This window comes from Ralstonia sp. 24A2, assembly GCF_051783885.1.
Lineage (GTDB): Bacteria > Pseudomonadota > Gammaproteobacteria > Burkholderiales > Burkholderiaceae > Ralstonia.
In genome coordinates this window covers 907229-964899 of record NZ_JBPVZD010000001.1, presented here as the reverse complement: position 1 = coordinate 964899, position 57671 = coordinate 907229, and the positions used below count along the sequence as shown (strand labels likewise).

50 protein-coding genes and 1 tRNA gene (1 of these 51 cut by a window edge) are annotated in these 57671 nt (G+C 63.3%); 23 read left to right on the top strand and 28 right to left on the bottom strand.

Annotation, left to right across the window (positions count from 1 at the left end):
* On the top strand, window positions 1-224 hold the 3' portion of the coding sequence (locus ACS13N_RS04490) for a response regulator (RefSeq protein WP_438930534.1). The gene continues 448 nt to the left of window position 1, outside the view; only the last 224 of its 672 coding nucleotides appear in the window; the start codon falls outside the window, past its left edge; it ends in the stop codon at window positions 222-224.
* Between the two features lie 154 nt (window positions 225-378).
* Complete coding sequence (locus tag ACS13N_RS04485) at window positions 379-597, top strand: hypothetical protein (protein ID WP_438930533.1); 219 nt, start codon at window positions 379-381, stop codon at window positions 595-597.
* A gap of 18 nt (window positions 598-615) precedes the next feature.
* Here the strand turns inward: ACS13N_RS04485 and ACS13N_RS04480 are convergent, their stop codons facing one another.
* Window positions 616-1299, bottom strand: a complete 684-nt coding sequence (locus ACS13N_RS04480) for a LuxR C-terminal-related transcriptional regulator (protein ID WP_438930532.1) — start codon at window positions 1297-1299, stop codon at window positions 616-618.
* 104 nt (window positions 1300-1403) lie between these two features.
* A complete protein-coding gene (locus ACS13N_RS04475) occupies window positions 1404-4379 on the bottom strand; it encodes an ATP-binding protein (protein WP_438930531.1) in 2976 nt (991 codons plus the stop codon).
* Between the two features lie 262 nt (window positions 4380-4641).
* On the opposite strand from ACS13N_RS04475, the gene ACS13N_RS04470 reads away from it, so the two are divergent.
* Window positions 4642-5031, top strand: a complete 390-nt coding sequence (locus tag ACS13N_RS04470) for an NUDIX hydrolase (protein ID WP_438930530.1) — start codon at window positions 4642-4644, stop codon at window positions 5029-5031.
* A gap of 6 nt (window positions 5032-5037) precedes the next feature.
* Here the strand turns inward: ACS13N_RS04470 and ACS13N_RS04465 are convergent, their stop codons facing one another.
* From ACS13N_RS04465 to ACS13N_RS04455, 3 genes are all read right to left on the bottom strand, one after another.
* Window positions 5038-8409, bottom strand: coding sequence for an autotransporter outer membrane beta-barrel domain-containing protein (locus tag ACS13N_RS04465; protein ID WP_438930618.1), 3372 nt, complete (start codon window positions 8407-8409; stop codon window positions 5038-5040).
* Window positions 8410-8804: 395 nt separating this feature from the next.
* Window positions 8805-9509: an outer membrane protein gene (locus ACS13N_RS04460; RefSeq protein ID WP_438930529.1), complete on the bottom strand. Its 705-nt coding sequence runs from the start codon at window positions 9507-9509 to the stop codon at window positions 8805-8807.
* 133 nt (window positions 9510-9642) lie between these two features.
* Window positions 9643-10782 (bottom strand): M23 family metallopeptidase, encoded by a 1140-nt coding sequence (locus ACS13N_RS04455; RefSeq protein ID WP_438930528.1) that lies wholly within the window; start codon window positions 10780-10782, stop codon window positions 9643-9645.
* A gap of 286 nt (window positions 10783-11068) precedes the next feature.
* On the opposite strand from ACS13N_RS04455, the gene ACS13N_RS04450 reads away from it, so the two are divergent.
* A tRNA-Ser gene (locus ACS13N_RS04450) sits at window positions 11069-11159 on the top strand.
* A gap of 112 nt (window positions 11160-11271) precedes the next feature.
* Here ACS13N_RS04450 and ACS13N_RS04445 read toward each other — a convergent pair.
* Window positions 11272-13251: an alkyl/aryl-sulfatase gene (locus ACS13N_RS04445; protein WP_438930527.1), complete on the bottom strand. Its 1980-nt coding sequence runs from the start codon at window positions 13249-13251 to the stop codon at window positions 11272-11274.
* A 105-nt stretch (window positions 13252-13356) separates the two neighbouring features.
* On the opposite strand from ACS13N_RS04445, the gene ACS13N_RS04440 reads away from it, so the two are divergent.
* Complete coding sequence (locus ACS13N_RS04440; RefSeq protein WP_438930526.1) at window positions 13357-14247, top strand: LysR family transcriptional regulator; 891 nt, start codon at window positions 13357-13359, stop codon at window positions 14245-14247.
* A 147-nt stretch (window positions 14248-14394) separates the two neighbouring features.
* Here ACS13N_RS04440 and ACS13N_RS04435 read toward each other — a convergent pair whose 3' ends face one another.
* Window positions 14395-14676 (bottom strand): DUF7696 family protein, encoded by a 282-nt coding sequence (locus ACS13N_RS04435; RefSeq protein WP_438930525.1) that lies wholly within the window; start codon window positions 14674-14676, stop codon window positions 14395-14397.
* A gap of 514 nt (window positions 14677-15190) precedes the next feature.
* Here ACS13N_RS04435 and ACS13N_RS04430 point away from each other — a divergent pair.
* Both ACS13N_RS04430 and ACS13N_RS04425 read left to right on the top strand, forming a co-directional pair.
* The gene (locus tag ACS13N_RS04430) at window positions 15191-17194 is read left to right on the top strand and encodes a CocE/NonD family hydrolase (protein WP_438930524.1); all 2004 of its coding nucleotides are present in this window, start codon (window positions 15191-15193) and stop codon (window positions 17192-17194) included.
* Window positions 17195-17736: 542 nt separating this feature from the next.
* Complete coding sequence (locus ACS13N_RS04425; RefSeq protein ID WP_438930617.1) at window positions 17737-19308, top strand: methyl-accepting chemotaxis protein; 1572 nt, start codon at window positions 17737-17739, stop codon at window positions 19306-19308.
* 66 nt (window positions 19309-19374) lie between these two features.
* Here ACS13N_RS04425 and ACS13N_RS04420 read toward each other — a convergent pair whose 3' ends face one another.
* Window positions 19375-21441 (bottom strand): sodium:solute symporter family protein, encoded by a 2067-nt coding sequence (locus ACS13N_RS04420; protein WP_438930616.1) that lies wholly within the window; start codon window positions 21439-21441, stop codon window positions 19375-19377.
* 19 nt (window positions 21442-21460) lie between these two features.
* Entirely contained in the window at window positions 21461-23443 is a 1983-nt protein-coding gene (gene acs, locus ACS13N_RS04415) for an acetate--CoA ligase (protein ID WP_438930523.1), read from the bottom strand.
* 203 nt (window positions 23444-23646) lie between these two features.
* Between acs and ACS13N_RS04410 the strand changes: the two genes are divergently transcribed.
* The 5 genes from ACS13N_RS04410 (at window position 23647) to murI (ending at window position 28378) form a co-directional block, all read left to right on the top strand.
* A complete protein-coding gene (locus ACS13N_RS04410; RefSeq protein WP_438930522.1) occupies window positions 23647-24606 on the top strand; it encodes a DMT family transporter in 960 nt (319 codons plus the stop codon).
* A 36-nt stretch (window positions 24607-24642) separates the two neighbouring features.
* Window positions 24643-25200: a hypothetical protein gene (locus tag ACS13N_RS04405; RefSeq protein ID WP_438930521.1), complete on the top strand. Its 558-nt coding sequence runs from the start codon at window positions 24643-24645 to the stop codon at window positions 25198-25200.
* A gap of 112 nt (window positions 25201-25312) precedes the next feature.
* Window positions 25313-25852 carry a TIGR00645 family protein gene (locus ACS13N_RS04400; RefSeq protein WP_438930520.1) on the top strand — a complete coding sequence of 180 codons (540 nt, stop codon included), beginning with the start codon at window positions 25313-25315 and terminating at the stop codon, window positions 25850-25852.
* 173 nt (window positions 25853-26025) lie between these two features.
* Window positions 26026-27549 carry a fumarate hydratase gene (locus tag ACS13N_RS04395; protein ID WP_438930519.1) on the top strand — a complete coding sequence of 508 codons (1524 nt, stop codon included), beginning with the start codon at window positions 26026-26028 and terminating at the stop codon, window positions 27547-27549.
* 7 nt (window positions 27550-27556) lie between these two features.
* Window positions 27557-28378: a glutamate racemase gene (gene murI / locus ACS13N_RS04390; RefSeq protein ID WP_438930518.1), complete on the top strand. Its 822-nt coding sequence runs from the start codon at window positions 27557-27559 to the stop codon at window positions 28376-28378.
* Window positions 28379-28387: 9 nt separating this feature from the next.
* Here murI and ACS13N_RS04385 read toward each other — a convergent pair whose 3' ends face one another.
* A complete protein-coding gene (locus tag ACS13N_RS04385) occupies window positions 28388-28768 on the bottom strand; it encodes a winged helix-turn-helix transcriptional regulator (RefSeq protein ID WP_438930517.1) in 381 nt (126 codons plus the stop codon).
* Window positions 28769-28849: 81 nt separating this feature from the next.
* Here ACS13N_RS04385 and ACS13N_RS04380 point away from each other — a divergent pair, with 81 nt between their 5' ends.
* Window positions 28850-29509: an NADPH-dependent F420 reductase gene (locus tag ACS13N_RS04380; protein WP_438930516.1), complete on the top strand. Its 660-nt coding sequence runs from the start codon at window positions 28850-28852 to the stop codon at window positions 29507-29509.
* Between the two features lie 105 nt (window positions 29510-29614).
* On the opposite strand, the gene ACS13N_RS04375 is transcribed toward ACS13N_RS04380, so the two are convergent.
* Window positions 29615-30898: a dicarboxylate/amino acid:cation symporter gene (locus tag ACS13N_RS04375; RefSeq protein ID WP_438930515.1), complete on the bottom strand. Its 1284-nt coding sequence runs from the start codon at window positions 30896-30898 to the stop codon at window positions 29615-29617.
* Between the two features lie 368 nt (window positions 30899-31266).
* On the opposite strand from ACS13N_RS04375, the gene ACS13N_RS04370 reads away from it, so the two are divergent.
* The gene (locus ACS13N_RS04370) at window positions 31267-31608 is read left to right on the top strand and encodes a DHCW motif cupin fold protein (RefSeq protein ID WP_438930514.1); all 342 of its coding nucleotides are present in this window, start codon (window positions 31267-31269) and stop codon (window positions 31606-31608) included.
* On the opposite strand, the gene ACS13N_RS04365 is transcribed toward ACS13N_RS04370, so the two are convergent.
* Window positions 31609-33924, bottom strand: a complete 2316-nt coding sequence (locus ACS13N_RS04365) for an AAA family ATPase (RefSeq protein WP_438930513.1) — start codon at window positions 33922-33924, stop codon at window positions 31609-31611.
* A gap of 544 nt (window positions 33925-34468) precedes the next feature.
* Between ACS13N_RS04365 and ACS13N_RS04360 the strand changes: the two genes are divergently transcribed.
* The 5 genes from ACS13N_RS04360 (at window position 34469) to hemP (ending at window position 38919) form a co-directional block, all read left to right on the top strand.
* Window positions 34469-35125, top strand: coding sequence for a TonB family protein (locus ACS13N_RS04360; protein WP_438930512.1), 657 nt, complete (start codon window positions 34469-34471; stop codon window positions 35123-35125).
* 45 nt (window positions 35126-35170) lie between these two features.
* On the top strand, window positions 35171-35899 hold the full coding sequence (locus ACS13N_RS04355; RefSeq protein WP_021194889.1) for a MotA/TolQ/ExbB proton channel family protein: 729 nt from the start codon (window positions 35171-35173) through the stop codon (window positions 35897-35899).
* An 11-nt stretch (window positions 35900-35910) separates the two neighbouring features.
* Window positions 35911-36324 (top strand): ExbD/TolR family protein, encoded by a 414-nt coding sequence (locus tag ACS13N_RS04350; protein ID WP_021194890.1) that lies wholly within the window; start codon window positions 35911-35913, stop codon window positions 36322-36324.
* 139 nt (window positions 36325-36463) lie between these two features.
* The gene (locus tag ACS13N_RS04345) at window positions 36464-38479 is read left to right on the top strand and encodes a BCCT family transporter (protein WP_438930511.1); all 2016 of its coding nucleotides are present in this window, start codon (window positions 36464-36466) and stop codon (window positions 38477-38479) included.
* A 164-nt stretch (window positions 38480-38643) separates the two neighbouring features.
* On the top strand, window positions 38644-38919 hold the full coding sequence (gene hemP, locus ACS13N_RS04340; protein WP_438930510.1) for a hemin uptake protein HemP: 276 nt from the start codon (window positions 38644-38646) through the stop codon (window positions 38917-38919).
* A 224-nt stretch (window positions 38920-39143) separates the two neighbouring features.
* Here hemP and ACS13N_RS04335 read toward each other — a convergent pair whose 3' ends face one another.
* The 5 genes from ACS13N_RS04335 to ACS13N_RS04315 form a co-directional block, all read right to left on the bottom strand.
* Window positions 39144-39557 carry a GlcG/HbpS family heme-binding protein gene (locus tag ACS13N_RS04335; RefSeq protein ID WP_199030250.1) on the bottom strand — a complete coding sequence of 138 codons (414 nt, stop codon included), beginning with the start codon at window positions 39555-39557 and terminating at the stop codon, window positions 39144-39146.
* A 284-nt stretch (window positions 39558-39841) separates the two neighbouring features.
* Window positions 39842-40108: a hypothetical protein gene (locus ACS13N_RS04330; RefSeq protein ID WP_438930509.1), complete on the bottom strand. Its 267-nt coding sequence runs from the start codon at window positions 40106-40108 to the stop codon at window positions 39842-39844.
* 275 nt (window positions 40109-40383) lie between these two features.
* Window positions 40384-40713, bottom strand: coding sequence for a hypothetical protein (locus tag ACS13N_RS04325; protein ID WP_438930508.1), 330 nt, complete (start codon window positions 40711-40713; stop codon window positions 40384-40386).
* A gap of 149 nt (window positions 40714-40862) precedes the next feature.
* Entirely contained in the window at window positions 40863-41102 is a 240-nt protein-coding gene (locus tag ACS13N_RS04320) for a hypothetical protein (RefSeq protein ID WP_438930507.1), read from the bottom strand.
* Window positions 41103-41368: 266 nt separating this feature from the next.
* The gene (locus ACS13N_RS04315) at window positions 41369-41866 is read right to left on the bottom strand and encodes a phasin family protein (protein WP_438930506.1); all 498 of its coding nucleotides are present in this window, start codon (window positions 41864-41866) and stop codon (window positions 41369-41371) included.
* Between the two features lie 248 nt (window positions 41867-42114).
* Here ACS13N_RS04315 and ACS13N_RS04310 point away from each other — a divergent pair, with 248 nt between their 5' ends.
* The 4 genes from ACS13N_RS04310 to ACS13N_RS04295 all read left to right on the top strand — a co-directional run bounded on the left by ACS13N_RS04310 (window position 42115) and on the right by ACS13N_RS04295 (window position 44601).
* Window positions 42115-42297: a CsbD family protein gene (locus ACS13N_RS04310; RefSeq protein ID WP_438930505.1), complete on the top strand. Its 183-nt coding sequence runs from the start codon at window positions 42115-42117 to the stop codon at window positions 42295-42297.
* A gap of 148 nt (window positions 42298-42445) precedes the next feature.
* Window positions 42446-42646: a glycine zipper 2TM domain-containing protein gene (locus ACS13N_RS04305; protein ID WP_039599672.1), complete on the top strand. Its 201-nt coding sequence runs from the start codon at window positions 42446-42448 to the stop codon at window positions 42644-42646.
* Window positions 42647-42804: 158 nt separating this feature from the next.
* A complete protein-coding gene (gene nodI / locus ACS13N_RS04300; RefSeq protein WP_438930504.1) occupies window positions 42805-43767 on the top strand; it encodes a nodulation factor ABC transporter ATP-binding protein NodI in 963 nt (320 codons plus the stop codon).
* A gap of 12 nt (window positions 43768-43779) precedes the next feature.
* Window positions 43780-44601 (top strand): ABC transporter permease, encoded by an 822-nt coding sequence (locus ACS13N_RS04295; protein ID WP_438930503.1) that lies wholly within the window; start codon window positions 43780-43782, stop codon window positions 44599-44601.
* A 74-nt stretch (window positions 44602-44675) separates the two neighbouring features.
* On the opposite strand, the gene purF is transcribed toward ACS13N_RS04295, so the two are convergent.
* The 11 genes from purF to tapV form a co-directional block, all read right to left on the bottom strand.
* Entirely contained in the window at window positions 44676-46214 is a 1539-nt protein-coding gene (gene purF / locus ACS13N_RS04290) for an amidophosphoribosyltransferase (protein ID WP_438930502.1), read from the bottom strand.
* A 98-nt stretch (window positions 46215-46312) separates the two neighbouring features.
* Window positions 46313-46810: a CvpA family protein gene (locus ACS13N_RS04285; protein WP_438930501.1), complete on the bottom strand. Its 498-nt coding sequence runs from the start codon at window positions 46808-46810 to the stop codon at window positions 46313-46315.
* A gap of 81 nt (window positions 46811-46891) precedes the next feature.
* On the bottom strand, window positions 46892-47764 hold the full coding sequence (locus tag ACS13N_RS04280) for an SPOR domain-containing protein (protein WP_438930500.1): 873 nt from the start codon (window positions 47762-47764) through the stop codon (window positions 46892-46894).
* A 102-nt stretch (window positions 47765-47866) separates the two neighbouring features.
* Complete coding sequence (folC, locus tag ACS13N_RS04275; RefSeq protein WP_438930499.1) at window positions 47867-49165, bottom strand: bifunctional tetrahydrofolate synthase/dihydrofolate synthase; 1299 nt, start codon at window positions 49163-49165, stop codon at window positions 47867-47869.
* Window positions 49166-49249: 84 nt separating this feature from the next.
* Window positions 49250-50122, bottom strand: a complete 873-nt coding sequence (accD, locus tag ACS13N_RS04270) for an acetyl-CoA carboxylase, carboxyltransferase subunit beta (RefSeq protein ID WP_438930498.1) — start codon at window positions 50120-50122, stop codon at window positions 49250-49252.
* Window positions 50123-50159: 37 nt separating this feature from the next.
* Window positions 50160-50957, bottom strand: a complete 798-nt coding sequence (gene trpA / locus ACS13N_RS04265; protein ID WP_438930497.1) for a tryptophan synthase subunit alpha — start codon at window positions 50955-50957, stop codon at window positions 50160-50162.
* A gap of 15 nt (window positions 50958-50972) precedes the next feature.
* On the bottom strand, window positions 50973-51791 hold the full coding sequence (locus tag ACS13N_RS04260) for a DNA-methyltransferase (protein WP_438930496.1): 819 nt from the start codon (window positions 51789-51791) through the stop codon (window positions 50973-50975).
* Window positions 51792-51807: 16 nt separating this feature from the next.
* Window positions 51808-53001: a tryptophan synthase subunit beta gene (gene trpB / locus ACS13N_RS04255; protein WP_438930495.1), complete on the bottom strand. Its 1194-nt coding sequence runs from the start codon at window positions 52999-53001 to the stop codon at window positions 51808-51810.
* A 95-nt stretch (window positions 53002-53096) separates the two neighbouring features.
* Entirely contained in the window at window positions 53097-53807 is a 711-nt protein-coding gene (locus ACS13N_RS04250; RefSeq protein WP_438930494.1) for a phosphoribosylanthranilate isomerase, read from the bottom strand.
* Entirely contained in the window at window positions 53804-54628 is an 825-nt protein-coding gene (gene truA, locus ACS13N_RS04245) for a tRNA pseudouridine(38-40) synthase TruA (RefSeq protein ID WP_438930493.1), read from the bottom strand. Before truA ends, ACS13N_RS04250 begins: the two co-directional genes overlap by 4 nt.
* An 83-nt stretch (window positions 54629-54711) precedes the next feature.
* A complete protein-coding gene (gene tapV, locus ACS13N_RS04240; protein ID WP_438930492.1) occupies window positions 54712-57642 on the bottom strand; it encodes a FimV/HubP family polar landmark-like protein TapV in 2931 nt (976 codons plus the stop codon).
* Window positions 57643-57671: the final 29 nt, after the last annotated feature.

Sequence of the window (57671 nt, the reverse complement as noted above, 5' to 3'; positions counted from 1 at the left end):
CGGGGAATGCACAGCTGACGGGCCGCGAACTCGAGGTCATCCGCCTGTACGTATCGGGCATGACGATCAACGAAATCGCGGCGCGCCTGAACCGCAGCAAGAAGACCATCAGCACGCAGAAGAGCACTGCCATGCGCAAGCTCAACATCGACCGTGAGGTGGACCTCTTCCACTACGGCATCGAGACGGGTCTGGTCCCCTCCGTCATGCGCCCGGCGCCATAGCGTACCGGCGCTGGTACTCGCCCGGATCGGAATCCACTACCAGACCGGTCTGATAGACGGACTTCCTTTCAACCCATAACGTAACGAAATTCGCACCGTGACCTTGGTGCGGCATGCGCAACGCACTGAGCGTTGCCATTGGGGGACGCAGATCGTGAAGCAAGCTGAACGAGACAAAGTACGGCACATTCTGCTCGGCTTCGCCGAGCTGACCGCGTCGGCGCGCCTGGATTTTCTGGGCGCCATGAATGAATACCTCTTCTCGTCGCCTCAGCGCAGGCGGCAGATTGTCGAGACGTGGAAACAACCGGAGTCCTCCACGCCAGACAAGCCACGGCCGCACCGTGCGCCGCCCGCTGAGCAAGCAGTCTGACGCCACTGCGATCAACGCTCAGCCCGCCTCACGCGGCGGCGTTTGCGATGACGTCAGCCAACCGTTCTCGGCGGCGTACTTGAAGAGATCCGCATCGCGCGAGAGGCCGAGCTTTTCCATGGCCCGACTCTTCTGCGTGCTGATGGTCTTCTTGCTGCGGTTGAGCCGCTCGGCAATCTCGTCGACCCGCAGGCCGGACACATACAGCCGCACCACTTCCGACTCACGCGGGCTCAACTCTGCAGACGCCGGCGCGGCAGCACGCTGAGCCTCGCGCTCCTTCAGTACGGCAGCAACTGTTGGGGAGTGATACTTGCCGCCGGTGTGCGCGGCATGAATCGCAGGCACAAGATGCGATACCGCATCGGACTTACTGACAATCGCGCGCACGCCAATGTCATCGAGCGAACCGAGGATGGCCGGACTGTCGAGCATCGTCAGCACGACGAGCTTCACTTGGGGAAAGCGCCGGCCAATGAAGCCGAACAACGTGATGCCGTCGCCATACGCACCTGTCGGCATGGCGTAGTCGGACACCAGCACGTCGCACGGCGTCGACTCGAGCAGCTTGACGAGGTTGGTCGAGTTGGAGGCATGCCCTTTCAGCACGATGGTGCTCACCGACGACAACTCATGCGACACCCCGGCAATCATCCCCGGATGGTCATCTGCCAACACCACGCCAATACTGAAGCTGCTCATTCCTCCCCCTTAGCCGATTGCGAGTCCGCCGGCTTCCGCGAACAACACAATTTTACGATAGGCGTTGCTCGACCATGCCCTGGCGGAAACGCACAACACGACGGTCAGGCAGCCCGCCTTGCCAGCGTTTCCCGCGCCAATTGCGCCAGCTGCTCGAATGCGGACTGCAACCCCGGCAGATCATCACCGCGCTTGGCCTGCTGCTCCATCTCGGCGCAGGTATCTGCGATAGCTTGCTCATGCACCATCGCAAACGCGCCGCGCATTGCGTGCAGGTGGCGCAGCGCAGCCTCTCGGTCATCCGATGACAGGGCAACCCGCAGGGATTCCAGCAGGTCATGCGTTGACGCCTTGAGCGCAGCAAGTACGCGCTCAGGCAACCGCCCCTCGCCAATGCTCTCGCGGTTTTCGGCTGCTGGCGCTGTTACCGCATCCGTACGCACCATGCGGTGCAGCATCGCATCGAGCGCCTTGAGCAGAATCGGCTTGACCAGCACGGCGTCAATCCCCTCCTGCACACAGCGCTGATGCTCTTCGATAGCCGCATGTGCTGTCAGCGCAATGATCGGTTGCTTCGCGCCTTGCGCGCGCAGGCATCGTGCGAGCGCATAGCCGTCCATGCCCGGCATGCTGAGATCCGTCAGCAGAACGTCGTAGTGCTGTTCGTTGAAACGGCGCAACGCTTCTCCGCCGCTGCCAGCCAGATCCACCTGGTAGCCCAGCGACTCGAGCTGCATCCGGATCAGCTCTCGGTTCGATGGTTGGTCATCGACCGCCAGTACTTTGATGCTGCCCGCTGAAACGCGCTGTGCATTCGCCGTGGGCTGGGCGGTGCTGACATCGTCAGCAGGCAACTCGGCCGGCGCGAACGGCAGTGTGACCGTGAACTGGCTGCCGTCTCCGGGGGCGCTGCGCAGGCTGATCGTGCCGCCCATCAGATCGACCAACCGACGGCACAGCGCCAACCCCAGCCCACTGCCGCCAAACCGGCGTGAGATGGTGGAATCAGCCTGCACGAAGGGCTCGAACAGACGTGCCTGTTGCTCAGGGCTCATCCCGATTCCGCTATCGCTGACACCAACGACGATCACCGGCTTGCCCGTGCTGTCCTGCTCCGCATAGATCTCGATCAGCACGTCGCCCTTCTCCGTGAACTTGATCGCGTTGCTAAGCAGGTTTGAAGCAATCTGCCGCAGCCGGGTGGGATCCCCCGCGTACGCCGGGGCAACGCTGTCGTCGACAATGCAATCGAATTGCAGCCCCTTCTGCCGCGCGATCGGCTCGAAGATGGCTGCCACTTCGCGCACGACGGCAGCAGCGTCGAACGGTATCGACTCGATCGTCACCTGCCCGGCCTCGATCTTGGAGAAATCCAGCACGTCGTTGATGATGCCCAGCAGCGCGTTCGACGACGACGTGACCGCCTCCAGCCGCTCGCCCACCACCGGTGCAAGCGGCATCCGCCCGATGAGTTCGAGGTTGCCGAGAATCGCGTTCAGTGGCGTGCGGATTTCGTGGCTCATTGTCGACAGGAAGGTCGACTTCGCGCGGTTGGCCTCGTCAGCAGCCTGTTTTGCTTCGCGCAGTGCCAGTTCCGTGCGCTTCTTATCAGTGACGTCCGTAAACGCCGTCACCAGCACGTTTGCGTTGTGATAGCGCGCGGGGGCCAGATTGACGGCCAGGTCGATCGCATTGCCATCCACCGTGGCCAGCGCCAGATCGTCATGCATAACGCCTGTGCTGCCGTGCGTTGCATAGCGCTGCGCAATTTCGGCGGACAGTGACGGCGCACCGGCCACCACGCGGCCGGCCATCTCGTTCATGATCGGGCTGCTCAGCATCGGCTCGCCGGTGCGTGCGTCGATTACGCCCAGGCCGATGGGGGCGGTTTCAATCAGGATCCGGTTCAGGCGTTCGATCTCGACCAGGCGCTCGGAGCGCTCCAGCATCGGTACAAATACACGCCGGTTGAACCACCACAGCATGATCCACAGCACGGCGATCAATCCGGCAGTCAGCAGCGTCGTCAGGCGAATCTCGGGCCAGACACCGGCCAGGACGTCACGCCACGTGAATGCGTAGACCACGCGCCCACCTGCCATGCCCGGTGGGGTGCTCACCATGAAGACACCGTTGCTTGCACGCTGCAGGGACACCCCCGTCGAAAGCCCCGACAGCTCTCGCAGGGCGACCAGCACGTCAGGGCGCTTGTCTGCATCGGCATCAATCGCGATCGGCGCGCCGCCTGCGCCGAGAACAACGAACGTTCCGTCGAACCGATCGGTCGACAGCGGCGCAAGCACCGCCTGCAGCGGAATCTCACAGACGAATACCGCAAACGGCTTGCCACCGGCATCCAACCCATAGATCGACATCCGCAGCGCAGACTCGCCAGTCAGCGGATTGCGATAGGGCTCAAGCCAGCGCACCGCGTGCAATCCGTTGCGCGGGTCATGAATGGTCTTGGGCGCAACCGAGTCACCGGCGGCATCCTGCGTGAGCGCGGCAAAGAATGCAGGCCGGTTCGCAAGCGCCGCGTCGAGCCTCGCCTGGTCCGGCCAGGGAAACGGCGACATCGCAACGAAGTCACGCGACGGCGTATAGACGTACGTCGTGAACCGATAGCCTTGGATGCTCGCGGTGGCCGCAAGCGTGCGCGAAACGCTATCCGTCAGCGCGATGAAGCGTGCCAGTTCGGGCACCGGCGCATCCGGCGTCGCACTCGCAAACAGAACGGAATGCAGCCCGCTGTCATGCTGGCGCACCAGCCGGCCACCGTCCGCCTGGAACCGGGCGGCATCGCCCGGGGTTGCCGTCTCGCGCTGATTCCATACCAGCTCGGCCAGGTAGATCGTGCTGCGAAGCACGATTTCCGCTTTCGTCACCTCGCTCGCCATGCGCTGGCCTTCAATCGCAAGCTCGCGACGCTGCCGCTCGTTGTGTGAATGGACCATCGACGCCACGGCAATACCGAACGTAAGCAGCGCTATGAGGGTAAGAACCACGCCGCCGCCAAACAGCGCAGAACGCCGAAACCGGCGCATGGCCGAGAGCACGGTGGATGGCTGGGCATTCGACATGGTGTGGCGACCCTTCAATGGTGCGGGATGGAGTGCGATGTTACGCCGGAATCTCTTGCCGCCAAGCGGTGGGCGCGGCAGGTTCGGCCTTGTCCGACAAGATCGCGGGCCGCTTTCGGACTCGACCGATTCAACGAATGCCACCGTTTCGGGAGAATGGCTGTGCTGGGCGATTACTCCACAGCTCAGCAGCTTGTTCTAGACACTCTCCATTTCGCCGCCTGCCGGGCGGCAAATTTTTTGCCCGTTTGAAAGACCTGCAATGAAGGAACGTGCAACCGTCCTCTGCACACGCGGCGATCAGATTCTCCTTGTCGCCCGCCCCCATGCCCACTGGGTACTGCCCGGCGGCAAACCGCACCGCGGCGAAACGCTGGATGACGCCGCGCGCCGTGAGCTGGCTGAAGAAACCGGCATCGTCTGCGGTGATCTCCGCTACCTGTTCCAGCACACCGGCGGAAACAAGCTGCATCACGTGTTCATCGCCGACATCGCGGCAAGCGCGACGGCCCGCCCCGCTCAGGAGATTGCGCACTGCGGCTGGTTCACCAGCACGGTGATCGCGTCGATCGACTGCAGCCGACCGACGCCGCTCATCGTGGAACGCGCGCTCGACGCGCTGGAAAACACGAGGCTTCCAGCCGCTGCGTAAGCCGCCTTACCATGCCCACCGTACGCCGACGTTGCCCATGATGGTGCGCTGGTGCTCGCCGCCGAGGTTGGTCAGGTAGCTGAGCGTTGCATACGCACTGCTGCGCTTGCTCAGCTGCGCCACCAGCCCCGCGCCGATCTGTCCAGCCGTCTGCCCGATCTGTGTGCCGATGGTCGTGGTGCCGCCGAATGTCGTCTTGTCATCCGCGCCAAACGCGCGCAGCACATTCACGCGCAGGTACGGCTTCCAGTTCACGCCATTCGAATCGAACGACCACTGCAGCCGTGCGCCAACTCGGCCCAGAAACGTGTTGCCATTGTTCCAGGTCACGTTCGAGATGCCATCGTTGAGCGTATTCAACGACTGCCACTGCCACACCAGTTGGGCCTGGGGTTCCAATGTCAGCCCGTTGCCAAGCGCGATCGGCAACCCCGCTTCGACCGAGCCCGTCACCGCGTTGCCGTTGGCGGAGCCCTTCACGTTGTCGACGGAGCTTGTACGCACCGTCAGTGCGCTGCCCATCAGGACGGCATCCGTATACCAACCCGTGGGCGCAACATGCGTCCAATAGCCCCCCAGGTTGTAGCCGTTGACCTGCAGGGAGCCGACGCCCAGCCCCTGCTGCGCCAGCGCAAAACCCTTCACGTCGCCCACTGCACGCGAGAAGCCCAACAACACACCATAGTGATTGCGATGGCCGTTTTGCTGCGTGTCTGCGTACAGATCCTGCCCGAGCTGCATGCCCCACACTGTGCCGTCGAACGACGGGTTCACGTCGCCCTTCTGCTTCATGTTGGTGTTGCCACCCCACACGCGTGCCCATGAGGCCGGCACCGTGCCGTTCTCGGTCAACAAGCCCTGCTCGCCCAGGCGATCATGGAACGTGTCGATCTGCAGTAGTCCGAGCTGACGTGCAACGGCCGGCGCTTCCGCGTACAGCGCCACCTCCGGACGGTAGATGGGCAGCGGAGCCGCACCCGGCGTCGCGTCGGCAATCGCTTCGACAATTGAGGTCGGTGTGCCTTCAGCTGCCGAAATGGGCGGCACAGGGGCGGGAGTCGGCGTCGGTGTCGGTGTCGGTGTCGGTGTCGGTGTCGGTGTCGGTGTCGGTGTCGGTGTCGGTGTCGGTGTCGGTGTCGGAGTGGGCGCAGGCGTTGGCGTCGGAGCGGGGGTCGGCGCAGGCGGAATCGTGTTGCGCAGATACCAGTTGTTGCCCGTTCCGCTCGACACGCCACCTTTGGCAAGGAAATACGTGTAGGCCCCTGCACTGACCGTGCCGCCGGACAACGTGAAGGCATTCGCACCGGTCGTCGCCCCGTTGATCGCCTGCACGACCTCAATGCCGTCGGCGATCGTTTGCGCGCCAGCCCCACCCACGTTCGTTACCTTGAGCGCGCTCGATCCACCTGCGGCGCCACCGCTCACAACGAGCCTGTCGGATGCGGCACCGTCGCCCGCAAGCACCGTGTTCAGCGCGACCGTCGCGTTCTGGCCCGTGTAGTTGCCCGCCACCGTCAGCGTGTTGCCGACCCCGCTGCCGCCAAGCTGCACGAGCCCCGCGTTGGTCAGGTTACCGTTGATCTGGAAGTTGCCGGTTGCGCCGCCCGCCAGGCTGGTCAACGCGTTTGCGGCGGCGATCGTGCCGCTGTTCGTTACGTTGCCAGTCACGCTGCCGTAGCCGCCGAGCGTTGCACCGCCTGCGACCGACACGGCTCCACCGCCAGATAGCGCCGCCGACGCAGGGGTGCCGTCACCCACGACAAGCGTGCCAGCATTCACGTTGGTGCCGCCAGCGTAGCTGTTGACACCGTTCAACGTAAGCACGCCGCTGCCGAGCTTGGTCAGCGAACCGGCACCGGTGATGTTCTGCGCCACCGTGGAGTTGAAGCCTTGCGTATCGATCGTGCCGTTGTTGGCCGTGATCGACACCGCCCGGCTCGCCGCAAGATTGAACGTGCTGCCGAGTTGTAGCGTACCGCCGTTGAGTGTCAGCGCACCCGACGATGCTCCCAGGGCGCTATCTGCGGCCGCCGATAGCGTGCCCTGCGTGATCGTGGTGCCGCCGGAGTATGCGTTACTGCCGGACACCGTCAACGTGCCCGCGCCGGTCTTCTCGACCGCGCCAGACCCGCTGATGGTGCCCGTGTAGGTGCCGGCGCTGTCTTGCTGGAAACGTACCAACCCGTTGTCGGTCACGGACAGCGGCAGATTCGAGGCATTCGCCTGCAGCGTCGCGCCATTGTTGACGGTAGCAACGACGGAGGCCGTGCTCGTGCCAAGCGTGCCCGTCAGGTTAAGCGTACCGCTCTGCACCAGCGCGGTCGAAAACGTAGCTGTGCCAGCCCATGTCCAGTCGGTGCCGGCCATGGTCAGGCTCTGGAAATTGGTGAACGCGTTCGACGCTGTCCCCGTGCCTTGCAGCGTTACCGTGTTGGTGCCGCCACCGCCGTTGGCCGTACCGATGATCTGCGAGCCGGTCTGCAGGATCAGCGTCACATTGCCATTGCCGCCCTGGATGGCGGTGCCGCCTCCGCCCTGGATCAGCCCCGCATTGGTGATCGTCGTGGCGCCATTGGTAGAACGCACACCAATGCCGTTGTTGCTGATGATCCGACCGCCCGCCTGGTTGTTGATGCTTGCGGTAAACGAGCTGCCGAGCGTGTTCGACACCACCGCATCGACACTGCCGCTGCTCGACGCGGTGCCTGTCGTCTGAATCGTGCCGCTGTTGTTCAGGGTGTCGTTGTTGCCCTGCATGTAGACGGCCGGGGCATCCCTGCCGTTGGAAGTCAGCGTACCGCTGTTGTTGATGGTGCCGTTGCCGCCGAGCAACGACACCGCGCGCGCGTTGTTTCCGGAGGTCGTCACCGTACCGGTATTGGTGATCGTGTTGCCCGAAGCGCCGGGGTTGCTTTGGCCCCACGCGGCGGTCATGCCATACGAATTGTTGCCCGTGGTTGTAATGGAGCCATTGTTGACAAGCGTGTTGCTATTGCCGTTGGCGGCCATGCCGTCGTTGTACGTGCCAGTGGTCGTGATCACACCGGTCGCGCCATTGGTGATTGTGTTGTTGTTATTCACCCCGATCAGCATGGCACCGCGGTTTGCAACACCGGTGCCGTTGCCAGACAGCGAGAGATTGCCGTTATTGGTGATCGCGCTTTGCGTATCAACGGAGAATGGCGTCGGCGTCGTCGCCAACGCATAGCTGCCGGTGGCCGTTGAATCGATATTAATGGTGACATTGGTGCTACCGGCAACCGCATTCACCGACGGAATGCCCGGATTCGAGCAATTGACCGTCGTACCACTGGTCGGCGCCGTCGACGAACAGGCGGCGTAGGCACCAACGGGCATCGTGCCAGTAATAATCGCCATGCCACCAACACCCAGACTCCACGCATTCTTATTCATTTTTTTCTCTCGCAATATGACGGGGGCTATTGCTACGAATTGTTGCGCCAGTGTTTATAACATCGGCCCGGATTGCCTCGCAAGGACTGAAAATGAAGTGAAGAGATTGATTTGCAGTCCCGGCCAAACCGACCTAAATTCCTCTGCTGTGCCTGCACATGGCGCCCTGCCCGGAGCCCTACACGAAGCCGGCAATCACGCGTCATTTCGCGTAAACGAAAATCGCTCGGAAACGAAGCCCGAGCGATTTTTTTGTCCATCAGATGCGAAAACGCCCGGCGCGCATCAACGCTCCGGGCGTAAAACCAACACGGTAGGTTCTCCCGCGTAGTGGTTAGGAAAGTGTCACAGACAGGTTTTTAGAACTTGTAACGTGCACCCAGATAGATTTCGTGCGAGACCAGTTTTGCGCGCAGCATTTCATCTTGCATGCCGACAGCGTTGGTGAATGCGTTCCAACCGCTTTCCGTCTTGCCCATATCGACATAGCGGTAGCCCAGATCCAGGGTCAGCTTCTTGATCGGGGAGTACGAAACACCCGCACCCAGCGACCACGCCAGATTGGTCTGGCTTGCTGAGTTGAACGGACCGCCAAAACCATTGGCCGGATTGATCTGCGCGCCTTCCGATTTCAGCATGGCCAGACCCAGACCGCCCATGGCGTACACCGACACGTTCTTGGCAACCGCGAAGTCACGGTACACATTGGCCATGACGCGCTGCGATTTGATGTCGTGATAATTGTTGCTGGGCCAACGGGTCGAACCGCTCACAAAGGAATCGGTACGCGGCAGCGTGTATTCACCTTCGACACGCCAGCCGTTGGCGAAGTCGTAACCCAGAGCGAACGACCCCGTAACGAGATTAGCGCTGTCGTCAATCGAAACGAAGCTACCGATCCGCGGGCGCGCAGTGGAAGCCATGTCGTCGGCCTTGTGCTTGGCGCCAACGATGCGAGCAGCGCCGTAGTAGCCTTCTTCCTTCGAGGCATCAGCGGCTTGGGCAAATGCGGCGCCCGAGAACAGCAGCGCCAGCGCGCCAGGCAGTGCAAGAGTCTTGATCATGAAAACGGTCCTTGAAACGATGAGAGGAGAGAGACCTCCATCGTAAGAAGCGCGCCGTTCTCGTAGAACCCGGTTGGCTACGGGTGACGCCTCCGTAGCGCTACGGAGGCGGGCCGCAGACTTGGCATATGCATCAACACACGTTGCTCTGGGCGGCAGATGTCGCCACCACCGATGCAGGCCCAGCGCCTGCAAGACGCATCATCGCCAAGGTGGCAACACGCTGGAATGCCGCGAGTTGATCGCCGCGTAGCGCTTGCGTGCTTGCCTTGTGAATCAAGGCAAGCGGATCGATAGGCCGGTCGTCACGACGGACTTCGAAATGCAGGTGCGGTCCGGTTGCCGTTCCGGTACGGCCAACCGCACCAATACGTTGCGCGCGATCGATGGACATTCCCACCCGCAGCTTGGGTTCGATCCTGGAGAGATGCGCGTAGTAGGACGTGTGGCCATCTGAATGCCGGATGACCACATATTTTCCGTAGCCGCGCCGCTCATTGCCGATATGCGCAACCACGCCCGCCTCGGACGCGCGCACAGCCCTGCCGATCGGCGCCGCAAGGTCAACGCCGGAATGTCCGTGATGGACACCCGTAACAGGATGCGTGCGCTCGCCGAAGTCCGAACTGATACGTGTCGGCTGAATCGGCAAGGTAAAGCGCAGCCCCGCCATGAGCGTGCCGTCGAATCGATAGTAGTCACCCTGCGGACGCTCGTTCGTTGCAAACCAGACACCCGCGTAGCGCTTGCCCTGGAACCGCACCTCGATCGCGGTCAGGCGGATTGCCTGCTCGCAACAGGCATCAGCAACCGGTTCGTAGGCGACACGGAAGTAGTCACCCGCCATACCTCGCGCCGACATGTCGACGCTTCCGCGAAGCAGTCGCGTGATCTGCTGCAACAGGTCGCCCGGCAGATCCGCGCGCGTGAGCGCCTTGCGAAGCGTGCTCGCGATCTCGCCCGCCCGTATGCCGGATTGCAAATCTGCTGTCGGCGACTGCACCGCAGATGCGCCCCACGGCGCATGGAAGGGATTGGAGAAACGCACATCGACAAGGTTACCGGCCGTTGGCGTGAATGCCACGTTCGACACAGTTGGTGCATCCGCTACCGGCGTCACACCCAATGCGGGTGCGGGGATGACTGCCGTCATGGATCCGTACAACAAGGCAAGACACGCGCAGAGTGAGCGCCGGATTCGACGCGTCGGGATGACGTTGCCAGCAGGGTGACCTTGTTCGCGTGCGAGACGGGAAGGCAGGTCGAACTGCATGACGTCGTCACTCGCTTGAGAATCAAAAAAATTGGGGCATGCCGCACGACACAAAAATTTGCGTCGCGCTAGGCATCGGGGTCGAATGTACCGATGCGTTCCTTGCGGGTGTATAAGACCTGTCCGATTTGGCGCTATGAATTGCACCCCGGTTGGCGGCAGCGCGCTGGGAGGTGGCGAATGGCTCGCTTCCCGTGAGATTCGTGTCGACGCATCACCGAACTTGGGCCGAGACCACGTGTGGGGCTTGGCGTCCTTGCGCGGTGTGCTACAATCGCGGGCTTCCGGAGAGATGGATGAGTGGTTGAAGTCGCACGCCTGGAAAGCGTGTATAGGTTAATAGCCTATCAGGGGTTCGAATCCCCTTCTCTCCGCCAAGAATTCCCCAAGAAAAAGCCCTGGTCTTCCAGGGCTTTTTGCATTTCATCTACGGCGACCCGCAGTGCGGGCGGATCGAGCATACCGCTGCCTGGCACGCTAGAAAAAGCATCACGGCGCCGCTTGCGGAGTGACGATACTGAAATTGCCATCAAACGTATCCAGCATGCCAAACAGCACAGCCACCGCTTTGTGATCGCCATCGATGCGGATGCTGCCGTTGCGCATCGCGTCCGGCAAGCTCAGTTGCTTCAGGCTGATGCGATCGAGGGTGGCCTTGTCCAGCGTGATCGACGCGGCGGGACTGGGGGACTCGGCGTCGCTCAAGTAAGTCAGCGCGCTGTTACGCAGCGTCATGACATAGCGCTGCTGGAGGTCGGTGAAGTTCCAGTTGAGCGTCATGGTCTTGCCGGCTGCCTTGCTGCCGTTGAGCCGCACCGCCATGTAATCGAAGAAGTTCGGCACCGTCAGCGCTCGCACGAGATCCGGCGAGCTCGCGCCGCTCGGGCGCTTCCGGTCGACACCGGAGCGCAGCTCCTGCGCACCGCTCAGGTAGATGTTGCGCCACGTGGCGTTCTCGCTCTGGTAGCCAAGCTGTTCGAGTGCGTCGGCCTGCAGGGCGCGTGCGGCGGCGTTGTCCGGATCGGCAAACACCAGTTCATTGCCTATCTGGGCCACCCAGCGGTATTCGCCACGGCTGTATGCCTCGCGCAACTTGGCGAGCACGGCATCGGCGCCCCCCATCCATTCAATGGTCTTCCTGGCGGTCTGCACGGGCGGCAATGGGTTCAGGTGAGCCGGGTTGCCGTCAAAGAAGCCGAGATAGCGCTGGTAGATAGCGCGCACGTTGTGGCTGACCGATCCGTAATAGTCACGGGCGTACCACTTGCTGGCCAACGGTTCGGGCAGCTTGCGCAGCACGTCGGCGATTTCCGTGGGCGTGAGGCCCTGATTCAGCAGATGCAGCGTCTGGTCGTTGAGGTAGGCATACATGTCGCGCTGGTCGGAGAGAAACTCGACGATGCGCGCCTGCCCCCACGTCGGCCAATGGTGCTGGGCGATGAGGATATCGCTGCGGTTGCCATAGCGCTGCAGGGTCTGGCCGATGTAATACGACCAAGCCTTGGCATCGCGCACCTGCGCGCCACGCAGGGTCAGGAGGTTGTGCTGCGTGTGTGTGGCGTTTTCCGCTGCGCACAGGGTCCGCAATTGCGGGAAGTACAGGTTCATCTCGGCAGGCGCTTCGGTTCCGGGCGTGAGCTGGAACTCGATATCGATGCCGTTGATGCGGCGGGTGTCGATGTGCCTGCTGATCAGATCGGTTGGCGCGATCAACGTGATGGAGCCGCGCGACACGCTCTTGCCCAAGCCAACGTCGACCTGGCCGGTGGGGCTCTTCGGCAGGTTGGTGCCGTACATGTACTGCGCGCGCCGGAACATGGCGTTGCCCGCCAGCACGTTCTCACTCACCGCCTCTTCCATGAAGCCCGCCGGCGCGATCACCGCGACCTTGCCGCTCTTCACGTCGGCCTCGTTCACGATGCCCTTGGCGCCGCCAAAGTGGTCAACGTGGCTGTGCGTGTAGATCAGCGCCACCACAGGCTTGCGCGGACGGTGCGCGTAGTACAGCTCCATCGCCGCATGCGCTGTCTCAGCGGAGATGAGCGGGTCCATGACGATGAGGCCGGTATCTCCCTCGATGATGTTCATGTTGGAGATATCGGCGCCGCGCACTTGGTAAAGCCGGTCCGTCACCTTGAACAACCCGGCAGCATTGTTGAGCTGCGCCTGTCGCCACAGGCTGGGGTTGACCGTGGCCGGTGCAGCCTGCTCGCGCTCGAAGGCGTAGGCGCCGAAATCCCAGACCACGCGGCCATCTGCGGCACGAACGGCACGCTCGGGAAAGCGTGCGACCAGCCCGCGCTGCGCATCCTCAAAATCCTGACGATCGCTGAACGGCAGCGCCTTCAGCCACTGCGCGTTGGCTTCTGCGGTGATGGGCGTGGCGCCACCGGTTTCGGCCGACACGGCGCCGGCGTGAATGGCAAGCAGCGTGATGAGCGTGGGCAGTGTGGCGCGGCGCAGGATCATGACTGGACTCGACTCGACATGGGGAAAGAAGCGCCTATTTGAGCCAATCCCGACATATTATTCAATTGCAAATTTCTCATTAGTTCGATACGCGAGGCGCATACCTTGAACTTGAAGTGGCTTGAACACCTGATTGCCATCGAGGAGGAAGGTTCGATGGCCGCTGCGGCACGGCGCGTCCATCTGAGTCAGCCGGCGCTCACGCGCAGCATCCAGGGCCTGGAAGCAGAAGCGGGGGTTACGCTGTGCGATCGACGCGCGCGCGGCGTGACATTGACCATGGCGGGACGCATGGCCGCTGACCGGGCGCGGCGCATCCTGTTCGAAACGCGATGCCTGGAACGCGACCTGACCCTGGTTCGCGAGCACCAGATCGGCAACGTGCAGATTGGGCTGGGCCCGCTTCCCGCGGTGATCCTGCTGCCAAATATGCTGTGCACCATGCACCGGGACTGGCCCAAGCTGCGCATCTCAGCGGAGGTCAAGAGCGCTCCCGTCCTGCTCACGGCCCTGCACGCCGAGAAGCTCGACTTCATCATCGTCGAGCGCCGCGCGATTCCCATGGAAGCCGAGCTCAGGGTCTGGCGCCTGCGCCCTGACCCGAGCGGTCTGTTTGTGCGTGCGGATCATCCGTTGAGCGGCAAACGCGTGACACGAGCGGAAGTCCGCGAGGCGATGCTGGTATCGGTCCCGCTTCCCGCGCAGGGTCATGCACTGCTGCGCAAGGTACTGGGTTGCAAGCCGGGCGAAACCCTACCGTTTCAAGTGGAGAGCAATGATTTTCATGCGCTTGCGCAGCTGACTTGCCAGACGGACGTGGTCCTATTGGCACCCGCACGCGCGCTCAGGAAGGAACTGGAGACCGGCGCGCTGGTTCAACTCGACCTCCCGGAGTTCAGCGGCGCGACCATGGAGTTTGCCGTCGTGCATCTGGCACAGCGCACGCTATCGCCAGCAGCCGAGCGGGCGATTGCGGCGATCGATGCCGTGACGTAAAGCCGCAAGTGACGCTATCTCAATCACCCGGGTTGTCGAACCACGCCAGACAATCCGGATGAAAAACAAAAGGCCCGTCTCTCGACAGAGCCTTTTGCATCCCACGTGCCGACACGTCATGCGTGCCGGCATCCCCCTCGCATAACCTCAGTGCAGCGTTGCCGGCGCCTCGCTCAGCAGCAACGTCTGCGTAACCTGTTCGCGGATCGACTGGGCCTTCATCAGCAGGCGCAGCGCGATGTCGGCACCACGGCTGGCGGCCACACGCTCGATGAAGGCGGTGCGTGCGCGCTCGTTCAAGGTGGCGACATGCGCGGCTTCAGACCACACCTGCCAAGCGGAGGGTTGCCCCGCAAACTGCTGGCGACGGCGCAGCAGGTCTGAATCGATGGCAGCGGCAATCTCGACATCCTGAATGGTGCGGTTCATGGTGGCCCCTTCTGTCTGTGCGTGGCGCCCTGTGCCGGGCGAGTCTGACCGGATTACGCAACGTCTGTGCCAGTCTTGACGACAGGACGATGGCCACCGTTTTGCCCGATTCGCGCTCGGGACGTACCTGTTTGAAACGCAATGCCGGCAAGCTTTTGCTTTCCAGCCCCCTACCTTGGTGGGGTGCAAATTCCTCATCCGAAAACGGCGCGCTGGGGGCGTTTCTCTGACGTTCGTTACGCGGTGCGTTACGTAACGTGCCGGATGTTTCGCGCAGAGAACACGTGCGGGTGACGACGCCAAGCCCGCCGCACGCCTGACGTCGGTAGGCATGCTTGGTGCTTTATCGACTGCGCCCAAGCTGCTGGCGCGCGGTCGAACGTGTCACCCACCCTTCCCCGCGCCAGTCCCTTCGCTTGCCCAGCTTCCTGATCGGAGGCGACTTGCCACGTGCCGCCCCACCCGGCATGCCGGCCATTCCCTCTAAATAAGCGCAATCAAAAGGAGACACCCCATGCAGATGGACAACCCACGTGTGCGGCTGGGCCGCACGTTGACGTCGGCGCTGTTGTGCGCGGCGCTTGCGCTGTCCGGCTGCGGTGGCGATGACAGCAGCATCGCCACCGCCGGCAGTACACCTGCCGATTCAAACACCACCCTACCGTCGACCAAGCCGGCGGCCGTCAACTGGACCACGCTCGGTACGCGCGCCACCCCAGCGCAGCCGGGCACGTCCATCACGACCAACGCAAATGCCAAGTGGGTCGACTACAACCCGCCGGTGCTCTACGCCGGTATCGCACGACAAGCCACGCAGTACATCACGATGCCAGACGGCACCAAGCTGGCCGCCTATGTCACGTTGCCGGCCGACGCCTCGGGCAACACCGCCACGGGCACGTTCCCGACAGTGCTCGTGCAGACCTCGTACAACGGCGGCAACGCGCAGTACACGGCGTCCATCGGCGCTGCGCTGGGCGGTGCTGACCCCTACATCGTCCAGCATGGCTACGCGACGGTCGTGGTGGACGTGCGCGGCACGGGCCAGTCGCAAGGCACGTGGGATGCATTTGGCGCGGATGAACAGAGCGACTACGGCCACGTGGTCGACTGGGTCACGCAACAGCCCTGGAGCAACGGCGCCATCGGCCTGTATGGTGTGTCGTACCTCGGCATTACGACGGTCATCACGGCTGCGCAGAATCATCCGGCGGTCAAGGCGGCCTTCCCCATCGTGCCCATCGGCGACGGTTACCGCGACATCGTCTTCACCGGCGGGCAGACCAACCTGACGTTCATTCCGGCGTGGTTCGGGCTGGTGTCGGTGTTGAGCCTGACCGATCCGACACTGGTGACGAATCCAACCATCGGCCTGCCGGCGGTATTGCAGCACTTGGTGTCTGCGGTGACCAGCTTCCAGTTGCCGACCATGCTGCAAGCCTTGCTCGGTACGACTGCCACCGCATACGACGGGGCGTTCTGGGCCACACGCTCACCGTTGGAGAACGACGGCAAGATCAAGGTGCCCACCTTCGTGGTCGGCGGCCTGCACGATCTCTTCCAACGCAGCGAGCCGCTCACCTACGAGGCGATCAAGACGCAGACGCCGGCCAAGCTGCTGATCGGCCCGTGGACACATCTGCAGGCAGCGCTGGGCAGCGGGCTGCCCGTTGACGGTGTACCTCCGCTCAACCACATTCAATTGCAGTGGTTTGACCAGTATGTGAAGGGCATGAACGTGGGGGCCGATGCGCTACCCAATGTCACGCAGTACGTAACCGGCTACGGCCACTACGCCACCGCGACCGACTGGCCGCATCCGGAAGTGCAGGCGCAACCGCTCTATCTGCGCGGCGACAAGAGCCTGTCGGGCACCGCACCGGTTGCCAACGAGGCGGCCAACCAGGTGATTCAGCAACCCCTGAACGGCGCGTGCTCGATCAGCCTGTCGCAATGGACGGCTGGCCTGACTGGCTTTGTTCCGCTGCCGTGCCAGACCGACGACACCCTCGCCGAAGCCGCCGACGTGAAGTTCGAGACGCCGCCCATGCCCGCAGATACGTATCTCAATGGCCCGATCGAAGCCGATGTGTGGGTCTCCACCACCGCGCTTGACGCTGGCGTATCGGTACGCATTGACGACGTGGATGCCGCCGGCAACGTGACGCCTCTCACCGATGGCCTCCAGACTGCCTCGCTGCGAGCGGTGGATGCCAGCCGCTCACGCACGATGAACGGCCTGATGATCCAACCGTGGCATCCGTTCACGCCCGACACCGTGCAGCCGCTCATGCCGGGCAAGGCCGTGCTGGTGCCGGTGGAGGTGTTTCCGACCAGCGCCCTCATCGCCAAGGGCCACAAGCTGCGCGTGGCCGTCGGTGCGAGCAACCTGCCACAGGGCGTGCCGCCGCTGCCCACCCTGCTCAACTCGCTGATTGGCGTGCTAACGGTCTATAGCGACGCGGCGCACCCGTCCAAGGTTGTACTGCCCATCGTGCCGGCATCTGCCCTGCAGTAAACGAGGCTCATTCGCATCATTGGCCCGCCCTTCGAGGCGGGCTTTTTTTATCTACACATAGGGAACGTCGGAAATAGGTAGATGGATTAATACATGGACAAAGAACATTCCATATATGGATCAACGCAGAAAATCAACTTCACACCACATTTTAATTAACCAAAATCAGGTAGTTTCCCCTCCACTTGGCGGGTGATTCGCAAAACTCATCGCGCAATCCGAAATTGTGTAGAAGCCATAGGAAGAACCACCGCTACGCCTTGTAGATCAAGGCCATCACGGTCTTAGAAAGAACTAAGTGGAAACCTGCACAAAATTTATGTTCAGGATTTTCAGACCCCGCCGATAACCCCGTGAAGATCACCTGATCCAAGCCGGAATAACCGGTCTCACCTTCCCCGGGTGACGCTTTCGAAGTCCGCAGCAAACGGCAATAAAACGGTGGCAGGTTCGCCCACTTATTTCACGCCATACCGGGCAGCCAAGCCGATCATGATTGCACCAATCTTGCAAGACTGGAGGACGCTGTGAACCTTTCCCAGATGACCATCAAGGCCAAGCTCACCGCCGGCTTTGGCGTGCTGGCAGCCATCGTCGTCGTGGTATCAGGCATGTCGCTGCGCGCGCTGTCCAACTCAACCGAAGGCTTTTCGAACTTCGTGCATGGCATTAACGCCCGCGCGGAAGTTGCCAACCTGGTGCGCACGGCGGTGGATCGCCGCGCCATCGCGGCACGCAATCTGGTGCTGGTGGTGACGCAGAAAGACCTGGAGCTTGAGAAGGCCGAGGTATTCCGCGCGCATGAAGACGTGCAGAACCGGCTCAAGGAACTCAAGGAACTGATGGCCAAGGCCAAGGATTCCGACGATCGCGCCCGCTCGCTGGTCGCCGATATTGACAGCGTGGAGTTGCACTATGGCCCCGTGGCGACCGACATCGTGTCGCTGGCGCTGGCCGGCAAGCGCGAACAGGCCATCCAGAAGATGGACGACGAATGCCGCCCGCTGCTGGCCCAACTGGTTGCCGCAACACGCGCCTATGCCAACTACACGCATGAGCGCCAAGAGCAACTCGTGAAGGACTACGACGCCAACTACGCCAACCAGCGCAACATGCTGATCGCCCTGTCGATCGGTGCCGCGCTGCTGGCGGTGATTGCAGGCATGATCATCACACGCTCGATCACGCAGCCGATCCGTGTTGCCGTGGACGTGGCCAAGACCGTGGCGCGCGGCGATCTGAGCAGCCGCATCGACGTGCGCGGCAAGGATGAAACCAGCCACCTGCTCTCTGCCCTGCGCGACATGAACGGCCGCCTGACGGAGATCGTCGACAAGGTGCGTGACAGCAGCGGCAGCGTGGCCGGTGCCGCCAAGCAGATTGCCGCCGGCAATGCCGACCTGAGCCAACGCACGGAAGCGCAGGCATCGTCGCTGCAGGAGACGGCGGCCAGCATGGAAGAGCTGACCTCCACCGTGAAGCAGAACGCCGACAACGCCCAGCAAGCCACGGCGCTGGCGGCCAACGCATCGGAAGTGGCACAGAAAGGCAGCACGGTGGTCAGCCAGGTGGTGTCGACCATGCAGGACATCAGCGACCGCTCCAGCAAGATTGCCGACATCACCGGCATCATCGAGGGCATCGCCTTCCAGACCAACATCCTGGCGCTGAACGCCGCGGTGGAAGCTGCACGCGCAGGTGAACAAGGCCGCGGCTTTGCGGTGGTCGCCAGCGAGGTGCGCAGCCTGGCACAGCGCTCGTCCACGGCGGCCAAGGAGATCAAGGAACTGATCGCCTCATCGGTGGAGCGCATTCACGATGGCTCCACATTGGCTGGCGAAGCGGGTCACACGATGACCGAAGTCACACAGGCCGTGGCGCGTGTCACGCACATCATGGAAGAAATCGCCGCAGCGTCCATCGAGCAGCGGCGCGGCATTGAGCAGGTCAACCAGGCGATCTCGCAGATGGACGAAGTCACGCAGCGCAATGCGGCATTGGTGGAAGAAGCCGCCGCCGCATCGCAATCGCTGCAGGATCAGGGGCAGGAACTCAACGCGGCAGTGGCCTTCTTCCGCATCGATCCGCAGGCCTTGCATACCGCGCACGCCTGAGCCGCACACCGTATTCTCCAAGCCGTCATTGAGCCCGCTGCCGAGAGGTCGCGGGCTTTTTTTGGCCTACAGCGGATCGCGCAGATAGCCGACCAGCTTGTCGACCACCGGCCGGTTCGGCTTGGTCAGCAGGCTGACGACAATGGCTGCCACAAACCCGGCCGGCACGCCAAACGCGCCCGAGGCAATCGGGTCCACGCCAAACCAGGGCTGACCCAGGATGCCCGTCATGCGCGTGAAGAATGGATAGTTGACGAAGATGTAGTAGACGCTGACCACCAGCCCCGTGAGCATGCCGGCAATGGCACCCGCGCGGTTGGTGCGCTTCCAGAACACGCCCAGCACCAACACCGGGAAGAAGCACGAAGCCGCCAACGAGAAAGCCGCCCCCACCAGAAAAAGAATGTTGCCCGGTTTGAGCGAGGTCACATACGCCGCCAGCAGAGCCACGCCCAGCAGCACCACCTTGGCACTGGTCACGCGCCGCTGGTGGCTGGCCGTGTTGTCGATCATGTGGAAATACACATCGTGCGACAGCGCGTTGGCGATCGTCAGCAACAGGCCGTCGGCGGTCGACAGCGCGGCCGCCAGCGCACCGGCGGCAATCAGCCCAGACAGCACATACGGCAGCCCGGCGATCTCGGGCGCGGCCAGCACCACCATGTCCGGCTGGATCATCACCTCGGCCCACTGGACGATGCCGTCTCCATTGATATCGCGCAGCGTCAGCACAGCCGGATCGACCTTGCGCCACGGCACGATCCATTGCGGCAGATCAGCGAACGGCGTGCCCACCAGATGCTGCAGCAGATCCAGCTTGACGAGCGCCGCCAGCGCCGGCGCCGAGACATACAGCAGCGCCACGAAAAACAACGTCCAGCTCACCGAGTTGCGCGTTTCGCGCACCGACGGCGTGGTGTGAAAGCGTGTGAGGATGTGCGGCAGGCTGGCCGTGCCCACCATCAGGCAGAACACCAGCAGCACAAAGTTCAGCCGCTCGGTGCCGCGCTCGGCCTCAGACTTGGACGGAAACGGCTCGCTGGACGGTGGCGCTGCGCGACTGCGCTCCAGGGCCGCTTCGCGCTCTAGGTTCCACAGAATCGACGCGCTGGCCGCATCCGCAGGAAACTCCTCGCGCGCACGCTCCAGCGTCTTGATCTCGCGCAGCGGCGCATTGCGCTCACGCGCCAGCTTCAGTTGCGTGTTCAGCGCTTCGCGCGATTCATCGAACGATTGCGGCAGCCGGGCAATGCGCTCCTGCAGCGCCTGCGCTTCTGCCAGGAAATGGTCGCGCACGCGCTGCTCGGCCGGATCGTGGGCAATGCGCTGCTCTTCCTTTTCGATCTGCTGCAGCAAATGGCCGGTCGAGAGCTGCGGCACCGGATCGTGATACCGGTGCCAACCAATCAGCCCCACCACGCCCAGGAACGACACGATCATGATGATGTACTGCGCCACCTGCGTCCAAGTCACGGCACGCATGCCCCCCAGGAACGAGCACACCAGAATGCCCGCGAGCCCGAAGAACACCCCTACCGAAAACTCCACGCCGATGAAGCGCGTGACCACCAGCCCCACCCCCTGGATCTGCGCAACAAGGTAGACGAAGGAACACAGCGTCGCGCCCAACACGGCAATGCCGCGCACCACCGAGCTGCCCCCACGCTCGCCATTGCCATAACGTGTGGCAAGGAAGTCCGGCACCGTGTAGCCGCCAAATTTGCGCAGGTACGGCGCCAGCAGAAAGGCGACGAGGCAATAGCCCCCGGTCCAGCCCATCACATAGGCCAGCCCCTCATAACCCGAGGCGAACACGATGCCCGCCAGGCCGATGAACGAGGCGGCGCTCATCCAGTCGGCCGCGGTGGCCATGCCGTTGAAGAACGCGGGCACGCGGCGCCCGGCCACGTAATACTCGGTCAGATCAGCCGTGCGGCAGATCAGCCCGATGCACGCATAGATGGCGATGGTGACGAACAGGAACACATAGCCGAGCCACACGCCCGGCCCGCGCACGTGCTCGATCGCGCCCATCATGGCGATGAACAGCAGCAACCCTACGGTGTAGAGCCCGTAATACAGAAACAGCCGCTTGCGAAAGCGGCTGTCTTGTTGGGGGTCAGTAGCCAAGATTGGCGACCAGCGCTGGCGGTTAGCGTGTTTCCTTCAACTGATCGAGGATGGCCGGGTTCTCCAGCGTGGACGTGTCCTGCGTAATGTCCTCACCCTTGGCCAGGGAGCGCAACAGCCGGCGCATGATCTTGCCGGAGCGCGTCTTGGGCAGGTTGTCGCCAAAGCGGATGTCCTTGGGCTTAGCGATCGGGCCGATCTCCTTGCCCACCCAGTTGCGCAGGTCAGCGGCAATCTGCTTGGCTTCGTCGCCATCGGGACGCGAGCGCTTGAGCACCACGAACGCGCAGATGGCCTCGCCCGTCATGTCATCCGGGCGGCCCACCACTGCCGCCTCGGCCACCAGCGGGTTCGCCACCAATGCCGACTCGATCTCCATCGTGCCCATGCGGTGGCCCGAGACGTTCAGCACGTCGTCAATGCGGCCCATGATGGTGAAGTAGCCGGTGTCCTTGTCGCGGATGGAGCCATCGCCTGCCAGGTACAGCTTGCCGCCCAGCTCTTCCGGGAAGTAGCTCTTCTTGAAGCGCTCCGGGTCGCCCCAGATGTTGCGGATCATCGACGGCCACGGACGCTTGACGACCAGGATGCCGCCCTGCCCGTTCGGTAGATCCTGCCCGGTTTCATCCACGATGGCGGCCATGATGCCCGGCAGCGGCAGCGTGCACGAGCCCGGCACCAGCGGCGTGGCACCCGGCAGCGGGGTCATCATGTGGCCGCCGGTTTCGGTCTGCCAGAAGGTATCGACCACCGGGCAACGGCCGCCGCCGATGTTCGTGTGGTACCACATCCAGGCTTCCGGGTTGATCGGCTCGCCCACGGTGCCCAGCAGGCGCAGGCTCGACAGGTCGTATTGCTTCGGGTGGACCTTTTCGTCGGCCTCGGCGGCCTTGATGAGCGAGCGGATGGCCGTCGGCGCGGTGTAGAAGGTGTTGACCTTGTGGCGCTGGATCATGTCCCAGAAGCGGCCAGCGTTCGGGTAGGTCGGCACGCCTTCAAACACGACCTGCGTTGCACCGGCAGCCAGCGGCCCGTAGGCGATATACGTGTGGCCGGTCACCCAACCGATGTCGGCCGTGCACCAGAAGACGTCGTCGGGCTTGAGGTCGAAGGTCCACTGCATGGTCAGCAGCGCCCACAGCAGGTAACCACCCGTGCTGTGCTGCACGCCCTTCGGCTTACCGGTCGAACCCGAGGTGTAAAGGATAAACAGCGGGTGCTCCGCGCCCACCGGGGTGACTTCACAGGTGTCCGGCTGGCCGGCTTCGACCTCGTCCATGGCGCGGTCACGGCCATCCACCCAGTTCACGTTGCCACCGGTGCGGCGGTAGACGATCACGTGCTTGACGCCCTGCGTGCCCTCCATGGCCAGCGCTTCATCGGCGATGGCCTTGAGCGGCAGCGCCTTGCCGCCGCGCATCTGCTCATCCGCCGTGATGAGCGCCACGGCACCCACGTCGACAATGCGCTCCTGCAGCGACTTGGCCGAGAAGCCGCCGAACACCACCGAGTGCGTGGCCCCGATGCGTGCGCAGGCCTGCATGGCAACGATGCCTTCCACCGACATCGGCATGTAGATGACGACGCGATCGCCCTTCTTGACGCCCAGTGCCTTCAAGCCATTGGCAAAACGACAGACGCGTGCATGCAGTTCGCGGTAGGTGACGCGGGTGACCTTGCCATCGTCGGTTTCGAAGATGATGGCGACCTTGTCGGCATTGCCGTTCTCAAGGTTGCGCTCGAGGCAGTTGTACGAGGCGTTGATCTCGCCGTCTTCAAACCACTTGTAGAACGGCGCGTTGGATTCATCCAGCACCTTGCTGAACGGCTTGTGCCAGAGCAGGTGCTCGTGCGCGAGGCGCGCCCAGAAGCCTTCGTAGTCGTGCTCAGCCTCAGCGCACAGGGCACGGTATGCGTCCATGCCGGCGATGTTGGCCTGTTTGACGAAGGACTCGGGCGGGTCGAAAACGCGCAGTTCCTGCAGAACAGATTCAATGCCAGCCATGTTGTCTCCTGATAGCGGTGTCTGTAATCGTTTTGCGGCGAATCTAAGCGGCTGACCTGACTCCAGCCTTACGTATCTGACGCCGCAATTTGACGCGAAGGGCATTACTATAATGCGTCACTCAGCACTGCGGCACGCATCGCAATGCAACATGATCGGCCTGAAAGCCGCATCCTGCGCCGTTTTCCACCCAGTTCGTCATCGTGCCCATTCACGCCTTTTTCCTGATCGCTGCCATGGCACTGGTCGGCAGCAACGTCGGCTTCGGCAAATCAATCGTCGCCGTCATGCCAGTGATGCTATTTGCGTTGCTGCGCTTTCTGATCGCCATCGTGTGCATGGCGCCGTGGTACAAACCGTCGCGCATGCAACGCGTGACGCGCGGCGAATGGACCAACCTCTTCCTGCAGGCGTTCTTCGGCACGTTCGGTTTTACGCTGCTGATGCTGAACGGCGTGAAGCTCACCTCGGCGCTGGCCGCCGGCATCATCACCAGCACGATTCCTGCCGCGGTCGCATTGCTGTCGTGGCTGGTGCTGCGCGAGAAGCCGTCGAGGCGCACGCTCGTGTCGGTCGTGCTGGCAGTGGCGGGCGTGGCCATTCTCAATGCCTATCGCGGCGGCGAATCTTCTAGCGCGGCCCCCACCGATACCTCGCAGGCGCTGCTGGGCAATGCGCTGGTGATGGGCGCGGTGCTGTGCGAGTCGATCTACGTGATCCTGTCGCGGCGGCTGACGCAAACGTTGCCCGCCATCGAGATCTGCGCGTACACGCACCTGATCGGCGGCCTGCTGATGCTGCCGCTGGGTCTCGTGCCACTGCTGACATTCGATGCATCGAACGTGCCGGCTTCCATCTGGGGCCTGGTGGTCTGGTATGCGCTGTCGGCCAGTATCTTCTCGTTCTGGCTGTGGATGAAGGGCATCCGGCATGTGCCGGCGCATCTGGCGGGCGTGTTCACTTCGGTACTGCCGATCGCGGCAGCCACTTACGGCATCGTCGCGCTGGGTGAAACGCCTGGCTGGCCGCATGCCGTGGCGCTGGCCTGCGTGGTGGCAGGCATCCTGGTGGCGAGCTGGCCGGCACGGCCGCGCTTGCCAGCGCGACGCGGGCGGGTGGTTGATCCGCTGGACCCGCTCGATCCGTCGCTGGATCGCGAATAGCAACCACACCTCAACCGCGCAATAGATCGCCACCTCATGAACCGCTATTTCCGCCTCAGCAGCCTGCGTGTCTTTGGCGCGCCTGTCTATGTCCACTGGACCGTCCTGGCGGTCTCGGCCGTCCTCTTGGCGTACTCCATCAAGGCGCCCTTCACGGCCCTGGCAGCGCTGTGCTCCTACTTCGGCATCATCCTGTTGCATGAGACCGGACACGCCTACTTTGCGCAACGCGCCGGCGCCCGGACCGAGGCAATCTACCTCGGCCTCTTCCACGGCATGTGCGTACACGAGACGCCAGCGCGTGAACGCGACATCTACGTGATTGCCTGGGGCGGTGCGCTGGCGCAGCTTGCGGTGGCGCTGCCGTTGATCCTGCTGGCGAACGTCACACCCGCCGCACGTTTGCCGATCGTCGGCGAGGTGGTGCTGTATCTCGGCTACGTCAGCCTGCTGGTCGCGGTCATCAACCTGATCCCCGCACCGGGCCTCGATGGCGAACGTGCGTGGCGCCTGCCGCGCTGGCCGTTTGGATCGGGCAGGCAGAACGCGACGACCAAACCCAAACGGGCCAAGCACCTGCGTCGGGTCAAATAGCAGGGAGCACCGGACGGCAAGGGGGGGACAGATGTAAGCCACCTCAAGTCGCCCCGACATCACGGAACGCTACAATCACGCGGTTTTTCGTCCACCCGCCCCGTTCCGAACAATGAAGTCGCCCACTGCCCCGCTGCGCCCGATTCCCCGCCTGATCTTCTTCTCCCGCTGGCTGCAATTGCCGCTGTATCTAGGGCTGATCGTCGCCCAGGCAGCCTACGTGTACCTGTTCATCATCGAGGTCTGGCATCTGGTCTCGCATATGACGGAGCTGGACGAGACCAAGATCATGCTGGCCGTGCTGGGCCTGATCGATGTGGTGATGATCTCCAACCTGCTGATCATGGTGATCATCGGTGGGTACGACATCTTCGTGTCCAAGCTCGGTATCGAGGGCCATGAAGACGAGCCCGAATGGCTGGACCACGTGAACGCGGGCGTGCTGAAGGTGAAGCTGTCGATGGCGCTGATCAGCATCTCGTCCATCCACCTGCTCAAGACTTTCATCGATGCCGCCCAGAAAGACACGCACACGATCCTCTGGCAGGTGGTAATCCACGTGGCCTTCCTGGTCTCGGCGCTGGTGATGGCTTGGGTGGACCGCCTCGTTTCGCATGCGCACCCACAGGGTGAGGCTGCCGAGGCACATTGACGCAGCGCCTTGTCGGCACGGTCATTCCGACCAATCCGGTCGGACAATCCAGCCCTGACATTGGGTGTATGATCTGCGGCTGTTCTGAGCCAGCGGCGCCCGCCGCTGGTGCGTAGTGCACATCACTGCCCTACCGCATCCCGGTTTCTCATTCCTATACGTTGGTCCCCACCATGACCGTCATCCGTCAAGAAGACCTCATCCAGAGCGTCGCCGACGCGCTGCAGTACATCAGCTACTACCACCCGATGGACTACATCACTGCTCTGGGCCGTGCCTATGAGCAGGAACAAAGTCCGGCGGCCAAGGACGCCATCGCGCAAATCCTGACCAACAGCCGCATGTGCGCAGAAGGCAAGCGCCCGATCTGCCAGGACACCGGCATCGTCACCGTGTTCCTGAAGGTGGGCATGAACGTGCGCTGGGACGGCGCCACGATGAGCCTGGAAGACATGGTCAACGAAGGCGTGCGCCGCGCGTACAACGACGTCGACAACAAGCTGCGCGCCAGCGTGCTGGCGGATCCGGCCGGCAAGCGCACCAACACGAAGGACAACACCCCGGCCGTGATCAACATGTCGATCGTGCCGGGTGACACGGTGGACGTGATCGTCGCGGCCAAGGGCGGCGGCTCGGAAGCCAAGTCGAAGTTCGTGATGCTGAATCCGTCCGACTCGATCGTCGACTGGGTGCTCAAGACCGTGCCGACCATGGGCGCCGGCTGGTGCCCGCCGGGGATGCTGGGCATCGGCATTGGCGGCACGGCGGAAAAGGCCATGCTGCTGGCCAAGGAAGCCCTGATGGAGCCGATCGACATTCAAGACCTGATCGCACGCGGCCCGAGCAACCGTGCGGAAGAACTGCGCATCGAGCTGTACGAGAAGGTCAACGCGCTGGGCATCGGCGCGCAGGGCCTGGGCGGCCTGGCCACCGTGCTCGACGTGAAGATCCTGGACTACCCGACGCACGCGGCCAACCTGCCGGTCGCGATGATCCCGAACTGCGCCGCCACCCGCCACGCGCACTTCACGCTGGACGGCAGCGGCGTTGCCAAGCTGGAAGCACCGGACCTGTCGCAATGGCCGAAGGTCGAGTGGGCACCGAACACCGAAACTTCGAAGCGCGTGGACCTGAACACGCTCACGCCGGAAGAAGTCGCCTCGTGGAAGCCGGGCCAGACCCTGCTGCTCAACGGCAAGATGCTCACCGGCCGCGACGCCGCGCACAAGCGCATCGCCGACATGCTGGCCAAGGGCGAGAAGCTGCCGCTCGACTTCACCAACCGCGTGATCTACTACGTCGGCCCGGTCGATCCGGTGCGCGATGAGGTCGTTGGCCCGGCCGGCCCGACCACGGCCACCCGCATGGACAAGTTCACCGAAACGATGCTCGCCCAGACCGGCCTGATCGCCATGGTGGGCAAGGCCGAACGCGGCCCGGTCGCCATTGAATCGATTCAGAAGCACAAGTCGGCCTACCTGATGGCCGTGGGCGGTGCCGCTTACCTGGTGTCGAAGGCCATTCGTGGCTCGAAGGTGCTGGCGTTCGAAGACCTGGGCATGGAAGCCATCTATGAGTTCGACGTGAAGGACATGCCAGTCACCGTTGCCGTCGATAGCTCGGGTACGTCGGTCCACAAGACCGGCCCGGCGGAATGGCAAGCGAAGATCGGCAAGATTCCGGTCGCTGCTGCTTGATTCTTCTATGACGACACGCGCGCAGGCACCGGTCGGGGTCTTCGATTCCGGCCTCGGAGGCCTCTCCGTCCTGCGCGCGATTCGCGCCGAACTGCCGGCCGAATCGCTGCTCTACCTGGCGGACTCCCGCCATGCCCCATACGGGGAAAAATCTCCCGAGTACATTGCGGATCGCACGCTGCGAGCGTGTGAGTGGCTGGTCGAGCAAGGCTGCAAGGCGCTGGTGATCGCATGCAATACCGCCACGGCGCAGGCCGTGCACGTGCTGCGCGAGAAACTGGCGGTGCCGGTGATTGGTGTCGAGCCAGGCCTGAAGCCGGCGGTCGCACACTCCAAAAGTCGCGTGGTGGGTGTGCTCGCCACGGAGAGCACGCTGCGCAGCGAGAAATTCGCGCGCCTGCTGGCGGCGGTTTCCGGTGATTGCAAAGTGATGAGCCAGCCGGGCTACGGCCTCGTCCCGCTGATCGAACACGGCGACACGCGCTCCCCCGCCGTGCTGGAGCTGCTGCAAGCCTATCTGCAACCGATGCTGGATGCTGGCGCCGACACCCTGGTGCACGGCTGCACGCATTACCCGTTCCTGGAAGACGCCATCCGCGAGATTGCGGGCGATCGGTTGACACTGATCGACACCGGCCACGCCGTCGCACGCCACCTGGGCCGGACGCTGGCAGCAGCGCAGCTGCAGGCTTCAGGGCAAGCCGCATCGCCACGCTTCATGACCACCGGCGATGTGCTTCCGCTGCAAGCCATGGTGGCCGCGTTGCTGGGCGAAGCGCCAATGGCTAGCCAAGTCTTGATTGGCGACACGGCTCTGGTGACCCCGTAGTCGACTCCCTCACTCAGCAAACTTGCGGTCGAAGGCACGGTTGTTGGCTTCGATCACCTTGAGCGAGTCCTCCGCCCAGGTTTTCAGGGCAATCACTAGCGGCAACAAGGTACGCGCGAGCGGGCTCAACGCATATTCCACACGCAGCGGCCGTTCATCGTAGACGTACCGCTCGATCAGACCGTCGCGCTCCATCGCGCGCAGCGTCTGCGTCAGCATCTTCTGCGAAACCCCTTCCAGACGCCGCCGGATGTCGCCAAAACGCATCGGCGCATCTTGCAACGCCACCATCGTCAGCACCGTCCATTTCTGTCCGACACGCGCCAATACGCCACGAGATGGACACACTTTCAGGAACGCATCCGGCGGGAGTTTGATTTTTCGCGACATAGTTACTCTTAGGTACCTAATTGACGATGGAAACCATTATCGGAAAGATGAGGCCTCCCAATCAACCTTAGGGTGCAAACCATGAAGATTGCGTTTCTTGGCGGTGGAAACTTCGGCGGCAACCTGGCCAGCCTGCTCGCGGCAGCCGGTCACGACGTGGTGGTGGGATTGCGCGATGTCACGCGTGCACGCCCGGGCGCCAACTATCGCGTGACATCGCTGGAAGAGGCAGCCGCCTACGGTGATGTTGTCGTGATCGCCATGCTGTACCAGGCGTGCGCCGACACCCTACCGCCGCTGGCATCGCACTTGTACGGCAAGATCGTCGTGGATGCGACCAATGCGCTGCAAGACGACTGGTCACCGCTGCCGCTGGGGGCATTCGCCTCCGCCGCTGAAACGCTGCACCACCTGCTCCCCGCCGCCAGGCTTGTCAAGGCGTTCAACACGGTCTTTGCGGACATCATGACGCGGGACCGGCTTGACCGCAGCGGACAGCCGGTCACGGCGTTCATTGCCGGCGACGATGCGCAAGCCAACACTGTCGTTGCAGACATCGCCGCGAGCGCGGGATTCGCTCCTGTCGTCACAGGCCCCTTGAGCAACGCCCGCTATCTCGAGGCCATGGCGCATCTCAATATCCAGATCGCCGTGCGTCAGGGCGGTGGGACGGACGCTGGGTTCGTCTATCACCGGGCGGACGGGGCACGCGCTCCGCGCGCCTCACAGCAGCACGTCTGACTGGCCTGAAAAAGCAAAAGGCCCCGATCACGCCGGGGCCCTTTGCATCCAGGCCTGTTCGAAGGCCTGGCACCTCATGCCGTCAGACGACGGCTTTGCGCTGCGTTATACCGACGGCTGAGCCGGTGCAGCAGAACCCACCGACTCGCCTTCATTCACCTCTTCGTCGGCCGGCTCATACTTCGCCACCACGGCCGTGGCCAGGCTGTTGCCGATCACGTTGGTGGCCGTGCGGCCCATGTCGAAGAACTGGTCGATCCCGATGATCAGCAGCAGACCCGCCTCCGGCAGATGGAACATCGGCAGCGTAGCCGCCACCACCACCAGCGAAGCACGCGCCACGCCGGCCATGCCCTTGCTCGTCAGCATCAGCACCAGCAGCAGCGTCAGTTGCTGCGCGAAGCTCATCTCGATGTTGTACGCCTGCGCGATGAACATCACCGCAAACGCCTGGTACATCATCGAGCCATCGAGGTTGAACGAGTACCCCAACGGCAACACAAAGCTGGCAACACGCTTGGGCACGCCAAACTTCTCCAGCGCTTCCATCGTCTTCGGATACGCTGACTCGCTGCTCGCCGTGGCGAACGCGAGCATGGTCGGCTCACGAATCAGCCCCAGCAGGCGGCCCAGCGAACGGCCCAGCAGCACATAGCCGACGAAGAACAGGATCGCCCACAGCAGCGCCAGGCCCAGGTAGAACTCGCCGATCAGCTTGCCGTAGGTGACCAGCACGCCCACGCCTTCCACCGTGATGGCGGCGGCCATGGCGGCAAACACGCCCAGCGGAGCAAAGCGCATCACGTAGTCGGTAATGCGGAACATCAGCTTGGTCAGCTCTTCCAGGCCACGGCCGATCACGGACTCCATCGGGTTCTTCATGGTCGACAGCGCGGCGCCGAAGAACAGCGAGAACACCAGAATCTGCAGGATTTCGTTGTTGGCCATCGCCTCCACGATACTGCGCGGGAACACGTGCGTGATGAAGGCCTTGAGCGTGAAGTCGCCGGTCTTCAGACCCGACGTTGCCGCCATGTCGGGCAGCGGCAGATTCATGTGCACGCCCGGCTGGAAGAAGTTAACCAGCAGCATGCCCAACGCCAGCGACGTGGCCGATGCGCACACAAACCAGATCATCGCGCGCAGGCCCACGCGGCCAACCGCGCTGCCACCACTCATGCTCGCCAGCCCCGTCACCAGGGTCGAGAACACCAGCGGCGCGATGATCATCTTGATCATGCGCAGGAAGATGTCGGTGATGATGCTGAAGTACGAAGCGATGTCCTTGGCCGCCGCGGCGTCCTTGGCATATTCGTGGCAGCCCCAGCCGACAGCGATACCCAGCACCATGGCAATGCCGATGTGGGAGGTCAGACGTTTGGTGTTCAAGACTTTCTCCAGGAATTCCCCGGGGCCGGAGGGCGGTCACGGGCCAGCGGATCTTGTGTGGACCAAGGGCGGCCCAAGTTCGTCACGCTTTGTAAAAAGCGAGGATATTAGACAAGCAGATGGCAATCGTTATGTCGATGTTGCATAGCAACATGCAAATTTTGCATAGATTGCCATGCCCTGGCTGATGGCCGGTAGCGGTGGCGCACAGGCATTGGCATCGCGCAACATCGACGGAATTATTGAGCGGTACGCAATGCCGTCGGCGCATACCAACAAGCGTCCTTTGGCGCACACGTGATGCGCTGCACGCTGCACTCGCACGCTGCTACGATCGCGTACTGAACGCTCCCACCGGAACCCCAACGATGAAGATGACCCCGTTTGCCTTCGGCACGACCGACTGGTCTGCCGTCGAGCCCACCGAACATACCGGTGAGACCGGCATGGCCTATTGGCGTACACGCCACTTCGGTGACGAACCGAACCGCATTCGCGTGCGCATGGTCGAGTACACGCCCGGCTACCTGGCCGACCACTGGTGCAAGAAAGGTCACATCCTGTTCTGCCTGGACGGCGAACTGGAAACCACGCTGGAAGACGGCCGCAAGTTCACGCTCACGCCCGGTATGAGCTACCAGGTGGGGGATGATGCCGAGGCGCATCAGTCCTATACGAAGACTGGCGCCCGGCTCTTTATTGTCGATTGATTACCTCGGCGTAAAACCGATCGACCGACGCTCCCGCAACTCCGGCTTGATGGAGTGCTCCTGCCGCAGTTGTGCGAGAAACGCCTCCGGCTCCAGCGCCTCACCCAGCAGTAGCGACTGCTGCTTGACCACCGCAAAATCCCCCGGCGTGAGCATGTCGAGCGAGGCAAGAATCTCACGCCACACGGGCTTAAGCGCATCCGCATTGCCACCCAGCGCCTCGGCAATGAACATCTGCTCGCGCTGCGCCCGCATCAGCGGCCTGAAGCGGATCTTGAACGCAAAGCGCCGCAGCGCTGCCTCATCCAGCCGATCGAACAGGTTGGTCGTGCAGATGAAGATGCCGTCAAAGCGCTCCATGCCCTGCAGCATCTCGTTGACTTCCGACACCTCGTAGTTGCGCACCGCGCCCTGGCGGCTCTGCATGAAACTGTCGGCTTCGTCGAGCAGCAGGAGCGCGCGCTCTTCTTCAGCACGCGAGAACATCGCGGCAATCTGCTGCTCCGTCTCGCCCACGTACTTGCTCATCAGGTCTGACGCGCGGCGGATCATCAGCGGCACGTCGAGCTGGCTGGCAATGTGCTCGGCCAGCACCGTCTTGCCCGTGCCCGGAGGCCCGAAGAAACACAGCGTGCCGCGCTTGCGTGCACGCAGCGCTTCAATCACGCGCTCCACTGGGAAGCGCGTCTCCAGGTTCAGGTAGTCGAGCTTGTATTCGGTGACGACACGGTGCGCCGGTACTTCCGGACGCAAACCCATGGCCTGATCCGCATGATCGAGCTGGCGCACGATCAACGATTCCGCCGATTCCTCCATCGCCGGCTGCGTCAGGCGTGCGAAGCGCGCAGCCGAGTCGATCTGCGCAGGCGTAAGCGTCTTGCGCGCGGCCAGCTTGGCCATGAAGGCGTCCGACACCTCCAGCCCTTCCAGATGCTTGCGGATGATGCTCTCACGCACGGTCGGCGGCGGTACCTTCAACTCCAGATGGAACTGGAAGCGCCGCAGGTAAGCCGGGTCAATCTGCCGGATCGAGTTCGACACCCAGATCACCGGCACGGGGTTCTGCTCCAGCGTTTGATTGACCCACGCCTTGCCGTTGACGGAGCCGCGCGGCTCTTCATGCCCGAACAGGCTCATCAGCTCGCGCGTCGGCCCGGGGAACACGTCTTCCACTTCGTCAAACAGCAACACGGCGCCAGGCCGCCCCCGCAGGAACGCTTGCGAGACCTGCAGTGAGCGATAGCGGTCTTTGCCGGAGAGGCTGTTGCCATCCTTGTCGAGGCAATCCACTTCATACAGCTCACAGCCGGCATCGCGCGCCAGCACGCGCGCCAGCTCAGTCTTGCCGGTGCCGGGCGCGCCGTACAGCAGGATGTTCACGCCCACGGCACGCGTCTGCGAAGCGTTTTCCAGCAAGGCGGTCAGATAGCGCGCGTCCGTCTCGACGTGCGGATAGTCAGATTGCGACAGCGTGGTCGGCGGCGCGGGACGCGTGAAAACGGCCATCATCTCCGCCTCACTCGCGTAGTCCCCCAGCAGCACGTGCAGCAGACGATCGGAGATACGCATCAGGTCGCCCAGATCCGTGACGCTGTTCTCGGGCAGTGGCGGCTCGATCAGGCCAAGCGTTTCCAGCCGCGAACCGGGGCGCAGGGAGGCCGCCACCTCGGCGGTGCTCGCGCCTGCGAGACCCGCCAGCAACTGGAAGGCCTCCTGGCTGTGAGCGACCTTGCAATCGACCATCACCGCACGCAGGTCGCGCTTGTACTTCACCAGCGACGCGAACAGCAGCAGCGCCCGCTCATGCGGCGGCAGGCCCAGCACGCGCGCCAGCATGTCGATGTTGCCGACCAGCAGCACGCGCTCGCTGGATAGCCGCTCACCCAGTGCATCGCACGACGCACCGAACACGGTGAACATGTCCTTGGCGTGGTGCTTGACGTACTCGTCTAGGTAGTAGAACAGCGAGCTTTCATCAAACGCGCTGCTCCACTGGCCGTGGCGGTCCATGAAGGTCGGCAGATCCAGCTTGCCGACAGCGCGCCAGCCCGGCATATCGGCGCAGCGCGCAGCCAGGAAGCGCTGCAGGCGCTGGATGACCGTCACGGGCCAGATCAGCTCCGGCGCGCAGACGGTGAGAATGTCGTTGATGTTGGTGCGCAGATTGAAGCGCAGGCCCATCGCACAGACCGTGCGCAGCGCAAATTGCGCGCACATGGAGTCCAGTGACGACAACAGCGATTGAGGCTGCCTGCCGCCCGTGGGGACGAACGTACCATCGTCGGCGTCGTCCAGGCTGAGGTTGTCTTCATCCATGGTCGCCCCCTATTCACCGCTTCCCCGTTCACGGTTGGCCGGCCGGTCACCGTGTTTGAATGCTTTTCATCCTAGCGTGTTTGCACGCACTGCGTACCCGGGTCGACCCCCATGCCCGCAAATTGCGGGCCCGCGAAGCCCACACGACCAAAGCGCCTGGGCAGGCAGTTCTCCGCTATCCGTCATCTGGATGTGCAGCCCGCCCCACGAAAGACGTCGAAAGGATCATGGGATTTTTCGCAAATAGGAATCATTATCGTTTATACTTTTTCTTATCGCTGCAATAGGCTGAAACAAAGTCGCACCCCGACTTTCGCAACACTGTTGCATGTTGCGGGCCTAAAATACCTGTCATGTCGGCAGCGACCCTGCCGACACCAACGCGCGCGCGCCATGGAACTGCTCCTGAGTCTGCTGATCAGCATCGGGGTTTCGCTCATCGTGTTCGGCAAGCGCTGAAGCCGAGCCTTGTTGAACGGTTGCTCTGCCAACGCCCATTGCCGCACTCCGCCCTATTTTTTCCGCTCTCGATTCCCGGTCGTTGATGATTCACCCTCGTACTCTCAAGATTCTGGTGGTCGTGCTGTTGCTGCACGCGGGCGTGCTGATGCTGATTCAGCTTGGCCTGATCCAGTCGCCACTGAGCAAGGAAGAGCCGCCTGAGCTGCAGGTCAACCTCATCCCCGCCACGCCAGAGCCCATCAAGCAGCCGGAGCCGCCCAAGCAGCAGCCGGTCAAGCAAGAGACACCCAAGCAGGTGAACATCGTCAAGCCGGTGCCGCAACCCAAGCCGACGCCGATGCCGACGCCCAACCTGCCGCCGTCGGACAACGCACCCGTTGCGCCGGCCACGCCGCCCGCACCGCCGACCCCGCCCGCTGAACCCGCACCCGCGCCAACCGCAGCACCGAGTGGCCCGATCAGTGTCGGCATCAACGACATCCAGTGCAGCGATCCGCAGCCGGTGTATCCGTCGATGTCGCAAAAGATGGGCGAGGAAGGCCGTGCCATGGTCAAGCTCTCCATCGGCACGGCGGGTGAGGTCACCAACGTGGCGCTCACGTCGTCCTCCGGTTCACCGCGTCTGGACCGTGCCGCCACTGAGGCTGCCCGCTCCATCAAGTGCACCCCGTACAAGCAAAACGGCCATGCCGTGCCCGTTGTGGCAAGCAAGCCGTATGTCTTTAAGCTCGATAATTAATCCATTCCGACTCTCGCTTCATCAGGACAACTCAGGAAACCCATCATGCAGGAACTCGGTCTTTCCCACCTCTGGACACAAGGCGATATCGTCGCGCGCGGCACGGCCATTCTGCTGCTGATCATGTCGCTCGCCTCGTGGATCGTCATCCTCACCAAGGCGTGGGACATCGTGCGCCTGAAAGGCATGGCGCAAGGCGCTGAAAAGCGCTTCTGGCACTCCGACGACTTCGACCACGCCATGCAGACGCTTGGCAGTCCCAAGGACAACCCGTTCTACGCACTCGCGCAAACCGGCCGTGAAGCCGCGCAGCATCACCGCGCCAGCCAGCCGCAACTGCACGATGTGATGGACATCTCTGACTGGCTGACGCGTTCGCTCAAGAGCGCGATCGACGAGTCGGTCGGCCAGATGCAATCGGGCCTGGCCGTGCTGGCTTCGGTGGGTTCGACGGCACCGTTCGTCGGCCTGTTCGGTACGGTGTGGGGCATCTATCACGCCCTGCTGGGCATCGGCGCATCGGGTGTGCCGACCATCGACAAGGTGGCTGGCCCCGTGGGCGAATCGCTCATCATGACGGCCTTCGGTCTGGCCGTGGCCATTCCGGCCGTGCTGGGCTACAACGCACTCACGCGTGGCAACAAGTCCATCATCGCCAAGCTCAACCGCTTCGCGCATGACCTGCACGCCTACTTCGTGACTGGCGCACGCCTGCGTCCGGGCGCCTCGCGCGACGATGCCAGCGTCCGTCTGGCCTCGGTCAAGCAGCAGTAAGGAGAGCCCCCATGGCCTTCGGTACCTTCGACAACGATGACGAGGTGATGAACGAGATCAACATGACGCCGCTGGTCGACGTCATGCTGGTGCTGCTCATCATCTTCATCATCACCATTCCCGTGATCAACCACGCGGTGAAGATCGACCTGCCGCGCGCATCGAACAAACCCGACGACGCCAAGCCGCAAAGCGTGAATGTCGAAATCAACGCGCAAGGTCAGGCGTTCTGGAACAACCAGCCAGTGGATGAAGCCACGCTGCAGGCCAACATTGCGCAGGCCGCGCAACAGCAGCCGCAGCCGGAGATGCACCTGCGTGCGGATCGCAACGTCCGCTACGAGCGTGTCGCTCAGGTGATGGCCGCCATCCAGCGTGGAGGCTTGGCGCGCATCGGCTTCGTGACGGAGCCTGAGCGCAACTAAGGCAGCTCGCAACATCCCGCCTCATCGCCTCGAACCCCCGTCTTTGCACGGGGGTTTGTCATTTCTGGCACCTTCTATTTGCAATGGAGCGGCGCTGGCGGTACTTTTGCGACCATCCCCGCAATCAGAAGGATCCTACATGGCAAGTTCTTCCGCCCCTTCCGACATCGCGCCGCCGCGCACCACCCTGGTTCCACAGGTCGTTGTGCCATCGCTGGTCGTACTGGTCCTGCTGCTCGTGTTGTGCACCGTACAGCCCGAACTGGCCGACCGCGCCTTCGGCGTCGCACAACGCTGGGTCACAGGGCACTTCGACTGGTTCTACATGCTGGCGGTCACGGGCTTCCTCGTGTTTCTGATCGTTGTGGCGGCCAGCCGGTTCGGCGACATCCGCCTGGGCCCCGACGAGGCCGAACCCGAGTTCAGTTTCGTTTCCTGGACGGCGATGCTCTTTGCGGCCGGCATGGGCATCGGGCTGATGTACTTCGGCGTGGGCGAGCCGATGCAGCACTACCTGCAACCGCCGACCGTCGCACCGCAAACCGCCCTGGCCGCGCGCGAAGCGATGCTCTCCACCTTCTTCCACTGGGGCCTGCATGCCTGGGCCATCTACGGTGTGATGGGCCTGGCGCTGGCGTACTTCGCGTTCCGCTACAACCTGCCGCTCACCATGCGCTCGGGCCTGTATCCCATCCTGCGTGAGCGCATCAACGGCGTGCTGGGCCACGGAGTGGATGCCTTCGCCCTGATCGGCACGATCGCCGGCATAGCCACCACGCTCGGCTACGGTGTGCTGCAACTCGGCGCGGGCTTGCATCAGGTGGCGGGGTGGCAAACTGATTCCGACACCTTCCGCGTGGGCCTCATCTGCGTGGTCGTGGTGCTGGCCGGTGCGTCGGCCGCATCGGGGCTCGGCAACGGCGTGCGTCGGCTTTCGGAGCTGAATCTGACGCTGGCCTTCTTGCTGCTGGCCTTCGTCATCATTGCCGGCCCCACCGTCTTTCTGCTGCAGGCGTTCAGTGAGAACGTCGGCAACTATCTGTCGAACTTGGTCAACCTGTCGTTCCGCACCTTTGCCTACACTCCGCCCAACTCGTCCGGCTGGTTCAGCGGCTGGACGATTCTCTATTGGGCATGGTGGGTATCGTGGTCGCCGTTCGTCGGGATGTTCATTGCGCGCATCTCACGCGGGCGCACGGTGCGGCAGTTCGTGATCGGCGTGCTGATCGTGCCGACCGCGTTCAACTTGCTGTGGATGACCGCCTTCGGCAACAGCGCGATCTGGCTCGACACACATCAGGCGGCCGGCGACCTCGCGCGCACCGCAGGCAATGTCGATGCCCTGCTCTTCCACTTCTTCGATTACTTTCCCGGCACCACGGCGCTGTCGTGGCTGGCCATCGTGCTGATCGCCGTGTTCTTCGTGACCTCGGCCGATTCCGGCGCGTTCGTGATCGACACGATCGCCTCGCGTGGCGCCGTGCATTCACCGGTATGGCAACGGCTGTTCTGGGCCGTGGTGCTTGGCGCCACCGCAGCCATCCTGATGCTGGCCGGTGGCCTCAAGGCCTTGCAGGCGATGACGCTGGTGGCGGCCCTGCCGGTCGCGATCATCATGGCGCTGCTCTGCTATGGCCTATGGCGCGGCATGTCGGCTGACCGCGCGCACTACTCGCGCGAACTGGCCCCCGCTACATCCTTCTGGAGCGGCCAGCGCTGGCGCCAGCGTCTTGCACAGATGGTGAACCCGTCCACCGACGCGGATGTGCGCACGTTCCTCGCCAAGCAAGTGCTGCCGGCCATGAACGACGTGGTGAGAGAACTGAGCCGGCGCGGCATCGAGGCGCACGTACTCGAAGCCGAAGACAGCGTGCGCCTGGTCATCCCCGATCCATCAGACCGCGATTTCGTCTACGGCGTACGCAGCGCAAGCAAAGCGCTGCCCGTTGCGACACCAAGCCAGGCAGCGGCCCCCGACCACGCGCTCACCCACGAGCCCGTCACCTTCTTCGAAGACGGCCGCGAGGGCTACGACATCGAGTACTTGCGCGGTGAAGAGATCATCGCCGACATCCTGCGCCACTACGAGCGCTACCGCGTCCAACGCACAGACGAGCGTACGACCCTCCTGCGCGAAGCGCCGGGTCATACCTGACACGCAACCGGGCCACGTGCCCGGTTTCTTTTTTGGGGCCGGCGGGCAGCCATCAGCACATCGTCAGATGTCGCTTGTAATGATAACGATTCGCATTTAGACTACTTGGCATTCGCTGGAATCCCTTGCCAGTCAACGCTTTTCCGCCAGCCAGGACCTTCACCATGAATGCTGCCGAACACCAAGATGCAGGACGCACCGTGACCCGCCGTCGCCACGTCATCGTGGCCCGTCAGCGCCCGGCTGGCCTCAATGCCGCACCGGCCACTGCGCCTGCAGCAGCACCAACCGCTGAAGCCACCACCGCAACCATCGGTGATACGCGGGTCATGACCTCGGAGCAATTGTTTGCCGGCCAGAGCGCTGTCGCCATCCGCCACAACGGCGCGATCTACACGCTGCGCGTGACGCGCTTCGGCAAGCTGATCCTGACCAAGTAACACGCGGCACGCACTGACTTTTGTGGGGACGTCTCTCTCAGGAGACATTCGGCAGTAGCCAGCCATCGTCAATTCGCGTTGGCAGACACCAGACCCGTCTGCCGGACGACTGCCAGCCAAGCCGTTCTTTCCCGCCAGCTCCCATCCGGGCGAGCGCCCAAAGAAAAAGGGCGCAACCTGCGCCGCGCCCTTCCCCTTCGATTCGCGTCTTCGCGATCGGCAACTCAGCAGATCACGTGCACGGCGGCAATGCCCGCCTTGGCGATCTGCACGTCTTCCGACGACTTCACACCCGACACACCGACGGCACCGGCGCATACGCCTTCCACCAGCACGGGCACACCACCTTCGAGCATGCCTTGCAGATGCGGCGCCGACAGGAACGAGATGCGGCCGTTGTTGATGATGTCTTCGTAGACCTTCGATTCACGGCGGCCCAGCGCGGCCGTACGAGCCTTCTCCGGTGCGATGTACGACGAGATGGTCGCGCAGCCGTCCATGCGGCGCAGGCCCATCAGGTGGCCGCCATCGTCAACCACGGCAATCGTCACGGCCCACTGGTGCGCGCGTGCTTCCTTCTCGGCGGCATCCAGGATCTTGGTGACATCGTCCTGGCACAGGCAGGGCTTGGTTTTCATGACTCGTTCTCCTTGGTTGTGGTGATGCAAGTGGGCGATGGCTGCGTGTTGCTGGCAGTGGGCTCGCATAGGGCGAAAGTATGCCATTGGCCTGCGTCGCTGCTACAGCGCGATCCTGACTACCTGACGCAAATGAGCCGATACATCTGGTGTCTCCAGTATCGTCGCGCATGCGCCGCGCGCCAGTTCTTCTTGCCGACCGTAGCACGCACTGTGCGCATGGAAGATGCGCAAAGAAAAAGCCCGGGAATAGCCCGGGCTTGATGTTGCGATGCGACAGACAATCACGTGCCGCTGCCCTGAGGTTTTCCGTCGGCGCAAGCGCCGTCGGTGTACGGGTCGCGTTGGCCCATGCGGGCGCCGTCCGTATAGGGGTCTGCACGCCCCATCTTGGCCCCATCGGTGTAGGGATCCGCGCGGCTGATCTTGTGGGCAGGCTGGTAGGGATCGATCGAGCCGGCGTGCGCCACTCCCGCGCCGAGCACGAGCGCCAGGCTACCAGCAGCTACCGCGAGGGTGCGCACGGCAAAGCGTTGCGTTGTGACTTGCATGGAAACTCCTTCGGTCATTGCACTGCAAACATGACGCGCGCCAGTGCTGGCGCACGTATCCGCATGCGTTTCATGCGGATGTCATATCGACCGGGCAAACCTCGCCAGCGTTCAGTCCCGCGCCGCTTTGTCGCGGGAGTGCCTCTGCAACGCCTGCCCGTTCTGCAGCTGGACGCAAACGCTGTGCCGTCTCGCACCGAGTTGTACTTGTTTGTATGCTGTGCGCGGACAAAGAAAAAGGCTCCCGAAGGAGCCTTGTCTGTGCGATGTGCGGCTTAGCGCCAGCGACGCCAGTGGTAGCCGTCGTAGTAGCGATGGCGCGGCCCCCACCGATACCAACCCGGACCCACCACGACAGGCGGTGGACCGTAGTACACGGGCGCCGGACCATAAGCCGGACCATAGTAGACCGGGGGCGGCGGCGGATAGTATGCCGGCGGCGGAGGCGGGTAATAGACCGGAGCCGGCGCCACATACACGGGAGCAACCGGCACACCAATCCCAATGCCGACGCTTACGTGCGCCGACGCCATCTGCGGCACCGCCAGCACGGCCAGTGCGGCTGCACCTGCCATCAACAGCCCGTTGCGTCGAATCATGTTCATCACCTGCAGCTAAAAAGCGCCTGGCAAGCACCGCAGCCAGCGCCGATTACGGTATCTGTATTGTATTCAGGCCCGCCGTCACAGGTGATACGGTAGGGGCGAATTGGTAACAGAACGTAACGCCACATGGCTGCGCAAGCCTCCGCAACTCAACTCCATGCGGGGCTGCAATCGAACTGGCCGGCAGCGATCATCGCTTCGGCATAAGCCCGCGCCGCTTCAAGCGCGGTGCCAGCACTCAAGTATGTGTTGACCGACTCGCGCACGGTGGTGCGCGGTAGCAGGATCGCGCCGTCGCTTATGCGCAGGATGCTGACTTCAGCACGCCAAGCGTTGGGGGACAGTTCATAGGCAGAGACTTCGATCTTGCAATCACCTCGGAAGGTCATACATCCTCCGGTTCGCGTTGAGGGATCGGGCCGCGTGCATCATCAATGCACGAACAACCACATCAACAGCAACACGAACGCGGGAAGGCCCAGGAACCATGCAACCAGATAGGGCACGATCACCTCCTTCATGTTGATGGACATGTAAGAAGTGTAGAAATCGGCGCCTGATGCGTATATCGAAGCCTGCCCGCAACGCCCTGTAGGACTGCGCCGAAATCCATGTCGGCCCACTGCCGACGAACCTCCCTCGCATGGAGGAGCATTCAATGTGCAGTACCGGTCTTGTCGGCAACCCCACTTGCTTCGGAGGCAGCTGCCTCCGCTGCTTCAGCGGCAGCCACCTCCAGCCCGACAGATGCCTTGAGAAACTTCACGGCCACTTCGGTGCCCGGAGGCGCGGCATCGACCAGGTTTTCAGCGGCAAAGCCCCATTGACGGCGCACTTCATCGCCATGACGCTGCAGCGCACGGGCGATGCCGTTCTGCGTCTGCACACCGATCTCGATGAAATTACGCGTGTATCCCGAGACACGCTCTCCAGCGGGCTGCAGAAACCGCGCCTGCGCACCGAACCACTGCCCGGTGTCCTGCGCGCCCGCCGCCTCCTGCAGGCACTGCTCCGTCTCTCCGAAGCCGGCCTTGAGCGCTTGGAGATTGAGCCCGATCAGACGGTTGACGCCGTCGACAGCTTCCTCAGTAACGGCCAGCCACGCCTCAACTTGCGATCGGTGCAGGATGCCGAGTTGCTCCAGAGTCATCATGTCGCTTTCTCCCTCATGGGTCGTGAGAACGGTGAACAGATCCGGCGCACTGACGATGCCGGGCGTTTCAGTGTAGCCACCGGTCAAGCGTATTTCTGTGACATCACCCGTTTGTCCTACAGGTCTTTCGGACAACGTCACCTGGGCGCGAAAGCCACGCGCAATAAGCTGCAACGGTGGCACTGCGCCACGCGCCAATGCCGGTGGGCGACTCCTGCACCGGCCGATCAACAGAGGGGATCGACACCATGAACAAAGACCAAGTGAAGGGCCGTCTGCAAGAAGCGAAAGGCAAGATCAAGGAAGTGGCCGGCAAGGTGACCGGCGACGAGAAAACACAGGTCAAGGGCAACATCGAGAAGAACATCGGCAAGGCCCGCGCCAACATGGGCGATGTTCGTGAAGATGTGAAGAAGACGCTGGACCGTTAGCCATACACAAGAAAGGGCGGAACTTCCGCGCCGGAATCCGCGTTGAATGTGTGGGAATCGGCTGACACCGTTTTCAGGCATCGGTGCCTGCACATCGCGCCTTGCACATCCTTTAATACAGGCATACGAACGATAGAAGGAGTGTGTTATGCGTGCCTTCGTATCCTTGTTACTGGCGGCCATGTTGGCATCCGTCAGCGGATGCGCGGACATGACGCCAAGGCAGCGGAACACGGCGCTCGGCGCGGCCGCGGGCGGTGTCGCCGGGGCGGCCATCTGGGGCGGCCCGGGTGCGACGCTGGGTGGTGCAGCACTGGGTGGTGTGATTGGTAACACCATCGGCAGGTAAGCTCACCACATGCAGTGATGTCACTGCTGCAGGCAGGGGCCAGACAGTGTTGTCTGGCCCTTTTTGTTGTCTGAGCGCTGTCACCGGACCATTGCACATTCCCCGCATACGCATATGCCTAGGCGAGCGCATAATCAGCGTTTTGCAACGGAGGCGATGTGCGATACGAGCAATCCGGCTTCGGCGTGAGCAGCACACCAATCCTGAGCGTCGAAGGCTTGCGCAAGCGCTATGGCGATCAAACCGTCGTCGACAACCTGAGCTTCTCCGTACGGCGCGGCCAATGCTTCGGCCTGCTGGGCCCCAACGGTGCCGGCAAGACCACCACGCTGCGCATGCTGCTCGGCATGACGATGCCCGACGCGGGTGCGCTGCAACTGTGCGGTGAGGCGGTTCCCGAGTTTGCGCATCGTGCACGCATGCGTGTGGGCGTGGTGCCGCAGTTCGACAATCTCGACCCTGATTTCACCGTCTCGGAAAACCTGCGCATCTTTGGCCGTTACTTCGGCCTGTCCTCCGCAGCCATCCGTGAGCGCATCCCTGCCCTGCTGGAATTCGCACGGCTCGAACAAAAGGCTGATGCGCCGGTGCGCGCGCTCTCCGGCGGCATGAAGCGCCGGCTGACCGTGGCACGCGCACTCATCAACGACCCCGACATCCTGGTCATGGACGAGCCCACCACAGGGCTCGACCCGCAAGCACGCCACCTGATCTGGGAACGTCTACGCTCACTGCTGGCCGGCGGCAAGACCATCCTGCTGACCACGCACTTCATGGAAGAGGCCGAGCGCCTGTGCGATGAACTCTGCGTGATCGATAACGGCCGCAAGATCGCGCAAGGCAAACCGCACGAACTCATCGCACGCGAGATCGGTTGCGACGTGGTGGAGGTCTACGGCGACGATCTCGCTGCCCTGCGTACGCTGCTCACGCCCCTGGCCGAGCGCGTGGAGACCAGCGGTGAAACCCTCTTCTGCTACGCACGCGATCCGCAACCGCTGGTGGCCGCCCTGCGCGCGCAGACCGAAACGCACACCATGCCCGGCCTGCGCTACCTGCACCGCCCCGCCAATCTGGAAGACGTGTTCCTGCGTCTGACAGGCCGCGAGATGCGAGACTGAATGAGCCACCCCATGTCCAACGAAGCCACGCTTACCGCAGTCCCGCAGCAGGCCTATCCGCAATCGCTACGGCCGCTCAACTTCCGCAACTGGCAGACCATCTGGCTGCGCAATTTCATGGTCTGGCGCAAGCTCGCCATTCCGTCGTTGGCCGGCAACCTGGCCGACCCAATGATCTACCTGTTTGGCCTTGGGCTCGGCCTGGGCCTGCTGGTCGGGCACATCGACGGCGTGTCGTACATTGCGTTTTTGGCCGCCGGCACGGTAGCGTCCAGCACGATGATGTCGGCGAGCTTCGAGGCGATGTACTCGGCGTTCTCGCGCATGCACGTGCAGCGCACGTGGGAAGCCATTCTCTATGCCCCCCTCACCCTGGGCGATGTGGTGCTCGGCGAGCTGATCTGGGCAGCCAGCAAATCCGTGCTCTCGGGTCTGGCGATCATGCTGGTGGCGGGGGTTCTCGGCTATGCGTCGATGCCGCAAGCGTTGCTCGCCCTGCCCGTCATTGTGCTCACGGGGTTCACGTTCGCCTGCCTGGCAATGAACATGACGGCACTCGCGCCCAACTACGATTTCTTCATGTTCTATCAGACGCTGGTGATCACGCCGATGATGCTGCTCTCAGGCGTGTTCTTCCCGCTGTCGCAACTGCCGGCGCCCATCCGTGCGGTCACGAACGTGCTGCCGCTGCCGCACGCGGTGGAGCTGATCCGCCCACTCATGCTGGGCCGCACACCCGACAACGTGCTGCTTCACCTCGGCGTGCTGCTGCTCTACGCCGTTGTCGCACTGGTGCTGTGCCTGTGGCTGCTGCGCCGTCGCATGCTCAAGTAACTCGGCAGACCAAGCGCCCAACAAAAAGCCCGTCTTCGTAAGACGGGCTTTTTGTTTGAGGCAACCGCAGTGACTTACTCGTTCACAGCCGAACGTTGCAGGTGCAGCTGCGTACGAGGATCATCGTTTTGCGCATTCTCGCGATCCGCACTGGCGGCCGAGCTGTTACGCGCGGTCTCCAGACGATCGAGATACGCCTCGTCGATGTCGCCCGTCACGTACTTGCCGTCAAAGCACGACGCATCGAAGTCCTTGAGCGCCGGGTTGACGTCGCGCACGGCACGCTTCATGTCTTCCACGTCCTGGTACACGAGCTGGTCTGCGCCGATGATCTTGGCGATCTCTTCGTGCGTGCGGCCATAGGCCACCAGTTCGCCGCGCGTCGGCATGTCGATGCCATACACGTTCGGGAACTTCACCGGCGGCGCAGCCGACGCGAAGATCACCTTCTTCGCGCCCGCGTCGCGTGCCATCTGCACGATCTCCGATGACGTCGTGCCACGCACGATGGAGTCATCGACGATCAGCACGTTCTTGCCCTTGAACTCGATCGCCATGGCGTTGAGCTTCTGGCGCACCGACTTCTTTCGCACGGCCTGGCCCGGCATGATGAAGGTGCGGCCCACGTAGCGGTTCTTGAAGAAGCCCTCGCGGTACGGCACGCCCAGGTGGTTGGCGACCTGCATGGCAGCCGGACGCGACGAATCCGGAATCGGCATCACCACGTCGATCGGGTCGGTTACCTCGCGCTTGATCTTCTCGGCCAGGTAATCGCCCATGCGCAGGCGCGCGTCGTACACCGACACGCCATCCATGCGCGAGTCCGGACGCGCCAGGTACACGTACTCAAAAATGCACGGCGACAGCACCGGGTTCTGGGCGCATTGCTTGGTGTGCAGCTTGCCTTCCAGGTCGATGAAGATCGCTTCGCCGGGCGCCACGTCGCGTTCGAACTTGAAGCCGATACCTTCCAGCGCCACGGATTCGGAGGCGACCATGTATTCGATCTTGCCGTCCGGCGTTTCCTGGCTACCCAGCGCCAGCGGGCGGATGCCGAACGGATCACGCACGGCCAGCACGCCGTAACCGGAGATCTCCGCGGCGATGGCATACGAGCCGCGCACGCGGCGGTGCAAGCCTTCCACGGCGGTGAAGATGGAGTCCCGATTCAGCGGAATATCGTTGCTGGCGCGCTGCAGCTCATCGGCCAGCACGTTGAGCAGGACTTCAGAATCCGACTGCGTGTTGATGTGACGACGATCGCGTCGGAACATCTCTTCGCGCAGTTGATCGGAGTTGGTCAGGTTGCCGTTATGCGCCAGCACGATGCCGAATGGCGCATTGACGTAGAACGGCTGGGCCTCTTCCTCGCTGGAAGAACCGGCCGTCGGATAACGCACTTGGCCGATGCCGCTTGTGCCCGGCAAGCCGCGCATGTTGCGCGTGCGGAACACGTCACGCACCATGCCATTGGCCTTGTGCATATGGAAGGTGTTGCCTGCCGCAGTGGCAATGCCAGCCGCGTCCTGCCCCCGGTGTTGCAGAAGCAGCAGGCTGTCATAGATCAGCTGATTGACCGGCGTGGAAGAAACCACGCCAACGATACCGCACATGTCGATCTCCAGCGAGAGCGTATTGGTGGCGCCCGCACCCGTTGCCGGCGCCGAAAAAAGCTTCCCAGATCGTCTAGCTGGTGGCCAGACGCTCCGGATCAATAGTGAACATACTTCGCGACGTCAGGCGGCAATAGCGGTTTGGCCGCACGTGCCACCTCCTCCGCATAGGGCCGGCTGATCGCCTCGCGCCAGAACGGTTGCTCGGGCAGGCTGGTAAAGCCCGCCACCGTCATCAGCACGAGGATGATCACACCACCGCGTGCCAGCCCGAACACCATGCCGAGGCCACGATCGGCCGGCTTGAGCCCCGCGCTCGACAATGCCGCCGAGAGCAACGCACCCACCAGCGATGTCGCAATCACCGTCACGATAAACAGTAGGACGAAACCGAGAATGGTGCGCGCCACCGGTCCGCCCGGCAGCGACTCGGGCATCCAGCCCGCCGCCACACCCGAAAACGTGTACGCCACCCACGCGGCAAACAACCACCCGAGCAACGCCAGCACCTCGCGGATCAGCCCACGAAACAATCCAATCAGCGCAGACGTGACAACGATGAACAGCACGCCATAGTCAAAGAAAGTCGGTTGCATCGGGCAGCGGCTTGGATTGACTTGGACTGAGGGTGGCGTGACAAATCAGCGAATCTGGCGAGTGCACGTTATGCCGCATCGCTACTGCTGAACGAGCTTGGGCGTCAGACCGATCTGCTCTGCACGCTTCTGCGCGGCTTCTGCCGCTGCACGATCGCTGAACGGACCTGCACGCAACAGCGCCAGATCACCCTTGTCGGGCACCTTCTTGTGTTCGATGTAGCCGGGAATCTTCTCGGCCTTGAGCTTGCCCAGCCAGTTGCGCGCACGGTCTTCAGACGCGAAGGCGCCAATCAGCAGGACAAACTTGTTGCCGCTGGCATCCGTACTGGGCGCGGCGGCTTGTTGCGCGGGCTGGGCCGGTTTGGCAGCAGGCTTGGAATCAGCGGGTGGCGTCAGACTGGCGACCGTCTTGGGTGGGGTCGGCTTGGCTGACGGCGTGTTTTGCGCAGGTGCAAGCGCGGTCGTGCTGGGTGACGGTGCATCCGCAGAAGCAACCACCTCTTCGCCCTGGTCGAGCGCCTGCGGTTGGTCCGCCGACGAACCTGGTGCACGCGGTGCAGAGCGACGGCTCGCGACCTTGGGTTCATCGGTGGACGCCTTGGCGCCGCGGTCGATCGGTTGATCCTGAATCTGCACAGCCACCGCGTCGGTCACAGGGCGCGGTTTGGCGTCGAACACCAGCGGCAACACCACCACAGCGGCGCCCACCAGTACGACCGCGCCGATCAATCGACGGCGGGCGCGCTGCTTTTGCGGGAGTTCGGGGTCGAGACCATCGTCGTCAACGTCCGTACGACGAGCGGCGCGGCTACGGGAGTTCGACGATGCGCGGGACGAGGTGCGCGATTCATGGACCGCATCGCGGGCCACATCGGCAGCACTGCCAGCGGCGCCGCGCGAGCGTTCGCCTTCAGCGTTTTTGCGGGAGGAGAAAATGGAAAACAGACCCATGGATTGCGCTCGGTTTGGCTCTCAGACGATGCATGCGAGGGCAGCGCCGACGCCCGGTCGCCCTGTGACCCGGCGCTGCCCAATGTTGGCAAATGCGCTTGGCTAATGTGCGCGGCTCTTACGCTCCGCAAGCACACCGGCAACGGTGAAGAACGATCCGAAGACCACAATTCTATCATCCTCAGTCGCACGCTCCATGGCGTTGCGATAGGCTGTGGCGGGATCGCTGAATGTGCTGACGCTCGACTCCTTGCCCAGCTGGAAGCCGGCGTCCGTCAGTGCTTGCTCCAAGCGCGCGGCGCTGGCGGCACGCGGCGTCGGCAGATCGGTCAGGCACCAATGGTCGACCTTGTCGAGCATGTGGCCAAGCACCCCGGCGATGTCCTTGTCCTGCATGGCACCAAACACCGCGTAGGTGTAGCGGAAGAAGCCCATGTTTTCGAGGTTCTGACCGAGCGCCGCCGCTGCATGCGGGTTATGCGCCACATCCAGAATCACTGCAGGGCGACCTGCCATGACCTGGAAACGGCCCGGCAATGCCACCTGTGACAACCCCAGGCGCACGTCCTGGGCGGAAATGGGCAACCGGTCGCGCACCGACTCCAGCGCCGCCAACGCCGCCGATGCATTCAGCAGCTGATTCGCACCGCGCAGCCCCGGATAGCCGAGGCTCGGCCAGCGCCGCCCCCGTCCGCTGAAACCCCACTGCTGCTTGTCGCCCTGGAAGTTGAAATCGCGGCCGATCAACCAAAGGTCAGCACCAACGGCCTCGGCTTGCTTGACCAGCGAGATCGGCGGCACCGGATCGGAACAGATTGCCGGCTTGCCTGGGCGGAAGATCCCGGCCTTCTCAAGGCCGATCGCCTCGCGCGTATCGCCCAGATAGGCCATGTGGTCCAGATCGACGCTGGTGATGATGGCGCAATCCGTATCGATGATATTGACGGCGTCCAGACGACCACCCAGACCCACTTCGAGGATGACCGCGTCGAGCCCCGCGTCGGCAAACAGATGCATGATCGCCAGCGTGGTGAACTCGAAATACGTCAGGCTGACGGGCTCAGGAAAGCTGCAGCGTGCGCGCTCGACGGCTTCGAAATGCGGCAGCAGCATCGCGTCGGTGGCGATCTCGCCATTCACGCGGGCGCGTTCGTTGAAGTCGATCAGATGCGGCGACGTATGGCAGCCAACCTTGTAGCCCGCGGCCAGCAGGATCGCCTCCAGCATCGAGCAGGTCGAGCCCTTGCCGTTTGTGCCGCCAACCGTGAAGACGACGGATTTGAACGCCAGCCCCAGCGCGTCGCGCACGCGGTTGATACGGGCAAGACCCATGTCGATGCCGACCGGGTGTGCGGTTTCGAGGTGAGTCAGCCAGGCGGGCAGATTGTCGAAAGTAGGCATGCGTTGGAGGCGCTGCGATTGTCGCCGCGCAAAAACAAGAAGCGCGGACTCTCGCCCGCGCTTCGGTTCAACAGGTGTGGCGCATCAGGCCAGTGCGTCGGCCGGTTGCTTCTGCAAGAGCGCCAGCAGCTCGGCAATCTCGCGGCGCATGTTGCGGCGGTCGACGATCATGTCGATGGCGCCCTTCTGCAGCAGGAACTCGGCACGCTGGAAGCCTTCCGGCAGCTTCTCGCGCACGGTCTGTTCAATCACCCGCGGGCCGGCAAAGCCGATCATCGCCTTGGGCTCAGCGATCACCACGTCGCCCATGAAGGCGAAGCTGGCGGACACACCGCCGGTGGTCGGATCGGTCAGCACGCTGATGAACGGCAGCTTGGCTTCGGCCAGCTTCTGCACCATCGCCGTGGTCTTGGCCATCTGCATCAGCGACAGCAGGCTCTCCTGCATGCGCGCACCGCCCGAGGCCGTCACACAGATGAACGGCACCTTCTGCTCCAGCGCCATCTGTGCGCCGCGCGCGAAGCGCTCACCCACCACCGAGCCCATCGAGCCCGTCATGAACTCGAACTCGAAGCAGGCCACCACTACCGGCAGTGCGTGGATGGCGCCGCCCAGCACGACCATGGCATCGGTCTCGCCTGTGTTGTCCATGGCGGCTTTGATGCGGTCGGGGTATTTCTTGCTGTCCTTGAACTTGAGCGCGTCGACCGGGAGGATCTCCTGGCCCAGCTCATAGCGACCCTCCGCGTCCAGCAGCGCGTCCAGACGGGCGCGGGCGCCGATGCGCATGTGGTGGTCACACTTCGGGCAGACGTGCAGGTTGGCTTCGACGTCAGTGCGGTACAGCACCGACTCGCAAGCCGGGCATTTGATCCACAGGCCTTCCGGAATGCCTTTGCGTTGCGACGGATCGGTCTGTTGGATCTTGGGCGGAAGCAGTTTATCCAGCCAGCTCATGCGTGCTCCTTGAATGCGCTCGCGCGAAGAATGTGACTCAGGCGTCCAGCGCCTGGCGAATCTCCGCGATGAAATCAGTCAAGTATTGTACCGCTTGTTCGCGAGGTGCTTCTTCAAGCAATTGCACAATGCGGGATCCGATGACCACGGCATCGGCAACGCCACCGATGGCACGTGCAGTTGCCGCATCACGGATGCCGAAGCCGACGCCCACTGGCAGCCGCGCATGCTGGCGGATTTGCGGGATACGCGCGGCCACGCTGTCGAGGTCCAACGTTGCCGAACCGGTCACGCCCTTGAGCGACACGTAGTAGATGTAGCCACTTGCCACACGGGCGATCTGGGCGATGCGCGCTTCAGTGGAGGTGGGAGCCAGCAGGAAGATCGGATCAATGCCAGCTTCGCGCATGGTCTTGGCGAAGACCTCGCATTCCTCGGGCGGGTAGTCGACCACCAGCACGCCATCTACGCCCGCCTCCGACGCGGCCTTAGCGAAGGCATCAGTACCCATGCGTTCAATCGGGTTGGCGTAACCCATCAGCACCACGGGCGTGGTGGTGTCGGTAGTGCGGAATGCACGCACGTACTCCAGCACAGTGCGCAGGCCGACCTTCTTGGCGAGTGCGCGTTCCGACGCACGCTGAATGACCGGGCCATCGGCCATCGGGTCGGAAAACGGCACGCCCAGTTCGATGACGTTGGCGCCGCCCTTCACCAGCGCGTGCATGAGGTCAACGGTCATCTCAGGGTACGGATCGCCCGCCGTGATGAACGGGATCAGGCCCTTGCGGCCCTGTGCGGACAACTGCGAAAAGGTTTGAGCGATGCGGGACATAGGGGGATCGGTTTGTCAGGCGACCTTGATGGTGTCTGGCGCCTCAGATTCAGTCGGTTGTGCGTTGGCAGCAGCGGCATGCACAGCAGCCACGCGCTCGCGCGCCACGCGGCAATAGTCAGCATTGATCTCGAAACCGGCAAAGCGGCGGCCAAGGCGCGCACTCGCCGCTGCCGTGGTGCCGCTGCCCAAGAATGGGTCCAGCACCAGGCCGCCCGGCGGGCAGCTTGCCAGGATCATGCGCTCCACCAGTTCCAGCGGCTTCTGCGTCGGGTGCTCGGCCCGCTCCGGGTCTTGCCGGTGCAGACGCGACACGCTCCACACGTCCTTCGGGTTGTAGCCGACTTCCAGCCACTTCTTACCCTCGAAACGCTTGCGGCTGCGCGCTTTCTTCGTCTCCGCATCGTACGGAATGCGCACGGCGTCGACGTCGAAGTAGTAATCGCGCGAGGCGGCAAAGAAGCCGATGTTGTCGTGCACCGACGAGAACTTACGCGTGCTGCCGCCCATGCTGGGCACCCGGCGATCCCAGATGATCTCGTTGATCATCATGAGACGCTGCTTGAGCATCACGAACAGTTCCGGCGCGTATTGCCACGTGCAGAACAGGTAGAGCGAGCCGTTGCGCGCCAGTTTCGGCCGTATCGCATCGATCCAGCGTTCAGACCAGGCCAGGTATGCATCGCCTGACAGCTTGTCAGAGTCGTTGCCGTAATCCTTGCCCAGCCCGTACGGCGGATCGGCGATGACGAGGTCCACACTGCCGTCGGCCAGATGCCCGACCCCGGTGATGCAGTCCTCGTTGAAGATGCCGTCGATGGCGCGCTCGGTCATGCGTGTGCCAGTGCCATTAGAGTTTGATGCCGGAGAATTCGGCGACGGTGTGCATGTCCTTGTCGCCGCGGCCCGACAGGTTCACCAGCAGGATCTTGTCCTTCGGCAGGGTCGGCGCCAGCTTGCAGGCATAGGCCAGCGCGTGGCTCGATTCCAGCGCGGGGATGATGCCCTCCATGCGGCACAGATCGTGGAAAGCCTGCAGCGCCTCCTTGTCGGTAATCGGGACGTATTCCGCGCGGTGCGCATCCTTCAACCAGGCGTGCTCCGGACCAACGCCCGGATAGTCCAGCCCCGCCGAGATCGAATGCGTCTCGATGATCTGGCCGTCGTCATCCTGCAGCAGGTACGTACGGTTGCCGTGCAGCACGCCCGGCGAGCCGCCCGTGAGCGACGCCGCGTGACGGCCCGTCTCGATGCCCTCGCCCGCCGCTTCCACGCCGATCAGCTTCACGTCGGCATGGTCGATATACGGATAGAAGATGCCCATGGCATTGGAGCCACCGCCCACGCACGCGATCACCGCGTCGGGCTGGCGACCGATCATCTCGGGCATCTGCACCTTGCACTCCTCACCGATCACGGCCTGGAAGTCGCGCACCATCATCGGATACGGATGCGGACCGGCCACCGTGCCGATGATGTAGAACGTGTCGGCCACGTTGGTGACCCAGTCGCGCATGGCTTCGTTCAGCGCGTCCTTGAGCGTGCGCGAGCCGGATTCCACCGGCACCACCGTCGCGCCCAGCAGCTTCATGCGGTAGACGTTGGCGGCCTGGCGGCGCACGTCTTCGCTGCCCATGTAGACGACGCATTCCATGCCGTAGCGCGCGGCGATGGTGGCGGTCGCCACGCCGTGCTGACCGGCGCCGGTTTCAGCAATCACGCGCGGCTTGCCCATGCGGCGTGCCAGCAGCGCTTGGCCGATGACGTTGTTCACCTTGTGCGCGCCGGTGTGGTTCAGGTCTTCGCGCTTGAGGTAGATCTGCGCGCCGCCGCAGTGCTCGGTCAGGCGGCGTGCGTGATAGATGGGCGACGGACGGCCGACGAAATGCTTCAGCTCGTACTCGTATTCCTTGATGAATTCGGGATCGTGCTGGTAGCGCGCGTAGGCATCGCGCAGCTCATCCAGCGCGTGGGACAGCGTTTCTGCAACGAAGGTGCCGCCGTAGGGGCCGAAATGGCCGTGGGCGTCGGGCAGGTTGTACATGGCAATCTCTCGAGGCGTCCGCCAGAGTCAGGGTTGAGACCCGTCGGCGGAGATATTCAGGAAGGCGTGCGCCGCGAGCAACTGGCCAGAACGGCTCAGGCTTGTGCCGATGCGCCCAGGGCGGCATCGGCCTCGCGGACCGCACGCACAAATGCAGTCATGCGGGCGTGGTCTTTCACGCCCCGTGCGGCCTCGATCCCGCTGCTGACATCCACAGCGTAGGGCCGCACGCGCTCAATCGCGCCAGCGACGTTTTGCGCGCTCAACCCACCACTCAAAACGAGCCGAGGAGCGACGCTTGGCGATGCGGAATGCGAGAGCCATTGCGGGGGAATCAGGGTCCAGTCGAAGACGTGGCCGCCGCCGCCATACCCCTCAACAAATGCGTCGAGCAACAGGCCTTGGGCAGCGGCAAACCGATCGGCAAATTCTACCAAATCGGTTCCGGGCTGAACACGCAGGGCACGCAGCCAGGGCAACCCCACCTTCCCGGCAATCTCAGCGCATAGCTCCGGTGGCTCGTCGCCGTGGAACTGGAGCAGCGTGAGCGGCACTTGGTCCAGCACGCGGGCGATGTCGTCCGCACTGGCATTGACGAACAGGCCTGTCACGGTAACAAACGGGCCGGCGCGGCGGGCCAGTTCAGCAGCGCGCTCTGTGGCGACGTAGCGCGGGCTGGGCGGGTAGAACACCAGCCCGATGGCATCTGCGCCCAGCGCGACGGCGTGATCGACGTCAGCCGGCTGGGTCAGGCCGCAGAGCTTGATGCGGGTTCGGTGAAGCGACATGTCGGATGCGGAATTCACGGGCCGGCGTGCTCGTCGAACACGCCTCGAAACAGGCTGGACGATGCCGAAGACGCCGGCAGCGAGAAGGCATCAGGATAGCCGACCTCGGCCAGATAAAGGCCATCGGGCATGAAGGTGGGCGCAGCGGCCACGCGGCTGCGGGCGGCCAACACATCGGCCATCCACGCTGCCGGCTGACGCCCCCGGCCGATCGCGACCAGGCAGCCCATGATGTTGCGCACCATGTGATGCAGGAAGGCACTGCCGCGAATGCGTACGAACACCCACTCGCCCTCGCCTTGCACTTCCATCGAATACATCGTCTTGACCGGCGACTTGGCCTGGCATTCCGCCGCGCGGAAAGACGAGAAATCGTGCTCGCCGACCAGCACCTGCGCGGCTTCGTGCATGGCAGCGACATCAAGCGACTTGCCAGGCGGCAGCATGACGTAGCCGGCCTTGCCCTCCAGCAGCGGCGCACGCGTCGGCCCGAAGGTCAGCGCGTAGTAGTACGTGCGGCGATGGGCGGAGAAGCGTGCGTGGAAGTCTTCCGACGTCTCCTGCGCCCAGCGCACGGCCACGGTCGACGGCAGGAAGGCGTTGGTACCACGCACCCACGAGAACGGATCGCGCACGAGGTCAGTATCGAGGTGCACAACCTGCCCCAGCGCATGCACACCGGCATCGGTGCGGCCGGCTACAGTGGTCGGCAGCGGCACGCCTGCAAACTGGCGCAGCGCCGCCTCCAGCATGTCTTGCACAGTATTACCGTGTGGTTGCGATTGCCACCCCGAGAACGCGGCCCCGTCGTACTGGATGCCGAGCGCTATGCGCGTCATGCCTTGTGAGTCCTCATGCGGAAAGAAAAACGCCGGCAGGATACCACCCTGCCGGCGCTGTCGATGCCTTGAAGCGCTGTACGTCAGCCGATCTGACGCATCAGAGCCTGTGCCTCGGCGTGGAACGAGGGGTCGCCCAGGTCCAGCACTTCCTGCAGCAGCTCGCGTGCACCTTCCTTGTCACCGATTTCGATGTACGCCTTGGCCAAATCGAACTTGATCTGCAGATCGCGCACGCCGTCGGCGCCATGCTCACCGGACAGCGTGTGCGGCAGGTTGGTGTCCAGGCGGATGGCCGATTGTGGCTCATCGTTGACGACATGCTCTTGCTCAGCGTGATGCTGCTCGGCATCGAAGTGCATTGGCGCCTGCGATAGATCCGTCGGCTGAGCCCAGGACGGCAGGCTTTCTTCGGCCAAGACCGCCGGAGCGGCCGGTGCAGCCTCTGCAGCAGGCGGCGTCGGATTCAGGTCCAGCGACAGATCCGACAGGTCCATGTGCATCGGCGGCGCAGATACCGGCTGATAAGCCTCACCAGCGTGTGCGTTGAACTGTGGCAGATCCGCTTCCGGCTCGGCGTGCGACTTGAACATCTCTGCCGCTTCGTCCGGTGCCGTGATCGGATCACCAGCAGCCGGCGCCGGGAACGACTCCAGCGGCAGATCCAGATCGGCCAGTTGCGGGGCCTTGGTCGACGGCGCGGACGGGTCCAGATCCGGGGACAGCGTGGTCCAGTCGTCACCGCGGCGGGTGGTTTCGCCCGTCACGGTCGGCTTGAAGGCTTCGGCTGCAGCGACCGCACCCACACCTGCCAGAGCAGCCGCACCGGCAGCAACTGCACCTGCGTGGCCGTGCTCGGCGGGTACTTCGGCGCCAGGATGATGCCCGTCGCCCTGCACCGTCAGATACAGCGGGTTGGCCGGATCAAACTTGCGGCCCATCGCTGCGGCCTCGGCCCACTCAGGCGAGGCAGCGCCGACTTGCGCCAGCATTTCTTCAGCAATGGTCTGGAAGCCGTGAGCGTCCTGACGATTTGCGTAAATTTCCATCAACTTCAAACGAATAGCTTGGCGCTCCGGATGCTGTTCAAGCGCCTCGCGCAGGATTTCCTCGGCCTGTACGTCGCGGCCGTAAGCGATATAGACGTCTGCTTCGGCAATCGGATCGACTTCGTTGCTCTCGTTGCTACCGCCGATGCGGAAATCCGCACCGAACACGCTGTGCTGCGAGGTATCGACGCTTTGACCTCCAGCCGCGCCGAACAGCGAGTTGGCACCCGCCATCACCGTGCTTTCCTGAGACAGCAGGCTGTCCTGGAAGCCATGCGCCTGCTCGGGCTTCTGCTGACGGCGGCGATACACCGCCAAGCCACCCAGCAGCGCGATCACGACACCACCCAGACCCAGGGCCATCGGATTACCCAGCAGCGACGAGAAGAAGGACTCTTCTTCGATTGGCTGCGGCGGTGCCACCACGACCGGCGCCTTTTTAGGCGCAGCAGCCGGTGCCGACGCAGCCGCAACCGGTGCGCTGGCCGCCACTTGTGGCGCCGAGGCCGCAGCCACCGGTGCCGATGCTGCTTCCGGTGCAGAAGCAGCAGCCGCGGCGGTTGCCGAAGAAGCCGGTGCTGCAGCTGCAGCTTCTGCCGGAGCAGCAGCGGCCGGTTGGGCGGCTTGTTGAGCCGGTGCCGACGTAGACGATGCCGCTGCAGCGGCCGGAGCCGGAGCATTGGCTGCCGCTACGGCAGGTGCAGCCGTTGCCGGCGCAGCACCGGGGCCTGGCTTGGCAGCGCTAGCTGCCTTGGCCAATTCGGCGTTCTTCAGTTCCACCAGACGTTGCATGTCGGAGAGGTTCTTCTCCAACTGGGCAACGCGCGATTCCATGTCCTTGAGCGCACGCTCCTTGGCAACAAGCTCTTCGTCACGGGCAGCCGCGTTGGCCTTGCCGGTGCGATCGGCCTTCGACAGGCGCAGTTCGTCACGACCGCTAGCAGCCGGCGTCGCTTGATCCTGCACACGGGCCGACACACTGCCGCTTTGCTGGCGGGTCGAATCGGTATCCGTGGCGGCATTGGCTTCGGCGGCGGTTGCCAGGCGGTTGCGGTAGCCGGTAAAACCAGAAGTCTGCGCAACCACCTCGCGACGTGCTTCACGCGGCGAGACCTTCTGCGCTTCAGCCTGCGACGGCACCTTCAGCACCGAGCCAGTGCGCAGGCGATTGATGTTGCCGCCGATGAAAGCGTTGGGGTTATTGCGGTACATCGCCAGCAGCATCTGGTCGAGCGACACAGCGTCCTGCCCCTGCGAGGCGGTCGACGCGATGTCGTAGAGGCTGTCGCCGCGCTGCACGGTGTACGAACCACCCGGCGTGGCGTCCGGTGCCGAAGCTGCCTGCTGTTGGCGTGCGGTTTGGCGCACTGCCGCACGCGGCTGGCGTGCCTGCGCAGGTGCAGCGGCAGCAGCCGGAGCGGCGGCTTGCGACTGAGCAACCGGTGCCGGTGCGGCAGATTCAGTGGCGCCCGGCGTCGTGGCCTGCACCACCGGCGTCGGTGCGAAATTCTGTGCGGTATTGCTGGAGCCCACCGGGTCCAGCAGGAAGGTATAGGCGCGCGAAACGTGACCGCTCGCCCAGTTCAGATCGACCAGCACGTCGACAAACGGCTCGGCGACAGGCTGGGTGGAGCGCAGACGCACCACGTAGTTGCCATTTGACTGGCGCTCCAGCGATGCACGCAGCGAGGAGACGATCGGGTTGTAGGTCAGACCGGCGCGCGAATAGGCATCCGGAGCAGCCAGCTTGGCGACCAGGTTTTGCGCCTCTTCGGGCGTCACGCCGGTCAGATCGATTTCGGCCTGCAGCGGCTGACCAAGGCTGGAACGCACGTGCAGTGCGCCGAAACCGGCTGCCTGCGCTGCTGGCTGGATCAGCAACAGGCTTGCCGCAGCAATGGCGACGGCCGACCAGCTAGGACTGCGATGGGACGATTCTCTCCGGCGGTATTGGCTCACCCTCACCTTCGACTCCGTTATCTTTTAATGTGCAA

Excerpts from the sequence above, each read along its gene's own strand:
- ACS13N_RS04480 (WP_438930532.1), bottom strand. The coding sequence starts at position 1,299 with ATGAGCAGCTTCAGTATTGGCGTGGTGTTGGCAGATGACCATCCGGGG.
- ACS13N_RS04475 (WP_438930531.1), bottom strand. The coding sequence starts at position 4,379 with ATGTCGAATGCCCAGCCATCCACCGTGCTCTCGGCCATGCGCCGGTTT.
- ACS13N_RS04470 (WP_438930530.1), top strand. The coding sequence starts at position 4,642 with ATGAAGGAACGTGCAACCGTCCTCTGCACACGCGGCGATCAGATTCTC.
- ACS13N_RS04465 (WP_438930618.1), bottom strand. The coding sequence starts at position 8,409 with ATGGCGATTATTACTGGCACGATGCCCGTTGGTGCCTACGCCGCCTGT.
- ACS13N_RS04460 (WP_438930529.1), bottom strand. The coding sequence starts at position 9,509 with ATGATCAAGACTCTTGCACTGCCTGGCGCGCTGGCGCTGCTGTTCTCG.
- ACS13N_RS04455 (WP_438930528.1), bottom strand. The coding sequence starts at position 10,782 with ATGCAGTTCGACCTGCCTTCCCGTCTCGCACGCGAACAAGGTCACCCT.
- ACS13N_RS04445 (WP_438930527.1), bottom strand. The coding sequence starts at position 13,251 with ATGATCCTGCGCCGCGCCACACTGCCCACGCTCATCACGCTGCTTGCC.
- ACS13N_RS04435 (WP_438930525.1), bottom strand. The coding sequence starts at position 14,676 with ATGAACCGCACCATTCAGGATGTCGAGATTGCCGCTGCCATCGATTCA.
- ACS13N_RS04430 (WP_438930524.1), top strand. The coding sequence starts at position 15,191 with ATGCAGATGGACAACCCACGTGTGCGGCTGGGCCGCACGTTGACGTCG.
- ACS13N_RS04425 (WP_438930617.1), top strand. The coding sequence starts at position 17,737 with ATGACCATCAAGGCCAAGCTCACCGCCGGCTTTGGCGTGCTGGCAGCC.
- acs (WP_438930523.1), bottom strand. The coding sequence starts at position 23,443 with ATGGCTGGCATTGAATCTGTTCTGCAGGAACTGCGCGTTTTCGACCCG.
- ACS13N_RS04405 (WP_438930521.1), top strand. The coding sequence starts at position 24,643 with ATGAACCGCTATTTCCGCCTCAGCAGCCTGCGTGTCTTTGGCGCGCCT.
- ACS13N_RS04400 (WP_438930520.1), top strand. The coding sequence starts at position 25,313 with ATGAAGTCGCCCACTGCCCCGCTGCGCCCGATTCCCCGCCTGATCTTC.
- ACS13N_RS04395 (WP_438930519.1), top strand. The coding sequence starts at position 26,026 with ATGACCGTCATCCGTCAAGAAGACCTCATCCAGAGCGTCGCCGACGCG.
- murI (WP_438930518.1), top strand. The coding sequence starts at position 27,557 with ATGACGACACGCGCGCAGGCACCGGTCGGGGTCTTCGATTCCGGCCTC.
- ACS13N_RS04385 (WP_438930517.1), bottom strand. The coding sequence starts at position 28,768 with ATGTCGCGAAAAATCAAACTCCCGCCGGATGCGTTCCTGAAAGTGTGT.
- ACS13N_RS04380 (WP_438930516.1), top strand. The coding sequence starts at position 28,850 with ATGAAGATTGCGTTTCTTGGCGGTGGAAACTTCGGCGGCAACCTGGCC.
- ACS13N_RS04370 (WP_438930514.1), top strand. The coding sequence starts at position 31,267 with ATGAAGATGACCCCGTTTGCCTTCGGCACGACCGACTGGTCTGCCGTC.
- ACS13N_RS04365 (WP_438930513.1), bottom strand. The coding sequence starts at position 33,924 with ATGGATGAAGACAACCTCAGCCTGGACGACGCCGACGATGGTACGTTC.
- ACS13N_RS04360 (WP_438930512.1), top strand. The coding sequence starts at position 34,469 with ATGATTCACCCTCGTACTCTCAAGATTCTGGTGGTCGTGCTGTTGCTG.
- ACS13N_RS04355 (WP_021194889.1), top strand. The coding sequence starts at position 35,171 with ATGCAGGAACTCGGTCTTTCCCACCTCTGGACACAAGGCGATATCGTC.
- ACS13N_RS04350 (WP_021194890.1), top strand. The coding sequence starts at position 35,911 with ATGGCCTTCGGTACCTTCGACAACGATGACGAGGTGATGAACGAGATC.
- ACS13N_RS04345 (WP_438930511.1), top strand. The coding sequence starts at position 36,464 with ATGGCAAGTTCTTCCGCCCCTTCCGACATCGCGCCGCCGCGCACCACC.
- hemP (WP_438930510.1), top strand. The coding sequence starts at position 38,644 with ATGAATGCTGCCGAACACCAAGATGCAGGACGCACCGTGACCCGCCGT.
- ACS13N_RS04335 (WP_199030250.1), bottom strand. The coding sequence starts at position 39,557 with ATGAAAACCAAGCCCTGCCTGTGCCAGGACGATGTCACCAAGATCCTG.
- ACS13N_RS04330 (WP_438930509.1), bottom strand. The coding sequence starts at position 40,108 with ATGCAAGTCACAACGCAACGCTTTGCCGTGCGCACCCTCGCGGTAGCT.
- ACS13N_RS04325 (WP_438930508.1), bottom strand. The coding sequence starts at position 40,713 with ATGAACATGATTCGACGCAACGGGCTGTTGATGGCAGGTGCAGCCGCA.
- ACS13N_RS04320 (WP_438930507.1), bottom strand. The coding sequence starts at position 41,102 with ATGACCTTCCGAGGTGATTGCAAGATCGAAGTCTCTGCCTATGAACTG.
- ACS13N_RS04315 (WP_438930506.1), bottom strand. The coding sequence starts at position 41,866 with ATGATGACTCTGGAGCAACTCGGCATCCTGCACCGATCGCAAGTTGAG.
- ACS13N_RS04310 (WP_438930505.1), top strand. The coding sequence starts at position 42,115 with ATGAACAAAGACCAAGTGAAGGGCCGTCTGCAAGAAGCGAAAGGCAAG.
- ACS13N_RS04305 (WP_039599672.1), top strand. The coding sequence starts at position 42,446 with ATGCGTGCCTTCGTATCCTTGTTACTGGCGGCCATGTTGGCATCCGTC.
- ACS13N_RS04295 (WP_438930503.1), top strand. The coding sequence starts at position 43,780 with ATGTCCAACGAAGCCACGCTTACCGCAGTCCCGCAGCAGGCCTATCCG.
- purF (WP_438930502.1), bottom strand. The coding sequence starts at position 46,214 with ATGTGCGGTATCGTTGGCGTGGTTTCTTCCACGCCGGTCAATCAGCTG.
- ACS13N_RS04285 (WP_438930501.1), bottom strand. The coding sequence starts at position 46,810 with ATGCAACCGACTTTCTTTGACTATGGCGTGCTGTTCATCGTTGTCACG.
- ACS13N_RS04280 (WP_438930500.1), bottom strand. The coding sequence starts at position 47,764 with ATGGGTCTGTTTTCCATTTTCTCCTCCCGCAAAAACGCTGAAGGCGAA.
- folC (WP_438930499.1), bottom strand. The coding sequence starts at position 49,165 with ATGCCTACTTTCGACAATCTGCCCGCCTGGCTGACTCACCTCGAAACC.
- accD (WP_438930498.1), bottom strand. The coding sequence starts at position 50,122 with ATGAGCTGGCTGGATAAACTGCTTCCGCCCAAGATCCAACAGACCGAT.
- trpA (WP_438930497.1), bottom strand. The coding sequence starts at position 50,957 with ATGTCCCGCATCGCTCAAACCTTTTCGCAGTTGTCCGCACAGGGCCGC.
- ACS13N_RS04260 (WP_438930496.1), bottom strand. The coding sequence starts at position 51,791 with ATGACCGAGCGCGCCATCGACGGCATCTTCAACGAGGACTGCATCACC.
- trpB (WP_438930495.1), bottom strand. The coding sequence starts at position 53,001 with ATGTACAACCTGCCCGACGCCCACGGCCATTTCGGCCCCTACGGCGGC.
- truA (WP_438930493.1), bottom strand. The coding sequence starts at position 54,628 with ATGACGCGCATAGCGCTCGGCATCCAGTACGACGGGGCCGCGTTCTCG.